This window comes from Allobosea sp. P4_E12, from assembly GCF_056401655.1.
In genome coordinates this window covers 1-57,255 of record NZ_JBFUIY010000004.1, presented here as the reverse complement: position 1 = coordinate 57,255, position 57,255 = coordinate 1, and the positions used below count along the sequence as shown (strand labels likewise).

Here is a 57,255-nt window from a genome sequence, read left to right as displayed (position 1 = left end):
CGCGATCGCGGCGGAGAGAGGCCCGGACTGCAGGGTAAGCATCGTGATGTCCTTACTTGATCAGCGGGCGTAGCATCGCCTGCATCGAGCGCATGCGCGGCAGGAACTGCGCCACCATCTCCTCGGCCGAGGTCCGCTGCACCTGTCCGGAAATATTGAAGGCGGCAACGGTCTCGCCACGCGCATTGGCGAGGGGGAGCGCCATCGAGATCAGGCCAAGTTCCAGTTCCTGATCGACCACGCTGTAACCCCGTTCGCGCGCCGCCGCCAAGGCGGCCATGATCCGTTCCGGCTCCGTTACGGTATGAGGCGTCAGCGCTCGCGGCCGGCCGGCCAGAATCCGTTCGCGGGCCTCGTCAGGTGGCAGCGCTGCGAGTAGGACGCGCCCCATCGAGGTGCAGAAGGCGGGCAGGCGCGAGCCGACGGAAAGGCCCACGGACATGATCCGCCTCTGCGCCGAACGCGCGATATAGACGATTTCGTGCCTGTCGAGCAGCGAGGCCGAGGAGGATTCATGGGTTTCCTCGGACAACCGCTCCAGGAAGGGCTGGACGAGCTGGGGCAGGGCGCTGGAGGCCAACCAGGCATGGCCGAGCCTGAGCACGCGCGGCGTCAGCCGGAAGAACTTGCCGTCGAATTCGGCGTAGCCGATCCTTGTGAGCGTCAGAAGGCAACGCCGGGCCGCCGCGCGGGACAATTCGGTGGCGCGGGCCACGTCTGCGATGGTGAGCTTCTCATGCGTCGCGTCGAAGCATTCGATCACGGCCAGTCCCTTTTCGAGGGCGGCCATGTGGTCGCGATCCGACGTTGCCGTGTCCAATCTTGACCCCTGTTGACGCAATGGGTATTGTTCGAAAATCAAAACGATGTGCGATTAACGCACAAAATGAGGAGATGTCAAGGTGGCTGAGTTCGTCTCCCTCGCCGAGGGAATCGAGTCGGTGGTGCGTGACAGCTGCTCCGTCGCGATGGAAGGCTTCACTCACCTCATCCCGCATGCTGCCGGTCATGAGGCGATCCGTCAGGGCCGCAAGCGGCTGACGCTGATCCGCATGACGCCGGACCTGATCTACGATCAGATGATCGGGATGGGCTGCGCCGAGAAGCTGGTCTTCTCCTGGGGCGGCAACCCTGGCGTCGGCTCGCTGCATCGCCTGCGCGATGCGGTCGAGAATGGCTGGCCGCATAAGCTCGAGCTTGAAGAGCACAGCCACGCCGCCATGGCCAATGCCTACGAGGCGGGCGCCGCTAACCTGCCCTTCGCTGTGTTTCGCGGCTACAAGGGCGTCGATCTGCCCAAGGTCAATCCCCGGATCAAATCCGTCACCTGCCCCTATACCGGGGAAGTCTTGGCGACGGTTCCCGCCATCCGGCCTGACGCCGCCGTCATTCATGCACAGAAGGCGGATCGCGAAGGCAATGTCCTGCTCGAAGGCATTGTTGGCGTGCAGAAGGAGGCCGTGCTGGCGGCCAGGCGTTCGCTGGTTACCGTCGAGGAGATCGTCGAGGACTTTGGCCCACGCAATGCCAATGCCGTCATCCTGCCGTCCTGGGCGGTGACCGCCATCGCCAGGGTGCCGGGCGGAGCCTATCCATCCTACGCCCACGGTTATTACAAGCGCGCCAACGACTTCTACATTGCCTGGGACAAGATCGCCCGGGAGCGCGACACATTCATGGCCTGGATGAAGGCAAATGTCCTGGAGCAGGGGCCGGAGGTGTTTGCGCACCATGCCGGCCTTGCTCGGCAGGCCGCGTGAGGATCAGCGCCATGAGCCATACTCCCATGAGCCACACGCCCACCGAGATGATGAGCATTGCGGCTGCCCGCCTGCTGACCAATGATGATGTCTGCTTCGTCGGTATCGGCGCACCCTCGGCCGCCTGCAACCTGGCGCGCCTGACCCATGCCCCGAAGATCACGCTGATCTACGAATCCGGTACGCTCTCCACCCGCCCCTCCGTGCTGCCGCTCTCGATCGGCGACGGCGAACTCTGTGATACCGCGCTGACCACGGTCGGCGTGCCCGAGATGTTTCGCTACTGGCTGCAGGGCGGCCGGATCACCATTGGTTTCCTGGGCGGTGCGCAGATCGATCGCTACGCCAATCTGAACACCACGGTCGTCGGGGACTATGCCGCGCCGAAGGTGAGGCTTCCCGGCGGCGGCGGCGCGCCGGAAATCGCCAGCAATTGCGGCGAGATCTTCATCACGATGGCGATGGGCTCGCGCGCCTTCGTCGAGACGCTGCCCTTCATCACCTCCTTCGGCCACGGCAAGGGCAAGGGCGATCGGGAACGGCTCGGCCTCAAGACCAAGGGGCCGACCAAGGTGATCACCGATCTTTGCGTCATGGAACCCGATGCCGAGACCGCCGAGCTGACTGTCACTGCGCTGCATCCTGGCGTGACGCGGGATCAGGTTCAGGCCGGTTGCGGCTGGACCTTGCGTTTCGCTGGCGAACTCGTCGAAACTCCGGCGCCGACCGCGCAGGAGATCGAGATCCTGCGCGATCTGCACGCCCGGACCAAGCGAGCGCATGGAGTAGCGGCATGAGCCTGATCTATCCACGCGATGGCCTGAGAGCCCATCCGCTCAACGCGTCGCCGGCCTACACGAGCACGCTGAAGCGCGCACCCTCGCAGCCCCTGATCCTGCTGCCGCATACGCTGTCGGAGATCAGCGGTCCGGCGTTTGGTCATGGCGCCGTGCAAGCGGGCGATTCGGACCTCACCCTGCAGCATGAGGGCGAGCCGCTCGGCGAGCGGATCATCGTGACGGGCCGGGTGCTCGACGAGGATGGCAGGCCGGTGCCGCATACCCTGGTCGAGATCTGGCAAGCCAACGCGGCAGGGCGCTACGTCCATCTGCGCGATCAGCATCCCGCGCCGCTCGACCCGAATTTCACGGGAGCCGGCCGCGCCATGACCGATGCGGAAGGGCGCTATCGCTTCGTCACGATCAAGCCCGGCGCCTATCCCTGGCGCAACCATCACAACGCCTGGCGCCCGGCCCATATCCATTTCTCGTTGTTCGGGCCGAGCTTCCTCTCGCGCGTGATCACCCAGATGTATTTCCCGGGCGATCCGCTCTTCGCCTACGACCCGATCTTCCAGTCGATCCCGGACGCGAAGGCACGGGAGCGCCTGATCTCGCGCTTCGACATCGACACGACCGAACCGGAATGGGCGCTCGGATACCAGTTCGACATTGTCCTGCGCGGTCGCGACGCGACGCCGCTCGAGGAGCCGCATGATGACTGAGCGCAAAGCCCCCTTGGGCCTCACCCCCTCGCAGACGGTCGGCCCCTTCTACGCCTATGCGCTGACGCCCCGCGCCTATGGCGGTTCGGAGCTGGCCAATGAGCGGATTGCAACCGATGGCGTCGCGGGCGAACGCATCACCATTCGCGGCCATGTCCTCGATGGCGATGGCGAGCCGGTCCCGGACGCCATGATCGAGGTCTGGCAGGCCGACGCGGATGGACGCCACAATGCCGGGGGCAATGCCGGCTTCACAGGCTTCGGCCGGGCGGAAACCTCGCCGGAGGGCTTTTTCCACTTCGAGACGGTGCGGCCGGGCGCTGTAGAGGGGCTAAACGGTACGAGGCAGGCGCCGCATCTCGCTGTCTCGGTCTTCGCGCGCGGGCTCCTGCTCCGGCTGGTGACCCGCATCTATTTCTCGGACGACCCTGCCAATGCGTCCGATCCCGTGCTCGCGCTGGTCCCGCATGAGCGGCGTGAAACGCTGATCGCGCAACGTGGCCCGGACGGCGTCTTCCATTTCGACATCCGGCTGCAGGGTGAAGGCGAGACGGTGTTCTTCGACGTCTGAGCCCGTGCGGCATGTGCGGGCTTGACCCCGGCTTGCAGGCCAAGGAGATAGTCGGGTCAGCGCTTTGCTTCGCCCGCGCCTGATGCGGCAAGGCGGGGCCATGACCGACGCCGTGCCGGAGCCCGCCATGCCGAAACCCTTGATCGCGCTCGACTGGGGCACAACCCGTGCCCGCGCCTTCCTCATCGGCGAGGACGGCCGCGTGATGGACCGGCGGGTTGCGGATCAGGGCATCCAATCCGTGCCGTCGGGAGGTTTCCCGGCCGCTTTCGAGGGGATTGCCGGTGATTTCCGCCGCAGGCGGCCGGATGCCGCGATCGTGCTCGCCGGGATGGTCGGCAGCCGCAATGGCTGGGTCGAGGCGCCTTACGTCGCGTGCCCCGCCTCAATCGAAGCGCTGGCGGATGCCGGCATCGCGGTGACGCTGGAGGACGGAACCAATGCAACCGTGCTGCCCGGCCTGTCCTGGGACGATGGTGCCTTCGATGTCATGCGTGGCGAGGAAACTCTGATCGTCGGACTCGGTCTCGACGAGGGCATTGCCTGCTTGCCCGGCACCCATTCGAAATGGGCTGAAGTGCGGGCCGGGCGGATCACGCGCTTTGCCAGCTTCATGACCGGCGAGATCTACGGCCTGCTGCGTCAGCATTCGATTCTGGCGCGCCTCGCAGAGGAGCCCTCTGGAGACGACGCAAGCACCGGCGCCGCACGCGGTTTTGCTGCAGCAGCGCGGCCTGCCGGGCTGCTCAACGCAGCCTTTGCGGCGCGTACCGAGGTGCTGGCGGGGCGAATGGGCGGCGGCGCGGTCGGGCCCTATCTCTCGGCGCTTCTGGTCGGCCAGGAGATTGCCGGCGTGCAGGCGTTGTTCGGACGCCCTGCCACGGTCCATCTCGTGGCCGATGGAGCGCTGGCTGCGAGCTATGGAGCGGCGTTCGAGACGGCGGGCCTGCCCTTCCGGATCACGACACCGGAAGACGCCTTTGTCGCGGGTGTGAAGCGTCTGGCTGCGAGGCTGGTGGCGTGATCACCGTCTTCGGATCGCTGAATGTCGATCTGGTCACGCCCGTCGAGCGCCTGCCGGGAGCCGGCGAGACGGTGATCGGACCGGGCTATGCGCTGCATCCCGGCGGCAAGGGGGCCAACCAGGCGCTTGCCGCCCGCCGGGCGGGCGCCGAGGTCGTGCTCGCCGGCGCTGTCGGGCGTGATGCCTTTGCCGAGATCGCCCTGTCCCTGCTGGCCGTCGACGGAGTCGACCTCGCGCTTGTCGAGCGGGTCGAGGCGCCGACGGGTGCCGCCTTCATCGCGGTCGATGCAGCCGGCTCCAATCAAATTGTGGTGGCGGCCGGCGCGAATGCCCAGGCCCGGGCCGCTGGCTTGCGCGACCTGCCGCTTGGCCAGCGTAACATCCTGTTGCTGCAGCGCGAGGTTCCGGAGACGGAGTGCATCGAGGCGGCCCGGCTGGCGAGGCAGGCGGGCGGGCGCGTCATCCTGAACCTGGCGCCGGCCGGCACGCCTGCTCCCGAATTGCTCGATTGCCTGGACATGCTGATCGTCAACGAGCACGAGGCGCTGGTGCTTGCCAGCGCTTGGGGTTGGGCCGAGCGGGAGCCTGACGCCTTTGCGCAGCGCGTCGATGCCGAGCGCGGCATTGCCTGTGTCGTCACGCTCGGTGGCGAGGGCGTCGTCGGCTGGCATGGCGGCGTTCGCCGCCGCATCGAAGCGCCGAAAGTCGAGGTTGTCGACACGGTCGCGGCCGGAGACAGCTTCGTCGGGGCCTTCGCGGCGGCGCTCGATGCCGGCTATGGTTTTTCAGGCGCGCTTCAGCGCGGGCTCGCAGCCGGCTCGCTCGCCTGCACGGTGTCCGGTGCGCAACCAAGCGTGCCACGCCGGCCGGAGATCGAGGCACTGGCCGGTGCCGGCTTCCTCTGAGATGTCATCAATCTGGATGACGATACGTTAAGTCTGTTTGGATTCATCGGGTCATAGCTCGGCTGAACCCGCCAATCTGCCTGTTCCGATTCATTCTTCGGCAGTGTCCCGGGTGCAGCATCCCTGGAACCTGGCGGAGACTGAAAGCAGATGGCGCAACGGCCCATCATCTGGGCACTCGGAGTAGCCTTTACCGTCGGTTATGGCGCGATGTCATACGGCACGCGTCTGGCAGGCTATGTCGAGGATGATGACACGCCCCGCGCGGCGGCTGTCGCGACCGGCGCGCGACCGCCCGCGTCACCGCCTCCAGTCGCCCGATCGAGCGCGCCTCCGACGGTCACCGTGGCGGCCGATTCTCGCGGTCACTACATGGTCCATCCGACCGTCGACAATTACCGCGTCAGGATGCTGGTCGATACCGGTGCGAGTTTCATCGCGTTGACGGAGAGCGATGCCATCGGGCTCGGCATCCGCCCTGCAGCTTCCGACTACAAGATCACGCTGCGCACAGCCAACGGCGTCGTACGGGGCGCCCGGGTGAACCTGCGCGAGGTCAGGCTCGGTGCTATCATCGTGCGCAATGTCGAGGCCATGGTGCTGCCCGCCGGGGCGCTGTCCGTCAGCCTGCTTGGAACCTCTTTTCTAAGCAAGCTCAAGGGCTACGAGGTCCAGACCGATCGCATGATCCTGCGCGGCTAGGCGGTCTCCGGCGTTTCCTAATCGGCCGCGATCCGCTATGCCAAGTGTCCGTCAAGACGGCGTCGCTGCCGTGTCACGGTCAGGCTGCATTCATGTGGCTTGATGCTTCGTTCGCCCTGCATGTTCCCTTGCAATGGATGCCTTGATGTTCCCGAAGCCACTGCCTGAGCTGTTCCCGAATACCTTCGAGTATGAATCCCTTCCGATGGTGAAGCCGACGGGGTTCCGCGAATATGACGCGCGCTGGTTCTTCGGCAAGGAACTGAACCTGATGGGCGTGCAGGCCGTCGGCATGGGCCTCGGCACGCTGATCAAGCGCATGGGCATCAAGCCCGAGATCGTCACCGGCCATGATTTCCGTGGCTACTCGTCGTCGATCAAGATGGCGCTGGTCACCGGCCTGATGGCGGCGGGCTGCAAGGTCCATGATATCGGCCTCGCGATGTCGCCGATGGCCTATTTTGCCCAGTTCGCGCTCGACGTTCCCTGCGTTGCGATGGTCACCGCCTCGCATAACGACAATGGCTGGACCGGTGTGAAAATGGGCGCGCAGCGCCCCGTCACCTTTGGCCCCGACGAAATGGGCCTGCTCCGCGACATCGTGCTCGCGGCCGATTTCGAGCTGTCGGGCGGCGGCTCCTATGTCTTCGTTCCGGATTTCCCGGCCCTCTACATCAAGGACCTGACCAACCGGCCCAAGATCACGCGCAAGCTCAAGGTCATCGCGGCTTGCGGCAACGGCACGGCCGGCGCCTTCGCTCCGCAGATCCTGGAGGCGATCGGCTGCGAGGTCATCCCGATGGATGCGGAGCTTGACCACTCCTTCCCGCGTTACAATCCCAATCCCGAAGACATGAAGATGCTGCATGCCATGGCAGATGCCGTGAAGCAGCATGGCGCTGACGTTGCGCTCGGCTTCGATGGCGACGGCGACCGCTGTGGCGTGGTCGACAATCACGGCGAGGAGATCTTCGCCGACAAGATCGGCGTGATGCTGGCGCGCGACCTCGGCAGGTTGCATCCCGGTGCACAGTTCGTCGTCGACGTGAAATCGACCGGGCTCTTCATCACCGACCCCGAGCTGCAGAAGCTCGGCGTGAAGACCGATTACTGGAAGACCGGCCATTCCTATATCAAGCGCCGCGTCCGCGATCTCAACGCGCTGGCGGGGTTCGAGAAGTCGGGCCATTTCTTCTTCAACGCGCCGGTCGGGCGCGGCTATGACGATGGTGTCGTTACGGCACTGGCGGTCATCGACATGCTCGACCGCAACCCGGACAAGTCGATGGCGGAACTCTATGCCGCGGTTCCCAAGACCTGGGGCACGCCGACCATGGCGGCCAAATGCGCCGATGAGATCAAGTACGAGGTCAGCGATCGCGTGACGAAGCGCATCGAGGCCATGCAGGCCAAGGGCGAAACCATCGCCGGCCAGAAGATCCGCGACGTGATCACCGTCAACGGCGTCCGCGTCGTCAACGAGGATGGCACCTGGGGGCTGGTCCGCGCCTCCTCAAACAAGCCGGAGCTTGTCGTCGTCTGCGAAAGCCCGGTCTCGGACGCGCGCATGCGCGAGATGTTTTCCGCGATCGACGGCGTGCTGCGCGAAAACCCGGAAGTGGGTGCCTATAATCAGACGATCTGAGGCCGAAGGGCTTGGCAAGATGTGTCCCCGGGGCGAACTCGCATCGGGGACACTCTCTCGCCGCCGGGCTTCTCGGCGGCAAGCTGCCTGAAGCTCAGCAGACGATGGTCTTGGCGGTGCTGCCAGTTCCCTGGATTCGCGCGACCTGCTCGATGTTGAGCGTGCCTGCCTTGGCAGCCATGCGTGGGCGCATGTAGATTCTGTCGCCGCCCAGGGTGAGGGCGTTTTTGAACACCAGTTGGCCGAGAAAGGGTTCATAGACATAGCTGGCTTCGGCCATGATCACGGACGTTTTGGGAAGTAGGAGTCCATCCGGCAATTTGATGTTTGTTGGAGGGGCGGTCGTGTTTTTCTGTGCGCTCCAGCAGACTTTTGCCACCCCCTTGTCGTCCACGGTGACGCTGGCGATCATCATCTTTGGCGTCGTGGTGAAGGGGGCCATGATCATTTGCCCGACGAGGAAGATCGTATCGACATCGGCGTCATACAATGCTGTTCCCCGCGCGGCGCTTCCCGACGCGGCGCCAACCTCCGGAAGTTTGCCCTGCGCGGCGAGATCAACGAGGGCCCGGTTGAGCTGGGTCACCCGGCGATCGGCCATGGCCGCCTGCCCGATCTCGGCAATGCCATAATATAGCAAGAGCATCACAGGCAGGATCAGAGCGAACTCGACAGCGGCGACGCCTTTTGCGTCCCTCTGCAGGTGACGCCTGAGGCGGCGTAGCGCGGCCCTGTTGCGGCGGATCGAAAGGAACTGCCTCATGGTCGTTCTCATGGAGGTTCGCTTCGGAACGTCGCGACAGCCATCAGGGCGCGTTCCCCACCATCGATATTGGCCAGGGAGTTCGTCCATCCGGTCAGGTAGAGCGAATAACGCAATGTCGCCCGCACGACGACGATCTCGCCTTTTCCAGGCTGGTTGTAGCTGAAATCGCTGGTGTTCAATGTCGTCCCGCTAAGCGGGTTGCGCTTGGCAAGATCGGTTTGAGCCGCCGCTGGTGATGCGTAGCCGCGCACGTCGACGCGCAGCTTCTCGCAATCGACGAGCGCCGGAGCCTGCGCGCAGACCTCGAGCCTGAATGCCTCCGTCGATGTCTTGGCATCGTGCGGAAGGGGGTTCGAGGGGGTGCTGTAGATCGCAACCGATTCTCCGGTCAGGAGCGTCCGCGCCGCCTGCTTCACGGCGTCATCGAGCACCTGGTAGGTCCACAGCATCAGCCCGGTTTCGATGATCGTGAACACAAGCAGGAGGAACGGAAACGCGACGAGCCCGAACTCGACGGCAGTCGCGCCGCGCTGGTTCCTGCAAAGGCCGTTGGATCCCATCCATGGGTCCCTGAGGAGGCGTCGCCCGACACGTCCGCTCGTTCGAGAAGGCGATGTGACCATGACCCGTTAAGCCATCCATCCGGATGCAGATGCCGCGAGGGCTCTGCTCTTCAGTGGATACACCCTAGCCGCAAAGCATTGCCGACTTGTTAGGGCCTGGTTCGCCGAAGCCGCACTGGCGTTAGCGAAACCTTCACCTTGAGCGCTGCGAAGCCTATTTATCGCCGCTGGCGAGAGCGTTGCGCTTGGTCGTTTGCCCGCCGACATCACCGAAATATTTCGTTGCGTCCCCGAGCTGCACGGTCGGTTGGCAGGTCGGCGTGCAGGAATAGCTCTCCCGCTCCATGCCGCGCTGGACCGTGAGAATGGAATCCGCGGTCGCGCTGACGCGCACGAGCGATTCCGCCAGCAGGCTGCCGCTGGCATCGAGCGCGATCAGATTGGTGACGCCAAAGCTCTTGCCGGTCACTACCATCACTCCGTTCCTTTGCACGGAGACATCGGCGATCGCCGGATTACCGACGATGACGGTCTGGGCCTTTTCCGGCAGCCTGACGAGCTTGGCGTGATCGACGATGACGGCGACCGTGTCGGGCCGGACTGGTTCCGGCGCCGATCGTGCTACGGGCGCGCTTCCCAGCAGGATCGCGCCGGACGCGGCCATGGCCAGCGCTCCGCGGCGCAGGGCACAACTCAGGACAGTCGACATGGTTGCGCCCTAGGTTTCCAACGTCTGGAGTAAAGCCGAAAATGATGAATCGAATCCTAATGCCCCCCCGCGAACATGTTTATTGAGCAGGTGATTTCCAGAATGAGAAATGGAGTGTCGCTTAAGGTCACGCTCTCCTGTGAGATAAACATTGTTCGAACGGCCAAAGTCGATTGTGATGGCACGTATAGTCGTAATTAAATTCAAATACTAACTGGTGTTCATCATGATAATGGGTCATGAATTCAATAAATCTGGCGTTAACCATCCAGAAAATGTCCGCGATTGGCGATGAGTTCTTTGTTTCGTTTAACCGAAACGCAACGGCTTCTGGGTAGTGTCTGTCTTGTCGCTGACCGAAGCCGTTCAGAGCGAAGGCAGCAGTCAAACCGTGGTGCAATAGGAGTTCCGTCATGAAGAATCTGTTCGCTCGCTTTGCCAAGGACGAGTCCGGCGCGACCGCCATCGAATACGGCCTGATCGCCGGCCTGATCGCCGTCGTCATCATCGGCACCGTCACGACGCTCGGCACCGATCTCAGCGCTCTGTTCGGCCGAATCTCCGGCGCGCTGACCACTGTCGCTACGCCGAAGACCTAAGCTACTGTCTGCTTTACGCAACGAACGCCCCGGCTGGTCCGGGGCGTTTTGCGTCCCGGTTCACGCCTGGCCGGCCGGGATACTGTTTCTACAGAGTTGGGTGCGATGCTGACGCATCGTTGATGAAGCTGCATTGCCCGGAGCCCTTTCGATGTCGCTTCCGCTGCTGTTCCTCCTCGTCCTCTTTCCCGCCGCGATGGCCTATGCTGCGGCGAGCGATCTGTTCTCGATGACGATCTCGAACAGGCTCTGTCTCGGCCTCGTCGTGCTTTTCGTGCCCAGCGCTCTCATCATCGGCCTGCCCTGGGTTCAGATCGCCTGGCATTTCGCCGCTGGTGGCCTGGTCCTTGCGATCTGTTTCGGTCTGTTTGCAGCAGGCTGGATCGGCGGCGGTGACGCCAAGCTGGCTGCCGCAACGGCGCTCTGGTTCGGCTTCGGGCAGTTGATGCCCTATCTGTTCGTGGCCGCCATGTTCGGCTCGGCGTTGACCCTGATCGTGATGAAGCTGCGCACCGCCCCCCTGCCGGCACTAGGGGAGAACTGGCCCTGGTTGCGCCGGCTTCATGCGGCGAATCAGGGGGTGCCCTATGGGATCGCCCTTGCCTGCTCGGCTCTCATCGTCCTGCCCGACACGGCGATCTGGCGCGCTGCCATCGGTCTCTAGGCGGTTGGTGAAAGTTACGCCGGGTTAACCATAATTTGACGAATCCCGGGTCACGATCCTCTTCGAGAGCCAACGCAGCTTGGCCGAGGATCGGCGTTCATGAGTCCAGCCCGTATCATCATCCTGGTCGTCGCGCTCGTTGCGGGGCTTGGCGCAGCATTGCTGATCCAACGCCCCAAGGCCACACCGACTCCGGTGACACGCTATGAGCCGGCGCCGACGGTTCCGGTTCTCGTCGCGGCCGCTGATATACCGGTCGGCAATACGCTCGCTGCCGGCGACATGCGCTGGATCGATTGGCCGGCTGACAGTGTTCCAGCCGGGGTCATCCGCAAGACCGAGGCGCCCGAGGCCGAAACCGAATTGGCCGGGCAGCTGGCGCGTTTCGCGGTGTCTGGTGGAGAACCGATCCGTCGCGAGAAGCTGATCAAGACTGACGGCACCGGATTCCTTTCGGCGGTTCTGCCGGCCGGCAAGAGGGCAACCGCGATCGGCACCGATAGCCGCGGCGCCAATACGGCGGGTGGCTTCATCCTGCCGAACGACCGGGTCGACGTCATCCGGACTCACCAGGAGGGAGGCGGCGGCAACGCGAATAGCGGCGCCGAGAGCTTCATCAGCGAAACGATCCTGACCAATGTCCGGGTGCTGGCGATCGGTCAGAATATTCAGGAACGCAATGGCGAGAAGGTCGTCATCGGCGAGACGGCCACACTCGAACTCGAGCCGCGTCAAGTTGAGATCGTCGCTCAGGCACAACGCAACGGCACGCTTTCGCTCGCCTTGCGCAGCCTCAAGGATGCCGGCGACGCCGGGCGCCCCGACACCGAAGGCGGCCTGACCCTCGTGCGCTACGGCGTCACCAGCAAAAGCGTGAAGCCATGATCCCAAGGCGCATTCTCCGTTCCGTCGCGGGGCCGGTTCTGGCACTTCTGCTCGGCCTGCCGGCCATGGCTCAGTCGACGGGGCCTGCCCCGGTTCTGAATGTCGGCTCCAGCGAGCATGCCATTGCCCGCAAGCTCACGCTCTCGATCGGTCGTTCACTGATCGTGGAATTACCGCGCGACGCCAAGGAAGTCTTCGTCGCCAACCCCAAGGTGGCCAACGCGGTCGTCCGCTCGGCGCGCAAGCTCTTCATCATCGGCATCGCCGATGGTTCGACCTCGATGTTCGTGATCGACTCCGAAGGCCGCCAGATTTCCGCGCTCGAAATCGAAGTCGGGCGGGATCTCAACGTGCTGCGCCAGACGCTGCGTGCGGCGATGCCGAGGGCCCAGATCGAGGTCAAGCCGGCCGGCAATTCCATCCTCCTGCTCGGCAATGTCGCCAATGCATCGGAAGCGACCCAGGCGGTCGACATCGCGAATGCCTTCGTAGGGACTGCCTCCGGCATCTTCTCCTCGTCCAAGGGCGCCGTGATCAACTCGTTGACGATCCGCGATCGCGACCAGGTGATGGTCAAGGTCGTCATCTCCGAGGTTTCGCGCAAGGCGATCAAGCAGCTCGGCATCAACTCGTCCGGCGAGTGGAAGCTCGGCAATTTCTCGATCACGCCGTCGATCGAGAACCCGCTTCCGTTGCAACCGCAGTCCCTGGCGGCGACGGCGATCGGAGCCGGGATCGGGAACTCGACCAATTTCACCTTGCGTGCGCTTGAGCGCGCGGGCCTCGCCCGCGTTCTGGCGGAACCGATGGTCACTGCGATCTCCGGGGAAAGTGCCAAGTTCACCGCCGGTGGCGATGTCCCCGTGCCCAACGGCTATTCCTGCGACTCGTCGGGCATCTGCACCCTCGGCATCGTCTATAAGCCCGTCGGCGTTTCCTTGAACTTCACCCCGATTGTCCTGTCCGACAACAAGATCAGCATGCGCATTGCTACCGAAGTCACGGAGCTCGATTTCGAGAACCAGCTCCGGCTCAGCAATACGAGCAATGCGCCGCGGGGCACCAATACCCGGGAATCGGTGAATGCCCCCGCCTTCCGCGTGCGCAAGTCCGACACCACGGTCGAGCTGCCGTCGGGCGGCACCCTGGCGACGGCCGGGCTGATCCAGCGCGTCTCGAAACAGTCGATCAACGGCTTCCCGGGGCTGATGAACCTGCCGGTGATCGGCGTGCTCTTCCGCTCGCGCGACTATCAGCGCGAGGAGACCGAGCTGATGATCACGGTCACGCCCTATATCGCCAAGCCGATGGAGCCGAACCAGATCCAGCGCCCGGATGACGGCTTCGTCGATGCCCATGATGCGCAGGCCGTCCTGCTCGGCAGGCTGAACAAGATCTATGGCACCAATAGCGGGCCGTTGCCTCAGGCCTACAGGGGCCGGGTCGGCTTCATTGCCGACTAAGGGTGCTCTCATGAACGCGCAAAGGGTGGCTCGGGCCATGACAGATCGAGGACAGCAGCGGATGGGCCATTGGCCTCTGGCCGCCGTTCTGGCCGCCGGCATTGCGCTTGGAGCCTGCGCGTCGAAGACCGACACGACGGGGTCGATCAGCGCCAGCGATCTGCGCGAGCGGCACCCGATCGTGCTGCGTGATGCGCCACGTTCGCTTGATGTCTTCATCGTACGGGCCGGTGCGGGTCTCGATCGTCGCCAGGCCGAGGATGTCGCCAGTTTCGCCGCGGACTACCGGCGCAGTGGGCGTGGCGGGCTCGTAGCACAGGTGCCAACCGGTGCCGGCCGGGAGATGGCAACGCATGGCACGCTCGAAGCGATCCGCAGAGCCCTGGCGCAGGGCGGGGTGCCGCCCGGATCGCTCTCGGTCAGGACCTATCCCATCGCGGACCCGAATCTCGCCTCGCCCATTCGCCTGACATTCGCCTCGCTGCAGGCGGGCCTGCCGCATTCCTGCGGACAATGGACGCAGGACGCGGGCGTCTCCGACTGGAAACTGGACATGGCCAACGAACCGCTCTGGAATTTCGGCTGTTCCAGCCAGGCGACATTGGCCGCGCAGGTCGCCGATCCGATCGACCTCGTCCGCGGCCGGACCGAGGGCCGCGCCGATATCGTCAAGCGCATGAACGCGATCGGCAAGCTGCGTGAGGGCAAGGACCCCTCGACCCAGTACCGGCAGGAAACGCCGCAGATCAACCAGTCGGTCGGAGGCCGCTGATGGATCCGGCGCAGAATTTCGAAGCCCAGGCGGCGAGCAGTGCCGGCGACGAGGTCATCGCGCCGCTGCCTCGCATCACGCTGCAGGCGTTTTGCGAAACGCCTGCCATTGCTGCTGCCACGCAGACGGCGACCACTGACCGGCGCATGGAGAAGACGCATTCTCGCGTCCAGATGGGGGGACCCGCGGCCGCGGTCGAGGCGTTCCGCACCGCGCCGACGCCCAATGTCATCGTGCTCGAAACGGTGTCCGACGGTGCCACGCTCGTCGGCCATCTCGATGCGTTGGCGCAGAGCTGTGATGCCGGCACGAAGGTCGTCGTCATCGGGCATGTCAATGACGTCCAGCTCTACCGTGATCTGATCCGCCGAGGCGTCAGCGATTACCTGATCGCTCCGCTTGAGCCGCTCGACATCCTGCGCACCCTGTCCGAACTCTATGTGGCCCCCGGGGCTCGCAATCTCGGGCGCATCGTCGCCGTCATGGGCGCCAAGGGCGGGGTCGGCGCTTCGACCGTGGCGCATAACGTCGCCTGGGCGATGGCGCGCAATCTCGATTTATCGACCGTGATCGTCGATCTCGACATCGCTTTCGGCACGGCGGGGCTCGACTTCAATCAGGATCCGCCGCAGGGCATCGCGGAGGCGGTGTTCGCGCCTGAGCGGCTTGATGCCAACATGCTTGATCGCCTGCTCTCGCGCTGCAGCGACAATCTCGCCTTGCTGGCGGCGCCGGCGATGCTGGATCGGACACTCGACCTGCAAGAGGACGCGTTCGAGCAACTCTTCGATCTGTTGCGCGCCAGCGTTCCTTGCGTGGTTCTCGATGTGCCGCATCTTTGGAGCGGCTGGGTCAGGCGCTGTCTGATCGGTGCAGACGAGGTCGTGATCGTTGCCGGCCCCGAACTCGCCTCGCTGCGGAATGCCAAGAACCTGATCGATCTGGCCCGGGCCAGCCGCCCGAATGATTCGCCGCCACGTCTGGTGCTCAATCAAGTCGGCTTGCCCAAGCGGCCCGAGATCGACGCAGGGGAATTTGCCAAGGCCTTGGGTGTCGAGGTGCTCGTCGGGATTCCCTTCGACGCGCAGGTCTTCGGCACGGCGGCAAATAACGGGCAGATGGTTGCGGAGGTCCAGGCCGGCGGCAAGATCAACGAGGCCTTCATCCATATTGCAAGCACCCTGACCGGCCGCGGTGAGGCCAGGCGCGGAAAGCGCAGCCTGCTGGAGCCGTTGGTCGCCAAGCTCAAGCGTCGCAGGGCCTGAGCCGTGACGGTTTTGTGCGCTGTTGCCTGCTCGCTGCGACCGGCCGCCGGCCGTGTCGTAGCGTGAAGGAGGGGTGACATGTTCGGAAAGCGATCCTCGAACGCTGCGGCGACGCAGCCGCTGAATGCGAAGATCTCGGGCCCGGCTTCGGCTGCGCGCCCGCTCGAATCGTCTGCGCCGCCTCCCGACATGCGTCGTCAGGTGTCGGCAGCGCCCGTGGCTCCGGTCGAAACACCGAAGTCCGACGATTACTACCAGATGAAGAGCATGATCTTCGGGGCGCTGATCGAGGCGATCGACCTCTCTCAGCTCGCGAAGCTCGATGGTGAATCGGCGCGGGAGGAAATCCGCGACATCATCAACGAGATCATTTCGCTCAAGAACGTCGTGCTTTCCATCGCCGAGCAGGAGGAACTGCTCGACGATATCTGCAACGACGTGCTCGGCTACGGGCCCCTGGAGCCGCTGTTGGCGCGGGACGATATCGCCGACATCATGGTCAATGGAGCCTCGCGCACCTTCATTGAGACCGGCGGCAAGATCCAGCTGACCAATGTTCGCTTTCGCGACAACGCGCAACTGATGAACATCTGTCAGCGCATCGTCAGCCAGGTTGGCCGGCGGGTCGATGAATCCTCGCCGATCTGCGACGCTCGCCTTGCCGACGGCTCACGCGTCAATGTCATCGCGCCGCCGCTGGCGATCGACGGGCCGGCTCTCACCATCCGCAAATTCAAGAAGGACAAGCTGACGCTGGATCAGCTCGTCCGTTTTGGCGCGATCTCGCCGCCAGGTGCCGAAATCCTCAAGATCATCGGCAAGGTGCGCTGCAATATCGTGATTTCCGGCGGCACGGGCTCGGGCAAGACGACCCTGCTGAACTGCCTGACCAACTATATCGAGCATGACGAGCGGGTCATCACCTGCGAGGACGCTGCCGAACTGCAGCTCCAGCAGCCCCATGTCGTGCGCCTCGAGACACGCCCGCCCAATCTCGAGGGCACGGGCGCGGTCACCATGCGCGACCTCGTCAAGAACTGCCTGCGCATGCGGCCCGAGCGGATCATCGTCGGTGAGGTGCGTGGCCCGGAAGCGTTTGACCTGCTGCAGGCGATGAACACCGGCCATGACGGATCGATGGGGACGCTCCACGCCAATACGCCGCGCGAATGCCTGAGCCGTATCGAATCCATGATCACCATGGGTGGGTTCAGCCTGCCTTCGAAGACATTGCGGGAGATGATCTGCTCCTCCGTCGATGTCGTGATTCAGGCCCAGCGTATGCGCGACGGCTCGCGCCGGATCACCCATATCACCGAGGTGATGGGGATGGAGGGCGACGTCATCATCACCCAGGACCTGATGAATTATGAGGTGCTCGGCGAGGATGCGGCAGGCAAGCTGATCGGGCGGCACCGCTCGACCGGCATCGGCCGGCCGCGCTTCTGGGAGCGCGCCCGCTATTTCGGTGAGGAGCAGCGGCTTGCCACGGCGATCGATCAACTCGCCGTCCAGGATGAAGCCAATGCTGCTTGATCGCGGCTATGGGCGGACTTGAGCCATGGACCTGAGTGTCATCGCGGTTGTCGTGCTGGCGACCTTTGCGGCGGGCGGCGTGGTCTACGCGCTGTTCTATCCGGCGCTGAGCGGGCAGACCCGGGTGGAGAAGCGCCGCAAGGAGTTCGCAGCCCCGGTTGCCGTACGGACTGTCGATCGCGAAGTGCAGGCGCGGCAGAAGCGCGGCCAGATCGCCCAGAGCCTGAAGGACATCGAAACCAGGGAAAACGCTCGCAACAAGGTCACGCTCGAACTCCTGTTGCTTCAGGCAGGGCTGAGCTGGGACCGCCGCAAGTTTTATATCATCAGCGCCGTTTCGGGCGTGGTTGTAGGCTTCCTGTTCTTCCTGGCAACAGCCAATCTCCTGCTCCTTCTGGTCGGTCTGTTCATTGGCGGCTTCGGCCTGCCGCGTTGGCTTCTGTCGCGGACCCGGGCGAAGCGGCTGAAGAAGTTCGGCAACGAATTTCCGAATGCGCTCGACATCATCGTGCGCGGCGTCAAGTCTGGCCTGCCGCTCAACGACTGCCTGCGCATCATCGCTGCCGAAGCCGTCGAGCCCGTCCGGACTGAGTTTCGGCTGATCATCGAGAGCCAGACCTTGGGGCTTCCGCTGACCGAGGCTGCCGCCAAGCTCTTCGAGCGCATGCCGTGCGCGGAAGCCAATTTCTTCGGCATCGTGCTGGCGATCCAACAGAAGACGGGCGGCAATCTCGCGGAGACCCTCGGCAATCTGTCGAAAGTCATTCGCGAACGTCGCAAGATGCGCGACAAGATCCAGGCGGTTTCGATGGAAGCGAAGGCTTCGGCAGCGATCATCGGGGCCTTGCCCCCGGTGGTTGCGACCCTCGTTTACGTGACCAGCCCGAGATATATCGAGCTTCTCTGGCTCACGCAGATCGGCAAGGTCGCGCTCGTCGCCAGCGGAGTCTGGATGCTGATCGGCATCATGACGATGCGCAAAATGATCAATTTCGACATTTGAGGCTGCGGGAATGATTGCCCTCATCGCCGACAAGCTCGCCGACAGCCAGTTCCTGGTTGCGTTGCTTGCTGCCGTCGCTGCCGCCGCGACGGTTCTGACCCTGGCGATGCCATTGGTCGAGGGCAACGACCTCAACAAGCGCATGAAGAATGTTGCGATCGAGCGCGACAAGATCCGTGCGCGCGAGCGGGATCGCCTGAACCGGCAGAAGGACAAGGTCTCGCTGCGCCAGGAACCAAAGGCGTTCATGCGGCGCATTGTCGATCAGTTCAAGCTGGGCGACTGGCTCGGGACTGAAACCGCGAAGAAGCAGCTCGCCATGGCGGGCTATCGCGGGCCACAGGCCGAGATCGGCTTCCTGTTCTTCCGCCTGGTGACGCCGATCGGTCTCTTCCTGTTCACGCTCTTCTACGTCTTCTTCATCAAGGATTTCGGTCAGCCGCCCTTGATCCGGTTCGGCATGGCGATCGGCGGCGCCTATCTGGGCATCAAGGCGCCGGAGATATTCCTGTCGAACCAGATCTCGAAGCGCCAGGCGTCGATGCGGCAGGCGTTTCCCGATGCGCTCGACCTGCTGCTGATCTGTGTCGAGGCGGGCATGTCGATCGAACATGGTTTCCGCAAGGTCTCGACCGAGATTGGCGGTCAGTCGGTCCCCCTCGCCGAGGAGTTCGCGCTCTGCACGGCCGAGCTCTCGTACCTCGCCGAAAGACGCCAGGCCTATGAGAACCTGGCCGCTCGCACCGGACTCGAGGGCGTGAAGTCGGTCTCGACCGCGCTGGTTCAGGCCGAGCGCTACGGCACGCCGCTCGGTACGGCGCTGCGGACATTGGCGCAGGAAAGTCGCGACCAGCGCATGATGGCGGCGGAGAAGAAGGCTGCGGCATTGCCGCCGAAGCTGACGGTGCCGATGATCCTGTTCTTCCTGCCGGTGCTCTTCGTCGTGATCATGACGCCGGCGATCATTCAGGTGATGAGGCTGAAATAGCCTCGTCCGCGCGACCTGTAAGCCGCCACGCGCGTATTGGGCCTGAGCAAGAGCAAAGGGGTGCGGCGGGTGCTGCAGATGCCTCCTGACGGCTCATATGCTCGTGGTTGGAGGCCCCGCCGAGGTGACCGGCCTGCCTAACCCTGTGGGATGGACCGATCCGCTTGTTCAGGCTGCGCAGATGCCGCGGTCTTTGCCTTGCTGCCGCCCTTGAGCATGTTCCAGCTATTGGGCTGGCTGACGCTGCGCTTGAGATAGGCGATGGTTGCGGCTGCTTCGGCCGGGCTTTGGTCCTGCTGCGCCAGCGTTTCCGCTTCGCCAAACCTGCCCTGCAGGCCGAGCACCAGCACGAGATTCTGCCGGATGCGCGCGTCGGCCCGGTTGGAGTTCGACGCCTCGCGCAGTACGCGCTCGGCCTCGGGCAGGCGCTTCGACAGCGCGAGCGACAGGCCGAGATTGGACATCACCGTGGGCTCGCCGGGAGCGAGCTTGAGGGCGGTCTCATAGATCTGCTGGGCGCGGGCATGTTCGCCAAGCTGGTCGGCGACGGTGCCTTGTGCCGACAGGATGCGCCAGTCCGGACGCTCCGGCGAATGGGCGCGCGAGAGCACCTCATCTGCTTCCTTGTAGCGGCCGTTATCGGCCAGCGAACGGCCATAGGCACCGAGCATCTCGCTATCGTCGTTGTGTATGAGGACAGCGTTCTGCAGAACGGCGAGAGCCTGGGCATTCTGGTCGAGCGCCCGCAGCGCGCGGGCATAGTAGAAGGCGGAGTTCCGGTCCTTCTGGTTCGCGTCGTAGCGCTTGCCCCATTGGTCGGCCTCGGCGCGCCATTCGGCGGGTCCGCGTGGCTGGGTCGGGGCGGATCGCCCGATGGAGCCGGTGATGTCGCCGATCCCGCCGCGGCTTTGGCAGCCGGCCAGGGCGAGCGAGGCGAGGCAGACGGCTGCCAACAGCCGGACGCGGGAGGCCGCAGACGAAGGATACAAAACTGCGGAGAAGCAGCGGGACATGGGCCAGAGTGCCTTGCCACGAGAGAGAACTGGTCGTTCTGGTGGTAAAACGTTAACCCTAATGCTTCCTTAACTGGCCTCGCCGCTCACTCCTTCGAACAGGTTCCTTCAGCCGTGCACAGCCTGCTCCTTGCCTCTGCGCCGTCCGCCGTCCCGGTTCATCTCGTCTCGAAGGCGGGCTGGCCGGCACTCATTGAGCGCCTCGCGCCCGAGCCCGCGCGCTTTGCGAAGGCCCATGGCTTCGCCGCGCGTCCCGGGCAGCATGTCGTGCTGCCCGATGGGCTGGGCGCTGTCAGCGCGGTGCTCCTTGGTGTCGAGGGGGCATCGGCGCGCCGACGCGACCCATTTGCTCCCGGCCGGCTCGCCGCGGTCCTGCCGGAGGGCGATTATCGTCTGGAGGGCGAGATCGATGATTTCGGCCTTGCGGCGCTGGGTTGGCTGCTCCAGTCCTATCGTTTCGAGCGCTACCGCAAGCCGCAGCCGGTCCGCGCCCGGTTGGTATTGCCCGAGGGCGTGGATGGTGTGGAGCTGAGCGCCCTCGCCGAGGCGGTCGCCTTTGCCCGTGATCTCGTCAATACGCCGGCAAGCGACATGGGCCCCGCTGAGATCGAGGCCGCGATCCGTCAGCTCGGGCAGGATTTTGGTGCGAGCGTCGCCAGCCAGGTCGGGGACGATCTGCTCGAGCACAACTTCCCGATGATCCATGCCGTGGGCCGGGCGTCGCCGCGCGCTCCGCGCCTGATCGACCTTGTCTGGGGCAATCCGGCCGATCCCAAGGTGACGCTCGTCGGCAAGGGCGTGGCGTTCGATACGGGCGGGCTCAACCTCAAGACAGATGCCGGCATGCTGCTGATGAAGAAGGACATGGGCGGTGCCGCGGCCGCGGCTGCCGCCGCGCGCATGATCATGCAGGCGAAGCTTCCGGTACGGCTGCGCCTCCTTGTGCCCGCCGTCGAGAATGCCGTTTCCGGTGCATCGTTCCGCCCGGGCGACGTGCTCCAGAGCCGCAAGGGGCTGACGGTCGAAATCGGCAACACCGACGCTGAGGGCCGGCTCATTCTGGCCGATGCGCTGGCCTTGGCGGATGAGGAAACCCCGGAGCTGCTGATCGACTATGCGACGCTGACCGGTGCCGCCCGCGTTGCGCTCGGTCCCGAGCTGCCACCCTTCTACACCCATGACGAGGGGCTTGCGGTCGAAATCTCCCGGCTGGGGCAGGCGGTAAACGACCCGGTCTGGCGCATGCCGCTCTGGCCGCCCTATGACGGGCTGCTCGACTCCAAGATCGCCGACGTCAACCACGTCTCCGGGGGCTCGTTTGCCGGCTCCGTCACGGCTGCGCTCTTCCTCAATCGGTTCGTCGAGAAGACACAGTCCTACGCGCATTTCGATATATATGCCTGGAACCCATCGTCGAAGCCCGGCCGCCCCGAGGGCGGCGAATGCCAGGCCGCGCGTTTGACCTATGCATTGGTCAAGCAGCTCTATCCGAAGGTCCAGGGATGAAGCCCGGCGATCTCCGCGCGGCATGCCATCGATAGTCGACGGTTAAGTCTGTTCGACGAGAGCGATTGCAGCCGCGGCTTGGCGCGATAATGATACGGACCCGTAACGATCGGGGTTCGTATCAGTCATGGCGTTGGAGATCAGGCCTTCGCAGGCGCTCAGGCTCTGGCGGCAGGTGCATCTCGATCTGGTGCATGACGGTCAGGCGGACCTCTCGGCCCGCCAGACCGCGATCCTGTTGACGATCTATCTCGAGTTGCCGCCGCATACCGTGCGCGGACTTGCTCAGCAGCTCGGCGTCACCAAGCCCGTGATCACCCGCGCGCTCGACACGATGGGCAAGCTCGGCCTCGTCACGCGCAGGCGCGACGAGTTCGACCGGCGCAATGTCGTGATCCAGCGGACCGTGGCCGGGGCGCTGGCTGTCGAACGGCTTGCCGACCTGGTGGTGCAACGGGCGCGTGATCTCGGGCCGGGTTGAGCAAAGGCGTCTTCGCGCAACAGCAGGCTCCGGCTATGGTGCCCGCATGAACACGATTCTCGACCGCCGCCTGACCCCAGCCCGTTCCGACCTCGCCGCGCGGCACCTGATGGGCCAGGTCGAGGCGCGCGCCTTCGCCGATCCCGTCACCATGCGCGTCGTTGCCCCTTCCGCACCGGTTCGGCGTGAGCCGCGTCCCGACGCCCCTCTCGATACCGAGGCACTCGCAGGCGAGGTCGTGCAGGTTTACGAGCAGCATGAGGGCTGGGCCTGGGGCCAGCTCGGCGCCGACGGCTATGTCGGCTATTTGCCGGACGATGCGCTGCGCGCCGATGTGCCCGCGCCGACGCACCGCGTTCGTGCGCTGCGGACCTTTGTCTATCCCGGAGCCTCGATCAAACTGCCGCCGCTTGCCGCGCTGTCGCTGGGCGCCGGCCTGGCCGTTGCCGGCGAGAGCGGCAATTTTTTCGTACTCGCCGATGGTGGCCATGTCTGGCGCACGCATCTCGCGGAACTCAGCGAGGGGGAGACCGATTTCGTTGCCGTTGCCGAGCGCTTCGAGCATGTCCCCTATCTCTGGGGCGGCAAGACAAGCCTCGGTCTCGATTGCTCCGGCCTTACTCAGTTGGCTCTGGCTGCGGCCAGGATCGCCTCGCCGCGTGATTCCGACATGCTGGAAGCGGCGATAGGCGAGCCAATCGCCTTCGACGAGAGCCTCCTCGGCCTGAAGCGCGGGGACCTCGTTTTCTGGAAGGGGCATGTCGGCATCATGACCGATGCCGAGACGCTGCTGCACGCCAATGGCTATACGATGACGGTCCATCGCGAGCCGTTGCGCACCGCTCGCGACCGCATCCTGGACAAGAGCTTCGGCGCCATCACCAGCATCCGGCGGCTTGCTGGCGCTTAGATCATCGGACCAGAAATCGTATCCGGTCTGATGACCTAAAATTTTGTTTTCGCACCGGTTTTTCCGAAAACCGCAATCCACTTTTCGGGCCGATGCTTTAATCCAGCGCTTTCAGTCGATAGAGGGCGTCAAGCGCAGCGCGTGGCGTCATCTCGTCGAGGTCGAGCGCGGCGAGTGCTTCGCGCAATACGTCCGGGCTCGCTTCGGCCGCAGCAACGGGGGCAGGTCGCCGGGTCGGCGCCGCAAAGAGCGGCAGATCATCGACCAGCGAGGCGACAGGCTTCTCGCGCTCCGTCTTCTCCAGCTCTCCGAGAATGGCGCGGGCCCGCTCGACCACGGCCGGCGGCAGGCCGGCAAGCTTGGCGACCTGGATGCCATAGGAGCGGTCGGCGGCACCGGGCACGACCTCATGCAGAAAGACGACCTCGCCATTCCACTCTGTCACGCGCACAGTGGCATTGGTGACGCGGGCCAGCCGGTCTCCGAGCGCTGTCAGCTCGTGATAATGCGTCGCGAACAGCGAGCGGCAGCGATTGATCTCGTGCAGGTTCTCGATCGCAGCCCAGGCGATCGACAGGCCGTCGAAGGTCGCCGTGCCGCGGCCGATCTCGTCGAGAATGACGAGCGCGCGCGGCCCGGCCTGATTCAGGATCGCGGCGGTCTCGACCATTTCGACCATGAAGGTCGAGCGCCCCCTGGCGAGATCGTCGGCGGCGCCTACGCGTGAGAACAGCCGGTCGACAATGCCGATATGGGCGCTCGCGGCGGGCACATAGGAGCCCATCTGCGCCAGCACGGCGATCAGCGCGTTCTGCCGCAGGAAAGTCGATTTACCCGCCATGTTCGGGCCGGTGATGAGGCAGATGCGTCCGCCGGTGTCGGCCGCGCCAAGAGCCGAGAGCTCGCTGTCATTGGCGACGAAGGGCTTTCCGTCGCGCTTCAGTGCGGCTTCGACAACCGGGTGGCGCCCCCCCTTGATGGTGAAATCGGCGCCGTCATCGACGAGGGGCCTCGTCCAGTTTTCGTTGGCCGCGAGTGCCGCAAGGGCTGCGGCAACATCGATCTCGGCGAGAGCGAGCGCCGCCGCCTTCACGGGCTCGGCTTCGTCGAGAACGGCGGCATTGAGCGAGGCGAAGACTGAGAGTTCGAGCTTCAGCGCGCGGTCGGCGGCTGAGGCGATCTTCGATTCGAGCTCGCCGAGCTCGACCGAGGAGAAGCGCATCGCGTCCGACATGGTCTGACGGTGGACGAAGGTGGCGCGCCAGGGCTCCCTCAGGAAGTCCTCGCCGGCGGCCTGCGGCACCTCGACGAAATAGCCGAGCATGGAATTATGCTTGATCCGCAGGGTGCGGCAGCCGGTTTCGGCCGCATAGCGCGCCTGGAGCTGGGCAATGACCTTTCGCGAATCGACCTGGAGCAGCCTGAGTTCGTCGAGGGCCGGGTCATAGCCGTCGCGCACGAAGCGTCCGTCGCGGCGGTTGAGCGGCAGATCGTCGGCCAGCGCCTCGGTCAACCGGGCGGGCAGGGCCGGGTCGGTTGCGGCCAGCGTTCGGGCGGCCTGGGTCAGGGCTTCCGGCAGAGTGTCTTGGTCGGCGAGCGACTGCGCGATCGCCCGTGCCGCAGTCAGGCCTGCGCCCAGCGCCGCCAGGTCGCGCGGACCGCCGCGATCGAGCGAGAGCCGGGCGAGGGCGCGGGCGATATCCGGCACGTGGTCGAGCTCTCCGCGCAGGGTCTCGCGCAGGGGCGCATCGTTCAGCAGCGCCTCGACGGCGTCGTGCCGCATGGCGATCGCCGCCGGCTCGGTCAACGGCCCGGCAAGCCGCTCCGCCAGCAGCCGCGCTCCGCCGGGGGTCACCGTCCGGTCGATGCTGGAGAGAAGGCTGCCGGTTCGCTCGCCCGAAAGCGTGCGCGTCAGCTCGAGATTGGCGCGTGTCGCAGCGTCGATCAGCATGGTCGCGCTGCCGGAATCGCGTACGGGTGGCGACAGGGGTGGGCGCGCGCCGAACTGGGTCCGCTCGACATAGGCCAGCGCTGCGCCTGCGGCTGCAATCTCGGCGCGGCTGAAGGCGCCGAAGGCATCCAGAGTGGCTACGCCGAAGAACTCCTTGAGTCGGCGCTCGGCCGAAGCCGCATCGAGGCCCTCGCGAGCCAGTGGGGTCACCGGCACTGTGAGTTCGCGCCAGAATTCCTTCAGCTCGGGGTCGTCGTGGATCGCCTCCGGGCAAACGATCTCGCGCGGCTCAAGCCGGGCGAACTCGACGGCGAGCCGCTCCGGCGGGGCCTCCATGACCGAGAAACGTCCTGTCGAGATGTCGACCGACGCGAGGCCGTAGAGCGCGCTCGAATCGCTGAGCTTGCGGCGTGCAACCGCGACCAGAAGGCTGGCGCGGCCGGGTTCCAGCAATCGCTCTTCGGTGATGGTGCCGGGCGTCACCAGTCGCACGACGTCACGCTGGACCACGGATTTGCCGCCGCGCTTCTTGGCTTCAGCGGGGTCTTCGGTCTGCTCGCAGACGGCGACACGGTGTCCGGCGGCGATCAGGCGCTGGAGATAGTCATCGGCGCGGTCGACCGGCACACCGCACATCGGGATGTCCTCACCGAGATGCTTGCCGCGCTTGGTCAGCACGATGCCGAGCGTGCGCGAGGCGATCTCGGCGTCCCGGAAGAACAGCTCGTAGAAATCGCCCATCCGGTAGAACAGCAGGCAATCGGGATTGGCCGCTTTGATCTCGACATATTGCGCCATCATCGGCGTGACGCGGCCGGCGTCGACCGCGGCCGCAGCCTTCGGGACTGAACTCGCTGCTTCGGTAAGGCTCGGGGATTCTGGAATGTCGCGGCGCATGGCTGGCGGACGCTATCAAAAACCACGCGCGCCGCCATCCGTTAGCGAGACTTTCAACAATTGAAAGCACGGTCATTTCATCATTCCGGCCCAAGGCCCGTTCATGCTGCTTCTGATCAGTCTCGTCGAGAGCCTTTCGTTCCTGCTGCTTGCGGCGTTGATCCTGACCATTGCGGCCCCGTTGATCGAGGGGCGGCCCTGGCTGCGCCAATGCTGTGTCGGAGTCCTGTTTTCAATCGGCGGCCTACTCAGCATGGCGCATCCCTTTGTGCTCCAGCCCGGCATCGCCATTGATTCCCGCAATGTCTTCGCCATTCTGGCCGGGCCGGTTGGAGGGCCCCTGGCCGCCGCTGTCACTGCTGTTTGGCTTGCCGCCATGCGTTACGCCAATGGCGGGGCCGGTATGCCGACCGGGGTTGCGGGAATCGTGCTGCACGCCCTTGCCGGTGTCGCCTACGCCGCCTGGCTGGGTCGGCGCAGGCGCCCGCTGGCGTTCCGCGATCTTGCGGCGCTGAGCCTGGTCGGGGCCGGTTGCCTGCTCGCCTCGGCGGTCTTCATGCCGAGCTGGGTTGTCGCCGAGCGGTTTCTCCGCGAGGCCGTGCCGGCCATGATTGCCGTCAGTGCTGCGGGCACGATGCTCGTTGGCCTCGTCATCAATAATGATCGTGAGCGGCGCGAGAATTCCTACAGGCTACGGACATTGATCCAGCGGGCGCCGGGCACGCTCTATCAACGCATCCTTCATCCCGCGGGTGGGACGAGCTATCGGTTCGCCTCCTTCTCCATAGACAAGTCGCTTGGCATTGCCAGGGAAGAGGTCGAGCGCGACCCGGAGATCTGGCTCGRCAGGATGCTGCCCGAGGACCGGGAGCGGTTCGAGCAGCTGCGGGCGGCGCCGGAAGGGGCCGCCACGCTCTGGCGTTTTGAGGCGCGCTACCGCGGCGCGGGCGGATCGATCGTCTGGCTGCGCAGCGAATCGACGCGGCGCAAGATGGCGGATGGCTCTGTGGTCTGGGACGGCATCCTGCTCGACATTACCGACGAGAAGACTCTGGAAGCGCGCCAGCAGACCCTGGAGGAACAACGCAAGGCAGCCTTGACCGAACTTGCCGGTGACCTCGAGGTCACCGTGGGGCAGGCCTTGCGGCAGGTTGGCGCTTCGGTGCGCGATATGCACCAGGCTGCGAGCCAGATGGCTGAGAACGCCAATAGCACGGCACTGCGCGCCGTCGATGTGACGCACCAGGCCGAGAATGCCTCCCAGCGCGTCGGCAGCGTCGCGGTCGCCGCCGAGGAGATCGATGCCTCGATCCGCGAGCTGACGCGCCAGACCTTGCACGCCGACGACACCGCGCGCGAGGCGGCAAGCTATGTCCGCTCCACGCGCCGCGATGTTTCCGGTCTCACCGAGGCTGCCGACAAGGTCAGCTCCGTGCTCGCCTTCATCGAGGACATCGCCTCCCGGACCAATCTGCTCGCGCTCAATGCCACGATCGAGGCGGCGCGTGCCGGGGCGGCAGGGCGCGGGTTTGCCGTCGTTGCCGGGGAGGTGAAGAACCTTGCGGAGCAGACGCAGAAGGCGACGCGCGACATCGCCGACACGCTGCAGGATATCCGCTCTGCCGCCTCCACCGCTTCAGATGCGATCGCGCGGATCGAAGGCACGATGAGCGCGATCGAGCAGACCTCCAGCGCCATTGCCGAGGTCGTCGGTCGGCAGGCCGGGATCGTCTCCGGCATCGCCTCGGACGCGGTGCTTGTCGCCGGCAGCACCAATGCGGTCAGTGAGAGTGTCGGCAGCGTCGGCGGCGAGGCCCGGATGACCGGCGAGAGCGCCATTCAGGTGGTGGAGGCTGCGCGCCAGGTCAGCGAGCAGACGGTTGCGCTCGATCGCTATGTCGGTGATTTCGTCCGCAGCGTTCGGGGCAGGCTCTGAAGTCGGCGACCGCCCTTCATTCTTGCGTCATCGTCATCAGCCCTGATCCGCAATCGCGCCTTGTGGAGCGGCTGCCGGCTGACCTAATGTCGGTACCCTTCAGGAAACGCTCACAAAAAGAACAGTCGCATGAACGATAGCCCGCCGACCAAACGCGCCCGCCCGACCTTCACCGATCAGGAGGCGTTGCTGTTCCACTCGCAGGGGCGGCCGGGCAAGCTCGAGATCGTGCCGACCAAGCCGATGGCGACCCAGCGAGACCTCTCGCTGGCCTATTCGCCGGGCGTTGCGGTGCCGGTGCTGGCGATCGCGGAAGATCCGTCGCGGGCCTATGACTACACCACCCGTTCGAATCTCGTGGCGGTGATCACCAACGGAACGGCGATCCTCGGTCTCGGCAATCTTGGCGCGCTTGCCTCCAAGCCGGTGATGGAAGGCAAGGCGGTGCTGTTCAAGCGCTTCGCCGATGTCGACTCGATCGATCTCGAGGTCGACACCGAAGACGCCGACGCCTTCATCAATGCGGTGCGCTATCTCGGACCGTCTTTCGGCGGCATCAATCTCGAGGACATCAAGGCGCCGGAATGCTTCATCATCGAAGAGCGCCTGCGCGAATTGATGGATATTCCGGTCTTTCATGACGACCAGCACGGCACTGCGATCATCGCCGCCGCCGGCCTGATCAATGCGCTCGATCTGACTGGCCGCGACGTCAAGACGACCAGGCTCGTCGTCAATGGCGCGGGCGCTGCCGCCATCGCCTGCACCGAGTTGCTCAAGGCGATGGGCTTCAAGCCCGACAACGTCATCCTCTGCGACACCAAGGGCGTGATCTATCAGGGCCGCACGGAGGGCATGAACCAGTGGAAGTCGGCGCATGCAGCCATCACCGACCGGCGCACGCTCGCCCAGGCGATGGAGGGCGCCGACGCCTTCTTCGGCCTCAGCCAGAAGGGTGCGGTGACGTCGGACATGGTTCGCTCCATGGCTCCGAACCCGATCATCTTCGCCATGGCCAATCCCGACCCGGAGATCACGCCGGAAGAGGTCGCAGCAGTGCGTGACGACGCCATCATGGCGACGGGTCGCTCGGATTATCCGAACCAGGTCAACAACGTCCTCGGCTTTCCCTTCATCTTCCGTGGCGCACTCGATGTCCGCGCCACCACGATCAACATGGAGATGAAGATCGCCGCTGCCGAGGCTCTTGCCTCGCTCGCACGCGAGGATGTGCCGGACGAGGTGGCAGCCGCCTACCAGGGTGCGCGCCCGCGCTACGGCAAGGACTATATCATCCCGGTCCCGTTCGATCCGCGTCTGATCCATGTCGTGCCGATGGCTGTCGCCAAGGCCGCGATGGAAACAGGCGTTGCCGGCAAACCGATTGTCGATACCGGCGCCTACAAGGCGCAGCTCTCGGCGCGGCGCGATCCGGTCGCGGGCACGCTGAACCGCATCTTTGAGCGGGTTCGCCGCTACCCCAAGCGCGTCGTCTTCGCCGAGGGCGAGGAGGAGCAGGTCATTCGCGCCGCGACCTCCTTCGTCAATCAAGGACTGGGCCACGCCATTCTGGTCGGCCGCGAGGACCGGATCAGCGAAACCGCGACCTTCCTCGGTGTCGACCTTGAAGCCAAGGGCATCGAGATCCAGAACGCGCGGCTCTCGCATCGAAACACCGCCTATGCCCAGTATGTCTATGAGCGCCTGCAGCGGCATGGCTACCTGTTCCGCGACTGCCAGCGCCTGATCAACCAGGATCGCAACCATTTCGCTGCTGCGATGGTGGCGCTCGGCGATGCCGACGCGATGGTGACGGGCGTCACCCGCAACTACTCGATCGCCCTGGAGGAGGTCCGGCGTGTCATCGACGACAAGCCGGGGCACCGGCTGATCGGCGTCTCCGTCGTGATCTCTCGCGGCCGCACGGTGCTTGTCGCCGACACGGCGATCACGGAGATGCCTTCGGCGCGGGAACTGTCTGAAATCGCCATCGAGGCAGCAGGTGTGGCGCGGCGTCTCGGCTATGAGCCGAAGGTTGCAATGCTCGCTTTTTCGACCTTCGGCCATCCGGCGGGCGAGCGCTCCGAGAAGGTGCGCGAGGCGGTCAAGATCCTCGATGGGCAGCGCGTCGATTTCGAATATGACGGCGAGATGGCGGCCGATGTCGCGCTCAATCGCGACGTGATGAGCCAGTACCCGTTCTGTCGCCTGACCGCGCCGGCCAATGTGCTTGTCATGCCGGCGTTCCACTCGGCGTCGATCTCGACCAAGATGCTGCAGGAACTCGGAGGCTCGACCGTGATCGGTCCGCTGATCGTCGGTCTCGACAAGCCGGTGCAGATCGTGCCGCTCGGCGCCAAGGATTCCGACATCGTTAACATGGCGGCGCTGGCAGCCTTCAATATCGGCGGCTAAGCGCGCTCGGCAATCCAGCGCCCCCGGTGCTGGATTGCGTCGCGGCCTCTTGGCGATGACGGCCAGGAGTTCGGGACGCCTTCTTCCTGCGGGTCTCGGCCGTCCTCCTGGCCGGGGCCGAGCGTTCGGGGTCCGGCCTTTGGTGCGGCCGCTCGCAATCGGTATGCTCCGGCCCGAACAGGTCTTGTTGCCGCCGCCGCTCTCATTCGTGCGCCTGGCCTCGCGCCTTTGCTTGTCGGTGCAGGCGGATTTGTTGCCGTGCGGCATGGCTCCATCGCAGGTTTCTCGGTGGGGCAACTCACTGTTCCAGATCGGGTTCGAGCCGGGCGCCGGCGCAGTTCGAAGGCTGGGCCAGTCCTGAAATTGCCACGGATAGCGCAGAATCTGCGCTCTCGGGCCTTCTTCTGCTCAACCCAACTTGGAACGGGACTCGTCCGTCGATGCCGGATGAGTTCGCTCGACCGGGAGGACGTGATGCGTGAACCCGATATGCAAAAACTTGACGCCCTGATCGGCAATCTCGTGGGCGATGTCGGCGCCTCCGTTTCGGGCGCGCTTGTTGTGCTCGGGGACAGACTTGGGCTCTTCAAGGCGATGGCGGATGGAGAGCCCGTCAGCCCGCAGATGCTCGCGCAAAGGACCGGCTTGAAGGAACGCTATTTGCGGGAGTGGCTGTCAGCGCAGGCGGCCGCCGGCTATGTGGCCTATGACGAGGGCGAAGACCGCTTCAGCCTGACCGCGGAACAGGCGATGGTCTTCGCCGAGGACGACAGTCCCGCCTTTTTCGCGGGCGCCTTCGAAATCGTCCAGTCGATGTGGATCGATGAACCCAAGGTTGCGGAAGCGTTCCGGACCGGCAAGGGCTTAGGCTGGCATGAGCACAGCAACTGCCTGTTTCGCGGCACCGAGCGCTTCTTCCGGCCCGGGTACAACAGCCACCTTGTGGCAGACTGGCTCCCGGCACTGGACGGCGTGCAGGAGCGCCTGGAGGAGGGCGCCGTCGTTGCCGATGTCGGCTGCGGCCATGGCGCTTCGACCATTCTGATGGCCTTGGCCTATCCCAAGTCCACCTTTACGGGCTTCGACTATCACGGGCCCTCGATAGAACGCGCGCGCGTCGCGGCGGAGGAAGCCGGTGTCGCCGAACGCGTGTTCTTCGCACAGGCCAGCGCGAAGGACTTTCCAGGTCGGTCCTGGGATCTCGTCGCCATGTTCGACTGCCTGCACGACATGGGCGATCCCGTCGGTGCAGGCAGGCACGTCAAGGAGACCTTGGGCCCGAACGGCACCTGGATGATCGTCGAGCCCTTTGCGCATGATAGCCTGAAGGACAATCTCAACCCGGTAGGCCGGATCTATTATGGCGCCTCGACGTTGATCTGCACGCCGGCCTCCCTGTCTCAGGAGGTGGGCCTCGGGCTTGGCGCCCAGGCCGGCGAGATGCGCCTTCGCAAGGTTGTGCTCGATGCCGGATTCTCGCATTTCCGACGTGCGACCGAGACCCCGTTCAACATGGTCTTCGAGGTTCGGGCCTGAGAGAGCCCCCCGCCGGCGTTTCAGCCGGTGGCCGTCGCCGCGTCATAGGCATCCTGCAGCATCAAGCGGCAGGCTTCCGCCTGGTCCCGTGCCGAGGGGAGGGTGATGTACTGGGTGATCTCGGCAAGGTCGCGCAGCGCGACGTCGACGGCCGTCAGAAGGTCGATGTCCAGCGGTTCCGGCATGGTGAGCGGCTGTACGGGTAAGCGGAACTGGAGGATCTGGCCCATTGGGAACTCTAACTGACGGCGAATCGTGCCGTCAGTTTCGTTCCGCAGGGTCAGTAAGACGTTAACGCCGAAGCGGAATGTGACGGGAACAGCGTCCTGCCCGAAATCCGTGGCCGCGCTCGCTCTACGCAGTTCAATCATTGTTGAACTACTTGCAAGGATGCTGAAGTATCCAGGCCCCGCGCTGGACTAGTCGATGAGGCCGCAGTCGCGCCGAAATGCTCCCCGGGAAATGATCCCGCGCACTCTGCTTAAAGCGTTCTTTACAGATTTTGGTGATTTGATGGGAAATGCACGGCTCTGCCGTGCAGCCTGTCCGCCAGCCCTTGCCTGCAAGGGCTCCTTCTTCTTGGCCGCAACCACGCGCGAGCGTGTCGCGTTGATAACAAAAAATATAATGCGTCGGGGCGCAGTTCGATGAAGTCCATCCGTATCAAGATCCTGACCATGCTGCTCATTGTTGCAGCGGCCGCGCTCATTTCGGCAGTGCTGAGTTTCTATGCACTCTCGAAGGCGGATAGTCTGAACGAACGCGCAAGCAACCAGGGCGACATCGCCTTGCTGACGGAGCGGCTCAACGGGCACGTAACGGGTGTCGTGATGGAGTCGCGCGGCATCTACATGGCCAAGAACGCGCAGGAGATCGAGCAATACGGCAAGGGGATGGAAGATCGCTTCCCGCAGATGCGGCAGCTCGTCGAACGGCTGAAGGCGCTTTCCCCGGCGAGCGAACAGGAACGTGTTTCTCAGATCGAGAAGGCGGTCGCGGATTTTATCACCTATCGGACTGAAACCGTTCGTATCGGGCGGCAGGTTTCGGCCGCTGCGGCCAATGCGCAGGGCAATACCGATCTGAACCGGGCGAACCGGAAGGCCGTGAACGATCTCCTGGTCGCATTCGGTAAGCGCAACGAGGATGCCGGAAACGTGCTCGGCGACGAGGCGGCAGCCTTCACGAAGCAGGCCAGGCTGGTTCTGCCGCTGGTGCTGCTCGTGACCCTGGTGGGTGCGCTCGGTGCGGCATTGATCTTCGCGCAGCGCTCGGTCACCTCGCCGATCCTCGCCCTCAGTGCTGTCATGGAGCGCCTGACCGCCGGCGATACCAAGGTCGATGTGCCGCATGTCGCCCGTCAGGACGAGATCGGCACCATGGCCCGCGCCGTCTCGGTGTTGCGTGAAAGCACCGAGCAAGTCGCCGCACTGCAGGCGGAGGAGCGCGCAAGTGCGGAGCGTCGCCTGCGTCAGGCCGAGTCGATGGCCTCGGTCGTGTCGGATGTCGGCGAGGTCGTTGCGGCTGCTGCGTCCGGTGACTTCTCGGCGCGGCTCGCCATCGATGGCGCTGACGAACAAATGCAGAAGCTGATCAGCGGCATCAACGAGATCAACGCGGTGGTTGATTCTGCCACGACCGAGTTCGCGAAGGTGTTGCAGGCTGTTGCCTCCGGTGACCTGACGAACCGAGTCGATACCACTTATCGCGGTCGCTTCGCCGATCTGAAGGGCGCGATCAACGAGACCGTCGATCGCCTGTCCTCGACCGTGCGCACAATCCAGGTGACCGCCGGCGATGTCGGTCTGGCGTCCCGCGAGATCAACACGGGCGCCGACGACCTGTCGAAGCGCACCGAGGAGCAGGCGTCTTCGCTCGAGGAGACCGCCGCGACGACCGAGGAGCTTGCTGCTTCGGTCAAGGCTTCGGCCCAGTCTTCGAAACAGGCCGCGACGATCGCCGAGGACGCGATGCGAGCTGCGCAGTCGGGCGGCGAGATTGCCGGCAGGGCCGTCGAGGCCATGGCGCGCATCGAAAGCGCTTCGAAGAAGATCTCCGACATTATCCGCGTGATCGACGATATTGCCTTCCAGACCAATCTGCTCGCGCTCAACGCGGCGGTCGAGGCGGCGCGAGCCGGAGATGCCGGCAAGGGGTTTGCGGTCGTTGCGTCGGAAGTGCGTACCCTGGCGCAGCGCTCAGGCGCCGCCGCCAAGGACATCTCGGGGCTGATCTCCTCCTCGAATGCAGAGGTCACCGAGGGCGTCGAACTCGTGCGTCAGGCCGGTGCGGCCCTGACCGAAATCCTCGATGCGTCGCAGAAGGTCGCTGCCACCATCGCCGAGATCTCGACCGCGTCCGGCGAACAGGCCAATGGCATCGACGAGATGAGCCAGGCTGTCGCGCATCTCGACGAAATGACCCAGCAGAACGCGGCTTTGGCCGAGCAGAGTGCTGCCTCCGCTGCGTCGCTGACGTCGCGGATCGGCCAGCTCAACGACCTCGTTGCGGCCTTCCGGACTGGGCCGGAGCAGGGACGGCCGATGGCCGCCCCGATCGCGGCCGCTGCCGTCACCCAGATGGCGCCCCGCCCCGCGCGCCTTGCGACCAGGGCAGCGTCCTACGCGCCGCCCGCGTTGCGCGCCTCCGATGTCGAGGCGATCGATGCAGGAGGCCCTGAGCCCGAGCGCCTGCGCCAGCTTGCCGAGGCGGCCTTCGCACAGACCAAGGCTGCGCCGAAGCGCCCCGTCATGCCGGCCAAGAAGGTCGTCAACGGCCGCGCGTCCGATGCGGGCTGGGAAGAGTTCTAAGCCTGCCGCCTAGGGGCACGATACACGTCAAATGAAGAGGCCACCGGGTTCGCCCGGTGGCCTTTTCGTATCAGCGGAGAGACGTGGCCTGTGCGAGGCTGCTCAGGCCCATTCGCCCTGGCGGAAGACTGCGACGCGGCTGCCATCGGCATGCACACCGTCGATATCGACCTGGTTCGAGCCGATCATCCAGTCGATATGGATGAAGCTCTTGTTGCCGCCTTGCGCCGCGATCTGCTCGGGCGTGAGCCTGGCGCCATCGACGAAACATTTCGAATAGCACTGGCCGAGCGCGATATGGCAGGAGGCGTTCTCGTCGAAGAGCGTATTGTAGAACAGGACGCCACTCTGCGAGATCGGCGAGGAATGCGGCACCAACGCCACTTCGCCGAGGCGACGCGCACCCTCATCGGTGTCGAGAACCTTGTTCAGCACCTCCTCACCACGCGTGGCCCTGGCCTCGACGATACGCCCTTCTTCAAAGCGCACCGAGATGCCATCGATTAGCGTGCCCTGATGCGAGAGCGGCTTGGTACTGACGACATGGCCGGAGACCCGCCTTGCATGCGGCGTGGTGAAGACCTCTTCGGTCGGGATGTTGGCATTGCAGGTCACGCCGTTTTTGGCAGTCGAGGCGCCGCCCTGCCACTCATGGCCGTCGGCAAGCCCGATCGTCAGGTTCGTGCCCGGCCCGGAAAAGTGCAGCGAATGGAAGTTCTGCCCGTTCAGCCACTGCGTCCGGCTGCGGAGCGTCGCATTATGCGCAGCCCAGGCCGAAATGGGGTCGGCACGGTCAACCCGTGAGGCAGCGAATATCGCCTCGGCCAGCTTGGCGACAGCGATGTCCTCTGCCTCGTCCGGGAAGACCTGGCGGGCCCAGGACGCGGTCGGATAGGCCAGGATATTCCAGTTGATCTCGAAGCCGGCGATTTTCTCGAGAGCGGGCTGATAGGCGATCGAATTGGCCTTGTTGGCGCGCGCGACCTTGGCTGGATCCTGCCCTGAGAGCAGCATCGGGTTATCGCCAACGATGGCGAGGCGCGCGGTGTTGGCGGCAAAGGCTTTGCCGACGCCTTCATAGAGCCAGCCCGGCGCCCGGTCGAAGCTTGCATCCGGGGCATGGCGATAGCGTGAGAGCGTTACCTCCTCATCCGCCAGCATCGGCGTCACGAGCCCGGCACCGGCCTTGTAGGCGTGCTCGGCGATCCGCCGGACCAGTGGCAGGGCGGCGACCGGCGCGGTCAGGAACAGATCCTGCCCGGCCTCGAGATTCAGGCCGACCTTGACGGCGACTTCGGCGAGCCTGTCGAGCTTGGCCGGATCGATCGATGCCAGGATATTCGGCTGATGCGTGGTCATGGAATACGGCCTCTCATGCTTGGCAAATCCCTGATCGGCATCATGCAGCCGATCAGGGCGTCTTTGCGGTTTGGCAACAAGAACATCGCCCACTTGGTCAGGTGCAATGGGCTAAGGCATCGGCCCGAAAAGTGGATTGCGGTTTTCGGGAAAGCCGATGCAAATGCAGAGGCTGGATCCTCGGATCGGATACGATATCGGGTCCGAGGATCTAGCCGAGCAAATTGCGCAGCGTGCGCATGAAGGCGCGCGAACCGGGCTCGATCAGGGCATCGGGAAAATCGAAATCCGGGTTGTGCAGCTGCGGCGAGTTTTTGCCCGAGCCTAGGATGAACATCGCCGATTTCGCCTGGCGGCCGAACAGGCCGAAATCCTCGGAGCCGCGCGAGGGCGAGCCCTCACCGTGCCGCAGCTTCTCGTCATCGAAGGCCTTGCGCAGGAGCGCCACCGCCTCGGCATCGTTTTCGCAGTGATGGAAGACGTCGTGATAGCTCAGCTCGATGCCAAGACCCGATGCTTCAGCCGCTTCGCGCACCAGCGCTTCGGCCCGTGTGCAAAGCGCGCCCATTTGCGCATCGTTCAGCGTGCGCAGCGTCGCCCAAATTTCGGCCCGGCCGGGTGCGATGCCAAAGGCAGCTTCGCCGATTGCAGCGTGGGTCACGGTGACGAGCGCATAGGCCGCGTCGAGTGGACCGCCGGGGCCGAGCGCCGTCAATGCCGGCATCAGCCGGGCTACCGCCGCAACCGGGGAGATGCCGTGTTCCGGCATGGAGGCATGCGAGGTCTTGCCAGTCAGCACGATCTGCAGTCCGCGCGAGGCGCAGTTTGCCGGACCTTCGGAGAGGATGATGTAGCCCAATGGCAGGCCGGGTTTATTGTGCAGCGAGAATGCGTAATCCGGCGCGATTTCTGCGAATTTCGGATCGGCGATGACGGCGGCGGCACCTGCGCCGTTCTCCTCTGCCGGCTGGAACAGCAGCACCGCGCGGCCGCGCTGCGGCCGTTGGCGGCCGAGCCCGCGTGAGAGCGCAGCGACCATGGTCATGTGCCCGTCATGGCCGCAGGCATGGGATTTGCCCGGCACCTGGGAGCGATGGGGGCTCTCGGAGATTTCCTCGATCGGCAGGGCGTCGAGTTCGCAGCGAACCATCACTGTCGGCCCCGGCTCGCGCCCTTCATAAATAGCCGCGACGCCGTGGCCGCCGAGCCCGGTCACGATACGGTCCGGCTCGCTCGGGGCAAGGAAGGCAACCACTGCCTTCGCCGTCTCCTGCTCCTCGCCCGATATCTCGGGAGAGCGGTGCAACTGCTGCCGCCAGGCGACAAGCTCGACCATGTCGGAGTTGGTGAGAAACATTCCGCTATCCCCTGAGCGCCGGCTGAACCAGACCTGATGCCGGCTTCGTATGGCCAGAGAATTATCAACTTGCGTGGAGCGGCAAGCGCCATTCTTGCCTGCGGGGGGCGCGCTGTGCTCATTCCTGGCCCACAAGCCGAGTTTACTGCGGAGGCAGCCCCCCGACGCAAGGCCTCACCGGCTGCCTTCGAAACCCGCCAGGTACTTGCCCAGCAGTGCGTTGAGGGCCGCGTTCTCATCCGCGGAGAGAATGGAACTCAGCTGCGCCTGGGTTGCGACATGTGCTGTGACAGCAGCCTCGATTGTCGCAAATCCACGCTCGGTCAGTGAAATGATGAAACTGCGGCGATCTTCGGGGTTATGGGTGCGCTCGACGAGGCCCGTCTTCTCGAGCTGGTCGATGCGGTTCGTCAGCGTGCGAGGTGATCATCATCGTCGCCAGCAGATCTCCCGGCGACAGTCTATAGGGAGGGCCGGAGCGCCGCAGTGTCGCCAGCACGTCGAAACTTGCGCTGTTGAGGCCATGCTCGGTGAAGGTCTTCTCCATCTCACGGCCGAGATGCTGCGAGAGCCGCTTCATGCGGCCGAACAACCCCATCGGCGTGACATCGAGGTCCGGTCTTTCCCGGTTCCACTGCGCGAGAATTCCGTCGACATGGTCCATGCCGCCATCGTTGCGACCAAATATCTTGACGTCAAGATAATGAGCGAGACCGCCATCATGGCCCGCAATGCCGACTTGCTGCTGACCGCGATCGCCCCAGCTATCTGGGGCAGCACCTATCTGGTGACGACGGAGTTCCTGCCGCAGGGCTACCCACTGACCGTGTCGATGCTGCGTGCGCTCCCGGCTGGCCTCCTGCTGCTGCTCGCCGTCCGGCAATTGCCGCAGGGAATCTGGTGGGGACGGGTTCTCCTCCTCGGCGCGCTCAATTTCTCGCTGTTCTGGTGGATGCTGTTCATCGCAGCCTATCGGCTGCCGGGCGGTGTCGCGGCGACCGTAGGGGCGATCCAGCCGCTCGTCGTCCTGCTCCTCGCGCGTCTGCTGCTCGGTTTCGCCATCCGCCCGCTCGCCATCGTCGCGGCCATCGCCGGCATGGCAGGTGTCGCGCTGCTGATTCTGACGCCGCAGGCTGCGCTCGATCCGCTCGGCATCGCCGCTGGTCTCGCCAGTGCGCTGTCGATGGCGGCGGGCACGGTCCTGAGCCGGCGCTGGCAGCCGCCGGTCTCGCCACTGACCTTCACCGCCTGGCAGCTGACCGCGGGAGGAGCCCTGCTGCTGCCAGTGGTCCTCTGGCTCGAACCCGCACCGCCGACGCTGACCGGCACGAACATCCTCGGCCTTGCCTATCTCGGGCTGATCGGCGCTGCCCTGACCTATATCCTCTGGTTTCGCGGCATTGCCCGGCTGGGTCCCTCGACGGTCTCGCCGCTCGGCTTTCTCAGCCCGGTGACGGCTGTCATGCTCGGCTGGTCGGTGCTCGGCCAATTGCTCAGCCCTGCCCAGATCGCCGGCATGGCGATCGTCCTCGGCAGCGTCTGGCTGAGCCAGCGCGCTCAGCAGACTGTGCCGGCCAGCGCTCCCACGGTGGCGAAACCCCGGGAGGCGTGACGGGGCACGCCTCCTCGCGCGTGTCGTCGGTTATCCCTGAAACAGCTCTTCGTAGGCGAACAGTCCCTGATGGCCGCCGGTGTGCCAGAACACCACTGTCTCGTCGGGCCTGAACGCGCCACGCCGCACCAGCGAAAACAGCCCGGCCATAGCCTTGCCGGTATAGACGGGATCCAGAAGGATGCCCTCGAGGCGCGCGACACTGGTCACGGCTTCGAGCATCGCCGTCGTCGGCTGGCCGTAGCCGGGCCCGATCTGCGTTGCGTCGATCGTGATCGAGACATCGGCGACGCTCTGGCTCCCAGCAAGCGCGAGCGTGTCGCGCGCAAGGCCGGCGACGATACCGCGGGCCTCTTCGGCCTGCCGCGAGACGCTGATGCCGTGGACGGCGCAAGCGAGGCCCAACGTCTGCACACCTGCAACGATGCCGGCATGAGTGCCACCGCTGCCGGTCGCCAGCACGATATGGTCGATCTGTCGGCCTGCGGCCTTGGCCTGCCCGGCGAGTTCGACCAGCGCATCATGATAGGCGAGGCCGCCCAGTGCATTGGAGCCGCCGATCGGGATGAAATAGGGCCGTCGGCCCTGCGCACGCAGCGCAGCCAGGTTCTGTTCGAGCGCCTCCATGGCGTCCTGCTCGGCGGTCAGGATGCGAATATCGGCGCCGAGCAATCGGTCGAGCAGGATATTGCCGTTGGCCCGGTAGCTCGCGCTGCGTCCGCTGATCTTGTCGGTCAGGAGCAGAACGCAGCCGAGGCCGTTCCTGGCGGCGGCCGCAGCCGTCTGCCGCGCATGATTGGACTGGATGGCCCCGAGCGTGACCAGCGTATCGGCCCCCTGCTGCAGCGCTTCGCCGACGAGATATTCGAGCTTGCGCGCCTTGTTGCCGCCGCCGGCAAGGCCCGTGCAGTCGTCCCGCTTGATCCAGATCGAGGGAGCGGGGCCATGGCGCCCGAGTTCCCGCGACAGCCGGGGCAGTTCCTCGAAGGGGGTCGGCAGGATCGAAAGCGGAGCCCGGCTCCGCTCAGCCAATGACCAGGGCTTGTTCATGTCGATTGTTCCTCACCGAGACCGGCGCAGTGGCGCTGCGGCCCACCATAGCGGCGGGTTGGAAAAAGGCAGCCGCGCCAGGGCGGGACAGCCATGCGCCTGGCTGTCACATCCTCCTCGAAATTCGCGGATCGAGCTTGTCGCGCAGCCCGTCGCCGAGCAGGTTGACCGCGAGCACCACCAGCGCCAGCGCGATCGCCGGACAAAAGATCGTCCAGGGCGCGCGCGCCAGGTAGAGTCTGCTGGAGGCGATCATGTTGCCCCAGCTCGGCGTTTCCGGCGGCACGCCGGCGCCGAGGAATGACAGCGACGCTTCCACCAGGATTGCCGATGCGCAGATATAGGTCGCCTGCACGATCAGGGGCGCGATGGTGCTCGGCATGATGTGAAGCACCAGAATCCGCGGCGTCCGCGCCCCACAGGCGATCACCGCCTCAACGAAAGGCAGCTCGCGGACACTGAGCACGATCGAGCGCACGAGCCTGACCACGCGAGGCAGTTCCGGAATGGCGATGGCGGCAATGACGATTCCGATGCTGCCCTGGTTGAGGGCGACCAGCGCGATCGCAAGCAGGATCGCTGGAATCGCCATCAGCCCGTCCATCAGGCGCATGACCGGGGTCTCGATCCAGCGGTAATAGCCGGCCATCAGGCCGATAAGAAGCCCGGCGCTGATCGAGATCGTCGCGACGGTGAGGCCGACGATCAGTGAGACGCGTGCTCCGTAGACGGTGCGGGCGAAGACATCCTGGCCGAGATGGTCGGTGCCGAACCAGAACTGCGCGGATGGCGGCAGCAGCCGGCGTGTTGGCGCCTTCAGCATCGGGTCGCCGGCGAGCAGTGGCGCGAAGATCGCGATCGCGACGAAGAAGATCAGGATGGCGCCGCCCAGCAGCATCGTCGGGTTGCGCCGGGCGAAGCGCCTGAACCGGGCGCCGAGACTGCGCGGCGCAGGGCTGAGGGTGGAAGGGGCGGTATGGGCCGTGATCACGCTCATCGCTTCGCTCTCTCAGTACCGGATCCGGGGATCGATCAGCGAATAGGAGAGATCGACGAGCAGATTGACCAGGACATAGATGCCGGAGAACAGCAGGATCACGCCCTGGATGATCGGATAGTCGCGCTTCGAGATGGCATCGACAACGAGCCGTCCGATGCCGGGTATGTTGAACACAGTCTCCGTGATGACGACGCCGCCGATGAGAAGCGCGACGCCTATGCCGATCACCGTGATGATCGGTACGCCGGCGTTCTTGAGCGCATGCTTCATCAGCATCGTCTTCGTCGTGACACCTTTGGCCTTTGCCGTCCGGATATAGTCTTCCTCGAGCACCTCCAGCATCGAAGCGCGCGTCATGCGCGCGATCAGCGCGATATAGGCGAGGCCGAGCGTGACGGTCGGCAGGATTAGGTGGAGCAGCCACGGCCCCACGCCATCGGCGAGCGGCTTGTAGCCCTGGACGGGAAGCCAGCGCAGCTCGATAGCGAAGATGTAGATCAGGCCGTAGCCCACGACGAAGGCCGGCATTGAGAATCCGAGCACGGAGAAGCCCATCAGGGCACGGTCAACCAGGCTTCCGACCCTCCAGGCCGCGATCACACCGAGGCTGACCGCGATGCTGACGGCGAAGAGCATGGTCAGCAGCGCGAGCGAAAGCGTCGGCTCCAGTCGTTGGAGGATCAGCCTGCTGACTGGCGTGTTCGAAAAGATCGAAACCCCGAGATCTCCGCTCAGCACGCGTGCGGCCCAACGCCAGAATTGTACCAGCAGCGGATCGTCGAGCCCGAGCCGCTGACGGATGGCGACGATCTGCTGGGGCGTCGCGTAATCGCCGGCGATGATCGCGGCTGGATCGCCGGCCGAGAAATGCAGCAACAGGAAGACGAAGATACCGACGAGCGTCATCACCAGCAGGGTTTGGGCCAGCCGTTGGGCGATGTAACTGAGCATGGGGTCGATCGTCCTCCTTCAGCCTAAGCAGGCCGGTCGCGCCGCGCGCCGGCTGCGCCGTCCACCAGCCCGCCGGAATGGTCCGACGCCGGCCGGGGCGGAGCCCGGCCGGCGGAGGCGGCTACCCCTTCTTGACATTCCAGAACGGGATCAGCTCCGGCATGCCGATCAGCCCGGTGAGATTGCGCAGGGCCGCGGGCTGGAACCATTGCCCGTAATACATGTGCGGCACGAAAGCCCACGCGTTCTGCTGCATGTCGCGCGCGATCTGCCGGCGTTCGGCATCATTCGAGGCGGCCGCCCATTTGTCGCGGAAGGCTTCGTGCTTCTCGTCGGTCGGCCAGCCGAACCAGCCCTTCTCGCCATTGGCGGCATGGCCGCTGAGCGCCACGGGATTGCCGAAGGCATTGACCGAACCCGAGGTGAAGAAGACGTTCCAGCCGCCCTGGTCCGGGGGGCTCTTGACGGCACGCCGCGTGATGACCGCGCCCCAGTCCGAGGCCTGCAGCGACACGTTGAAGCCAGCCTGGCGCATCCACTGCGCGATCAGGTTCGCGGCATTGTTCATATAGGCGATGTTGGTAGCGTGCAGCACGACGACGGGGCGGCCGTCATAGCCGGATTCCTTGACGAGCTGCTTGGCCTTCTCGATGTTCTGGCCGCCCTTGAACCAGTCGATATTGGCGTCATTCTCCATCGGCGTGCCCATGCCGAACAGCGAAGAGCAGCCCTTGAAGTATTTCTCGTCGCCGAAGGTCGCCTTCATCACCTCGGTCGGGTGAATCAGGTAGAGCATCGCCTGGCGGGCCTTGACGTTGTTGAACGGCGGGTGGAGCCAGTTGACGCGAGCCCAGCCGAGCTGGCCCTGTTTGTTCAGGACCTCGAGCTTGATCTCTTTCTCGCCCTCCAGCGAGGACAGCAGATCGACATTCGGGTACTCGATCATGTCGATCTCGCCGGCGCGGATGGCAGCGATCGCCGTCGCCTCGTCCGCGATGTTCTCGTAGACGACGCGGTCGACATTCACGACCTTGCCGCCGGAGGTGAAGACGGCCGGCTCCGAACGCGGCACATAGTTCGGGTTCTTGTCGTAGACGTAGCGCTGGCCCTGGACGACGGCGTCTTGGTTCATGACGAACGGGCCTGAGCCGATGATCGTCTGGATCTGCTGCATCGGGTCGGTCTGCGCTTCCTTCTCGCGCATGATGTAGCAGGCATTGGTCGCCGCCTTGGCGAGCCAATCGACAGCCAGGCTGTAGGGTTCCTTCATCACGATCTGGAAGGTCTTGTCGTCCTTGATCGGCGTATCGGCGAGGCGAGCCATCATGTGCTGGCCGCCGCCGTCGCGCGCGCCCCAGCGCCGGATCGAGGCGACGCAGTCGCGCGCCGTCACCGGCGTGCCGTCGGTGAAGCGCAAGCCGTCACGGAGTTCGAAATTATAGGTCTTGCGATCGTCCGAAAGGCTCCATTTCGAGACCATCTGCGGCTTGGCGTCGAATTTGTCGTCGACCCCAAACAGCGTGTCGTAGACCATGGCAGCATGGTAGGAGGTCATGTTCGCGGTCGTCCAGACCGGGTCGAAGACGCGAAGATCGCCATGCAGCACGGCGCGGACGGTGCGTGAGACGGGTGGGGTGGTCTGGGCCCTCAGGCGGGCAGGCGCGGCGGTCAGTGCTCCAGCGGCGAGACTGCCCTGGACGAATCTGCGGCGTGTGGTCGTCATGTCTCTCTCCCTCCAAGAGATGCTGAATGACCGCGAGCATTCGCTTCGTCTGGCCACCCTCGGTGATCAAATCACGGTCAAGTCTCCATCCACGTGGCCAGGCTCAGACGACGATGCGGCCGGGCGGCAGCGGGTCGTGGGGCCAGAGCGGCCGGGCGATCTTGCGATAGGGGTATTTGCGCACGTCGAGATGCGAGGGGCCGCCGCCGTCGGTGTAGATCACCGCACTGGCGATCGGCCCATAGGCGGCATGGAAATGGTTGGTCGACTTGACGCTGACGATGCGCTTCTGCGTCGGGTCGATGCCGACGCTGGTAAAAATCTCGAGCCCCAGCGCCTGCGTGCGATGCGATAAGAGCGCGACGTCGATGCCGTCGATGCGGATGCCGACGGCATTGCCGATCGGGACCTTGGCTGTGCCGAAGCTCTGGGTGCCGTTGCGGATGGCTCCGAGCACGGTGACGTCGCCGTCGACCGGCTTGCCCGAGGTCGAGGCGGCCTTGCCGCCGAAGCGCAGCGGGATGGTGGCGCCGACACCGGCGGTCAGGCAGAATTCGACGGCGACAGGGTCCCAGACCGGACCGATCGCCGCATCGCGAATACCCCGTTCGCGCAGGCGGTGGATGATGTTGGTATTGTCGGACGCCGCCCCCCCTCCGGCATTGTCGGTCGAATCTGCAATCACGCTCGGGCCGTTAGCAGAACTGCCGAGAGCCCGGTCGAGCGCTTCGTCGAGCGGGACCACCGGCGGAGCGAATTGCCCTTTCAGGGAGCGGAACTCCTCGCCGAGCCGCGCGGCGAGCGCATCTCCGGCGGCCTTGGCATTGTCGGTGACGACCAGGACCCGCGTGCCGATCTCCGGCACGTCGCCTTGCTGGAAACCGTGAGCGAGCGAGACCGAAAGCACGGCGTCCTTGCCCTCGAGTGCGCTCATCCGGTCGACGAAGGAGCGCCCGGGCTCGCGGGTGGTCGGCACCAGCTCGATCATCCGGCAGTCATAGAGCGACATCACCGGCTTGATCGTGCCACGGATCGTCGCAAGGATGATGTCGACCAATTCCTCGGCCCGCTCGACGAAGTCGATATGCGGGTATTCCTTGTAGAGGATGATGGCGTCCGCCAGCCGCACGCGCTTTTCGGTCAGGTGGCAATGCGGATCGAGCTCGACACCGATCGGCACCTTCGGGCCGACGATGGCGCGGACATGTTCCAGAATGTCGCCCTCGCAATCGTCATAGCCATGCGCGACCATGGCCCCGTGCAGCCCGAGCAGGACGCCGTCGACCGGCATTGCGGCGTTGAGTTGGCCGAGGATCTCGTCCCGCATCTCCTCGTAATCGGCCTGGGCACAGGTTCCCGAGGGCTCGGCCCAGAAGCAGGAACCTTCGATCAGCGTGAAACCGTCTCGCTCTGCCCGCTGGCGCGCCACGTAAAGTGGCGCGGTGCAATGCGTCGCCCGGTCGGGATGCTGACCTGCGGGAAAATAGGCCGATGCCTCGAAATTCGCGCGGGATGTCGGGATAGGCGAAAACGTATTCGTCTCGGTAGCAAGCGACGCGGCGAACAGACGCATAATCAGAGCCTTCCCGTTTCGTGCGGAGGCAAGCTCCGACGTCAGCGATGCGCCTGTCAAGCTGCGTCGCAGCAAGAAATCCTGCTTTGTGATGCTCGCAATCCCGGAGCTGAGGTCAATGGCCATTGACGACGGCAATGGGGGCATTCGTCATTCTACATCCTATCCGCGCAAATCCACTTTTCCCGGTCATCAGGGGTGTAGGAGAATCCCGCCGGCCGCGTGAAGCTTGGGCCCCCGGATACCGCCCATCATGTCGCTGCGGGCCGCTGTGGCCGTCGGCCCGCCTGCGCTTTGGACGACTTCGGGCCACACCGCGTTGGAACCGCCGGCCGTCGGCGGCGTTAGCCAGCAAGACGGGTCGCGAGGATTTGCCCCATGAACAGTACTCGAATTGGCGGGCTGCTCAGCATTGGCCTGAGCACCTTTGTTCTTGTGACACCCGCTCACTCTGCCGGGTTCTTCGATGAACTGGCCCGAGCCGTGTTCGGGAGACAGCCTCCGCAGGTTTACCCGACTGGGCCTGAACCGCTCGATGTGACCGTTCGGCCGACGCGTCGTTCGCATCAGCGGAAAGCCGTCGTATCCAGGCCGACGCCTCCAGTCGTAAAACTCGATCCGGCCACCGATCACTATTGGTACCTGGACGACCCGACCCTGCGCCGCGGCGATATCGTCGTTACGCGTTCGGACGTTCTGGTCTTTGAGGGGCGCGCCAGTCAAAACCACAGTGCCAGCGATTTTACTGCCCTCGGGAAGTCTCGCCTTGTATCCAGGTCCACCCAGCAGAGGGTCGAGGCGGCGGCGGGCGGTCGCAAGTTCGAGCCAGACCCCGGCCCACGAACCATCGCCGAGCGCGACCCTGCGAATTGATCCGCGGCGCATGGATCATTGCACGGCAGGCGGCCGCTCGCAGGGCGGCGTAACCCGTTGCTGCTTCGCGAGCTCGCTCTCACGATGCGCCCCGCATCGCGTTCGAGCGAGAAGTGCTGCTGATCCCCGCGGAGAGCGATATAATCAGCCCGATCGAGAGGAACCCGCCTGACCATATCTGCTGCTGACCGTTGAAATCCCCTGGAGGAGGACCCGGATCATGGCCGCCAAGGAGTTGAAGTTCTCGTCCGATGCCCGCGAGAGGATGCTGCGCGGTGTCGAAATCCTGGCCAACRCCGTCAAGGTCACGCTTGGTCCCAAGGGGCGCAACGTCGTGATCGAGAAGTCATTCGGTGCGCCCCGCATCACCAAGGATGGCGTCGCCGTCGCCAGGGAGATCGAACTTGCCGACAAGTTCGAGAACATGGGCGCAAGGATGGTGCGCGAGGTCGCTTCAAAACAGCATGACGCCGCCGGCGACGGCACCACGACGGCAACTGTATTGGCCCACGCCATCGTCCGTGAGGGAGCCAAGGCCGTCGCCGCTGGCATGAACCCGATGGATCTGAAGCGCGGCATCGACATGGCGGTCGAGGCTGCGGTGGCAGATTTCAAGAAGAGGGCCAAGACGGTCACGGCCAATAGCGAGATCGCTCAGATCGGCACCATCTCGGCCAATGGCGACACCAAGATCGGGGCGATGATCGCCGCGGCCATGAAGAAGGTCGGCAACGAGGGTGTCATCACGGTCGAGGAGGCAAAATCGCTCGAGATCGAGCTCGATGTGGTCGAGGGCATGCGGTTCGATCGTGGCTATATTTCACCCTATTTCATCACAGATGCGGAGAAGATGCGGGCCGAGCTCGAAGACGCCTATATCCTGATCCACGAGAAGAAACTCTCCTCGCTCCAGGCCATGTTGCCGCTGCTCGAGGCGGTGGTGCAAACCGGCAGGCCGCTGCTGATCATCGCCGAGGACGTGGAAGGGGAGGCTCTCGCCACGCTCGTGGTCAACAAGCTGCGGGGTGGCCTCAAGGTCGCGGCCGTCAAGGCTCCGGGCTTCGGCGATCGCCGCAAGGCCATGCTGGAGGATATTGCGATCCTCACTGGCGGAACCGCCATTTCCGATGATCTCGGCATCAAGCTCGAGACCGTCACGCTCCAAATGCTCGGCAGCGCCAAGAAAGTCATGATCGAGAAGGAAAGCACCACAATCGTTGACGGTGCCGGCAGGAAGAAGGAGATCGGCGCTCGCGTGGCACAGATCAAGGCGCAGATCGAGGAGACCAACTCGGACTACGATCGTGAGAAGCTCCAGGAGCGTCTGGCCAAGCTCGCCGGTGGCGTTGCGGTCATCCGCGTCGGCGGCGCGACCGAGATCGAGGTCAAGGAGAAGAAGGATCGTGTCGACGATGCCATGCACGCGACCCGCGCGGCGGTCGAGGAAGGCATCCTGCCGGGGGGCGGCGTGGCGCTGCTGAGGGCGATGAAGGCCCTTGCCGCCGTCAAGCCCGCCAATGCCGACCAGAGAACCGGCGTCGAGATCGTGCGCCGCGCGCTGCAGGCTCCGGCCCGACAGATCGTCGAAAACGCCGGCGCCGACGGTGCGGTCATCGTCGGCAAGCTGATCGAGAAGGATGACTACAACCAGGGCTACAATGCCGCGACAGGGGAGTATCAGGATCTTGTGGCGAATGGGGTGATCGATCCGGCCAAGGTGGTGCGGACCGCCCTTCAGGATGCGGCGTCGATCGCCTCGCTGCTGATCATGACCGAGGCGATCATTGCCGAGCAGCCGAAGAAGGAAGCGCCGCAGGCGATGCCGGGCGGCATGGATTTCTGATGATTGATACGGGCGGACTCGATCGGGTGTCGCTTGCGAAGGAGATCCGGCTGGATCATTGGGGGTGTATCGCGCGCGCCAGCTCGGAGGTTTCTGGCGCTGTCTCTCACGCGCCACCACGGTGCGCCTGCTATTCGTGGGTCAGCTTCAGCGGGTGTACCGGCTTGTTTCGCCTCGCGCGCATTGCAACGGCGAGCCCTGGAATGAGATCGAGACGCCTATAGACACAAATGCCGGTCGCGACATTCCAGAGCACCATGGTCGCCGTGGTGGCCACTGCCGCGCCGATTGCGCCGTAGAGCGCGATTCCTATGGCGCAGGCTGCGACGTTCGCGGCGGCGCTCGCAACCATGATGACCGCGGCGGCGCGCTCATGACCGGTCATGGTCAGGAGGTTCTGATGCGGGCCGGCCGCCGCGGCAAAGACCTGACCGATCATCAGGATCTGAGCAACATGAACTGCGGCGACAAAATCCTTGCCAAACCATCGTAGCCCCGGCTCGAGCACCACCAGAAGCGGCACAGCCAGCATGACCGCCCCGACGAAGGACAACACGCTGGCGCGCGCGAACAGCGCCTGCAGGCCCAGCCGGTCCCCGCGCGCGTGAAGGTCCGCGATCGTGGGGGCAAATACGGTGCTCACGGCGACGCGCGGCAACAGGAGCAGCATCGCCACATTGAAACCGACCGCAAACGTACCAGCATCCCGGATGTTGCCGGTCCAGCCGAGCAGCATCACCCCCGTGCGGTTCATCAGGGTGTCGACGGCCGTCATGATCATGATGGGAAAGACGGCGGTCAACCAATAGCGCGGAGCGTAGGCCGAGCTCACGCCTCGCAGAGCAAGGGGCCAGAGCTGGCGCATGATCACGCAGACAACGCCCACCGTGACCGCCGAGCTGATCAACAGTGCAGCCATGACGAGCGCTGCGTCCAGCCGCCATGAAGCTGCGGTGGCGGCCAGGACGACAAGCACGAGCAAGAGGCCGTCACGGACGATGCGTTCCGGCAAAAGAGCCGAAACGATTCCGCCGAAAGCGCGTAGCAGCGTCGCACCGATCAGATACATCGTGACCAGCGGGACTGTGGCCATTCCGATCAGCAGGCTGATGCTGAGCTCCGAGTGCGGGCGAGCGGAGGAAACGGCCACGATTCCGGTGCCGATTCCGGCGAGAACGATGGCTGCCACGAGGGTCCAGCCCACGGCAAACTGAATCACACCACGCGCCAGAGACCACTCCCCCTTCGCACCATAGGCCGGCACGAACCGAAGCAGGGCAACATTGAAGCCGAGGGTCGCGCTGTAGGCCAGGAGGCTGACCCAGGCAAAGGCGTAGGAATATGTGCCATAGCTGGAAAGGCCGACCAGCCGGGCGATCTCGAACTGAGCAACGCTCGTAAGCCCTGCGCCGCCGACATAGACGACCAGAGCCCAAACGCTCCCGGATGAGAGCCGGTGAGCGAGGTCACTGCTGCCCTTCGAACCGGTTTCGCCGCTTGAGGGCGCGGCCGCGGGCTCAGATAGAGCGGTCGCTGTCGGCGCATTATCGCTGCGGGCCAGCCGGGTGGCGGTGGCGTAACCTGTCAACATCAGATCAATACCCAGCGTTGTGACTGTAATCGATCATGACCGACGCCAGCTCATGAAGCTGCGGATGTCTTTGAAATGGAAGCCGGCATCGTGCTCGGTATCGACCCAGGTCAGCACCGACGCCACTCGGGGAGCGCCATCGGCGTCGGGCCCCGGAGCGCCGCCGACCAGCCGTAGCGCACTCTGCGCCATTTCCCGGCCGGTCTGTGCCCAGCGCACCACGAGCAGTATCTGGTCGGCCCAGCCCGCCAGAAAACTCGCTTCCAGCCGATCGACCGCTGCGGGCCCATCGATCACGATGAAGTCGTAGGTCTCGCGGAACTGATCAAGCCAGTGCGGAACTTGCGGGTTTGCGAGGAAATGAAGCAGGTTGCCATCGAGTCGAGGCGGCGGAATGTAGTCGACCCCAAGCTCAGGAAGGTGCTCCACCGCATCGGCGATCGGTCGGCCGCGGCTCAGGACGTCGACGAGATCGACGCCGGGGGCGGCCGCGCGCGCCATCGTCATGATGTCCCGTTCAGGGAGCCCGCTTGGCTCGCCGAGGTCGATCAGGAGCACGCGCAGTCGAAGGCGCGCCGCCGAGAGGACAAGGCTCCGCGCGACCGTGGTCTTGCCTTCGCCCGGAAGGGCGGAGCTGACAAGGATGATCTTCGACGCGAAGCTGCCGGAGCCCCTTGGCAACACGGAGATCAGCAATGAGCGGATTGACCGCGCATAGACTGATTGAGGCTGCTGCCGCAGCAGATCCTCGATCCGCTTTGCGTGCCGGAGCGTGACCCGCGGGACCTGCCCGAGGCAAGGAACGGCCAGAGCTTCGGCGGCTTCATCCGTGCTGCGAAGAGTGTGATCAAGTCTGTCGATGCCGAGCGCAAGCAGCACGCCCATGATGCCGAAGACCATCACGCCAGGCGGAATGAGGAAGGCCGGGTGAATCGAACTTGGCCTTTCCGGCGGCCACGCCGACGCCATGACCCGGACGTCCGGCTGAATGAGCTGGACCTGTTCGTTTGCCTGCTGCTGACGGCTCAGAAGGGCATCATAGAGCTGGGCCACTGCGGCCGCCTGACGCTCGAGAGCCCGCAAACCGGACATGCTGGCCGCGGTTTCGGTCGCCGCCGCCTTCAGGGACTGCAGCCGCTCCTCGATTGATCTGGCCTGAGCCTGGAGAATGCGACCGTCGGTCTCTACCTGGCTGAACGCCTGATCGATCGCCTGCTCTGTCGCACGGTCCGCTTTCCGGCGCGGCTCCGGCTGAGGCTCCTGACCGACTGTCGCTGGTGCTGCTTCGTTATGGGCGAACTCGGCCAGGCTCGCTGATCCCAGTGCATCCGCAAGGGCGGAGGTGGGTGCGCCGCGCTGGCGCAAGTCGTTGAACCGGTTCAGCCGTTGTTGCGTCGCGGCGAAATCGGACTTGGCCAGGGCCAATTGCCGGGCCAGCTGTGCGATCTGCTGGCCGGTTACATCAGGGGTGCCATCGACCGCTGCGCCATGGAGCAAGCGGTAGGCCTGCAGCTCCTCTTCGGCACGCGCCACCTCCAGCCTCATTTCGGGAACGCGCTTGGCGAGCCAGACCACAAGCTGCTCCGCGTCGGTGCGCTTTCGTTGCGCAATATCCTCGATGTAGACATTCGCGACGGTGTTCGCGATCTCGGCTGCACGTCCCGGATCGGAATCCGTTGCAACAACTGACAAGACTCTCGAACGTCGCTCTTGGCCGATCTTTACGGAGCGCTTCAACTGCTGGGCCAGCGCGCTTTCGTTACTGTCAGGGGAGTGGCTGTCAGCGCTACGCCGAAACGGCTGCGTGAGAAACGACCAAGCGGCACCGAGCCCATCCTGGACACGGTGCAGCCAGGAGTCCGGTTGCTTCCCTGCCGCCACCACTTCCTCATGGGCAAGAAGGAGCGCGGAAGCGACCCGTCGCAGATGCGCATCGGACGAAAGCACGGCCAAGTGCGTGTCGATCGCCGCATCGTCGATGGCTTGGGAGGCCTGGGATGTGCCACTCGACCCTTCCGAGGCTCGATCGACCACGATTTGCGTCGTTGCCGTATAGGTGGGCGACATGATCAGGCCAACGATCGCGACCCCTCCGCCGCCGAGGAGCATCATTGCAAGGATCAAACCCCGCCGCCTCGACAGCGCGTGGACGATCCGCTGGAATGGCAGCGGCCCTGGCGCCGATCCAATGATCGGTCTGGTTATCCGCGTCGTCGGTTCGAGTGGCGGCAGATCCGAAGGTCGTGCCGTCGCGATGAACCGCTGGCCCTTGCCGGTCAACGCTTCCATCGTCAGCTCCCCTGCAATGCGAGGTCGAATTCACCGACCGGTGTGGTGGCCGGCGGACCTGCGCCCTCGTCGAGCCAGGCCTGGAGCATCAGCACAGCCCAAAGCGCAAGCGAATGGTCGCGGCGGCCGCTCAGATGCTCCGCCCAGCACGCCTGGACCGCCGCCACGTCGAGAAGATCGTGGCGCCGCAGCCGCGATTCGGTCAGCAGGTCGGCCGCCCAGGCCCGTAGCGGCCCCTTCAGCCAGGCACCGACAGGCACGTCGAAGCCCTGCTTGGGGCGTTCGAACAGGTGCCGGGGCAAGTAGCGCGCAAGAACCTGTCGCAAGATCCACTTGCCCTGGCCGTGGCGGACCTTGACCGCTGTCGGCAGGCGCCAGGCGAATTCGACAACGCGATGATCCAAAAGCGGACAGCGGGCTTCCAGGCTCGTCGCCATGCTTGCCCGGTCGAGCTTCACCAGAATGTCGCTCGTCAGATATCCAGTCATGTCCCGAAAGATCAGTTGCGACACCAGATCGTCGAGGACGGGAGCATCGGGCTCGGCAGCTTCGGCGTCGCGCGCCAGGGTTAGCTCCGAGACACGTGTCAGCCGCCGGTAGATTTCCTGGTCTCCGTTCGCGGCGAAGAGATCGGAAAGACGCCTCAGGCGGTCGCCGCGCAGCGAACGCCTCAGCCGGTCCGGCACCGGCAGCCGATTGACGAATTCCTCGCTGGCGCCATTCGCCAGGTGAACCAGGAAATCTGCAGCGGTGCGGCGGAGAATGGGGGGCAGGCCAAGCAGGGAAGCCAGCCGCACCGCAAGAAAATGCCTAGAGTAGCCGGCAAAGCATTCATCGCCACCATCGCCCGACAGAGCCACGGTCACATCAGTGCGAGCGAGGCGGGAGACGAGCAGGGTCGGGATTTGCGACCAGTCGGCGAATGGCTCGTCCCAGATGCGTGGCAATTCGGGGATGACCTCGCGAGCCTCCGCCGGCGTCAGATGCAGCTCCGTATGATCTGTCCCGAGGTGCCGGGCGATACGCCCGGCCTCGACCGACTCGTCATAGCCTCGTTCGCGAAATGCGATCGTGAACGTGCGCACCGGCCTGTCGGACTGGGCCTGCATCAGCGCGACGACGGTCGAGCTGTCGATTCCTCCGGAGAGGAATGCGCCGAGCGGAACGTCGGCGACCATCCGCTCGCGCACGGCGAGACGAAGCAGTTCGTCAAGCTCCGCGACCAGTGCGACATCGTCGGAAACGAACGGATTCTTCCGCCCCTCTTCGGCCACGGCAGCCAGGGACCACCACTGGTGGATCCTCGACTTGAGAGTTGCTGTGTCGGGAGCGTCGGCGATCTCGTCCACGCTCACCGACAGCATGGCTCCAGGGGGCAGCTTGAACACATCGTGCCAGATGCAGCACCGATCCGGCATCGTGCCGCGCGCCAGCATGGCGGCCACAGCCTCTCGATCGATCCGGGCTTGAAAGCCCGGAAAGGTGCGAATTGCCTTCAGCTCGGAGGCAAACACAAGGGCACGTCCGATGCGCGCGATGTAGAGTGGCTTCTTCCCCATCCGATCTCTGACCAAATGGAGAACACGCGCCCTTCGGTCCCAGAGGCCGAGTGCGAACATGCCGGTGAAGCGCTGGAGCGCCCTCTCCAGACCCCAGCTTTCGATCGCGCCGAGCATCACCTCGGTGTCGCTGCCACCACGGAAGCTATGCCCGAGATCTTCGAGTTCGCGGCGCAGGGTATGGAAATTGTAGACCTCGCCGTTGAAGGTCATGACCAGCCGTCCGCTGTGGGAAAGCATCGGCTGGTGGCCGCCCTCGGTCAGGTCGACGATTGCGAGGCGTCGATGACCCAGTGCGACGCCTGCCTCACGGTCACTCCAAAACCCGTCGCTGTCCGGCCCACGATGGCGAATGGAAGCCGTCATCGGCTTGATCGCACCCAGTAACCCGGGGTCCGCAGCGTCGGGGGGCAGAATGATACCCGCAATCCCGCACATCCTGTCATCTCCCGTAGTGAGCGGACACCGTCGGCCTTCGCGTGCAGCCCTCGGCCAAGCACAGGGCGAGGGCGAACCAGAAGATCGGGTGGCGAAGAATGAAGTGGCTGATGCTGAACACCGCCACAGAGCAGATCAGTGCCGAGAGGGCATCGAACCGGGCGTGCAGCGTGAGCAAGAGGGTACTGCCGACGAGCCACGCCAGAGTGGCGAGGCCAAGCACGCCTCCTTGGGTGTACAGGTCCAGGGGCGTGCTGTGCGCCTCGAACGGGCCGGGCAGGTTCTGCGGGTTAGGACCCGTGGGGCGTTCGGAATGCGGCCCCGGACCGAGGCCCAGGGAGGCCGACCCCAACCCTTTCAGCAGTGCTTGCTGCCAAAGCAGAAACCGCAGATTGGCTGTGGCTACGGTCCCGTCCCCGCCTTTGTCCTTGGCCAGGCTTTTGGCGAAATCCTCCGCCTCATCGGCAGCGGCGATGCCGTAGGGCAACAGCGCGATCGTGGTGGGCGGGGCCGCCAGGATGAAGAGGACGGCTGCGATGTAACGCATGCTGTATCCTGGCATGGCCAGCCAGGTCCGCAGCCGCAACCCGATCAGGAACGTGCTCGAGATGACCGTGGCGCCCAAGAAGGCGTCGCTCTTCGTCAATCGCCCGAAGACCACGGGCAGGACCGCCAAAGCAAAGCCGGAGACGCGGCCGAAGCCCGTCTCCGCGCTCATCGCCAGATGGAGCGCGAGCGGACCAAACACGGCGCAATAGAGCGCAGCCTGGTTGGGGTTCTCGGACCAGCCGCGAAAGCGGTCCCAGTACCATGGATCGAGCGAACCCTGAGGGAGCAGCCCCCAGCCGATGGCAATCTGCAGCGCGAGGCCGATATTGCCGAAGACGATGACGAACCAGGCGGTCTGCCGCAGGCGGTTGTCACTGTCTGGTTCGGCCATGGACAATATCGTCACACAGGCCATGAGCAGATAGGCGGTGGAGTCATGCACCATGGCGCCGACGTCGGTCAGCGGATCGAAGAGAAGTCCGATGCACGCGCCTATGCTCAAGGTGAGCGCGAACACGGCCCAGAATGCGCTCAGTCGGGTCAAGGCTGAACTGGCCGCCATCGGGTACCCGGCCAGAAATCGGGTCGCCGACAGGGCGATCCAGAGCGCAAGGCAGAGCTCGCCTAGGCCGATCGGCAGGCCGGGCAGGCGGAGCTGCGATGCGGAAGACAGCACGAGCCCCGCTCCGAGGAGCGCATTTCGGATCATTCCCCTTCTCCGACACCGCGGAGCGCGCCGGCGCCCTCCAGAATCGGCGATCGCGACCTGCCCGCAGCCTTGTCCGTACCACCCTGTTCCGACAGAACCTGCCGATAAAGCTCCGTGTAATGTCCGACGATCGTCGAGAGCCCGAATTCGCGTCGAACCAGCGCTACGGATCGACCACCCATTTCAAGCGCTCTGCGCCGGTCTTCGAGGAGCTCGAGGATGCTGCTGGCGAGAGCGCCCGGGTCGCGCGGTGGCACGAGGAGGCCGTTCCAGTGATGCGTGACCACATCGCTGCAGCCGGGCATGTCGGTCGTGACGATCGGCAAGCCCGCAAGGCCGGCCTCCAGCAGCACGCGCGGGATCCCCTCCCGATATTCCGTCGGCAGGACGAACAGATCTGCAAGGCCGAGCAGGGCCGGCACGTCTTTCCTCGCGCCCAGCGCCATCACATGGGGCGCCTGCCGGTCGATCTCGTCCTGAGCGACTGCGAAGGGCCCTTCACTTTCTCGTGGACCGACGAGCAGGAAGCGCACACCCGGGCGCACCTTCCTGACCAGCGAAGCAGCCTCCAGTAGCGTCGGAATTCCCTTCTGTTGCGTCAGCCTGCTGACCGTGATGACGATCTCGTCCGTCCCGAGGCCGAGCTGTTCCCTTAGCGCCGCAGTGACGGGGCCACGGGCGTGCGATCGATCGAAGGCGGCAATGTCGATGCCCGATCCGCGGATCAGATGAGCGCGGTCCCCCCGAACCAGCCTGTGACTCTCGAAATAGGCCTTGTCGTCGCGGTTCTGGAAAACCGTAGCCGCGGTCCAGCGGGAGGCGAGCCATTGCAAGGCGCAGTAGACCGACCGGAGGGCGAGCGCGCGGGCCGTCTCGGACGAGAATACCCAACCCATCCCATTGATGGTTCGCACCACGGCGACCTTGCCCCGGACCGCGAGGGGTGCCAGCAGATTGGGCTTCGTATCGAAGCTTTGGACAATGTCTGGGCCGATATCCGCGATCATCTTCGCGAGCTGGCGGATGGCAGCGAGATCGGCGCCGCGACTGTCGAACCGGTCGAATTGATAACGCCGATGAGCCAGGCCGGCTTGCAAGAAGGCGGCCCCGTCTGTGGTCGAGGCTGCCGTTATCCGAAAGCCGCGGTCCTGCAAGGCTGCGAGGAACGGGATGCGCAGCGAATGGTCCTCCCCTCCCACGCAAAGCACATGCGGAACCATTTTGACTCCTCCTGCCAGGAGCTGGGACTGCGGGGGGCCTGACCCCTGAGTGCAAGCGCTCGGCCTGATGACCTTTTCCGGCGCGTTCCTGCCCCACAGGACCGTATCCGGTAGGAAATCACGGTATGGAGCAGGCTCTGCACTGTCCTCATTCATTTGGATGACGGATCGGAACCGGACGTAAATGGCGTAGGGCGCCGGCATCGGTGCGTTTCCGCATGGTCGGGGGAAGAATCCGGCGATCGCCGGCCTCATCGCTTCAGAGGCGGCAGGGTGTTCGCCTTGAAGCCGACAGCTTCTGCCTCACGCTATGGTTTGCGTGGAAGAGGCCGGCTCGGCCCGGCTGACAGCGGATTCACGTGCTGGCAGGCGTAGGATGCCAGCATTGGGGCGGGGCCGCCGGAAGAGGCGTCGCGGTAGCGGCCGTGGCGCGAAAACCAGACAGCCGGCCAACTGTGCAGGGACCGGAGAGAACATGTAGTCTCCCGACGCATCTTCAGGTCGTCACGAATTTGTGCGTGCAGCCGCCGTGTTTGATCTCGAAACGGCCTCGGAGCGAGCCTGTCCGAATGGAGGGCGAGCCCCCGGGGCTCGAGTCTGTCGAGGGCGGCCACTTCCAGGGGCTCTATCTCCATGCGCGCATGGCGACGATTACTTCTACCCACGGGGGACCGTGAGCATTCCGTGTCACGCTGGCATCAGCCCGCCTGCTGCCCCGCCGCGGCCCGTTCGTCCAATTTGGGTAGCCCTTCCTTGCCGGGGACAGCGGCCGGTGTATGC

Annotated in this window: 47 protein-coding genes and 1 pseudogene (1 of these 48 only partly in view); 27 read left to right on the top strand and 21 right to left on the bottom strand. The window is 64.8% G+C overall.

Annotated features, from left to right (window positions below; translation table 11 throughout):
- A protein-coding gene (locus AC1DW9_RS05855; RefSeq protein ID WP_476775074.1) for an aldose epimerase family protein crosses the window boundary here: on the bottom strand, positions 1-42 show its beginning. Its footprint begins 849 nt before the window's first position; only the first 42 of its 891 coding nucleotides appear in the window; the start codon lies at positions 40-42; its stop codon lies beyond the left edge, outside the window.
- A gap of 10 nt (positions 43-52) precedes the next feature.
- The gene (locus tag AC1DW9_RS05850; RefSeq protein WP_476775073.1) at positions 53-790 is read right to left on the bottom strand and encodes an IclR family transcriptional regulator domain-containing protein; all 738 of its coding nucleotides are present in this window, start codon (positions 788-790) and stop codon (positions 53-55) included.
- Positions 791-902: 112 nt separating this feature from the next.
- Here AC1DW9_RS05850 and AC1DW9_RS05845 point away from each other — a divergent pair, with 112 nt between their 5' ends.
- The 8 genes from AC1DW9_RS05845 to AC1DW9_RS05810 all read left to right on the top strand — a co-directional run bounded on the left by AC1DW9_RS05845 (position 903) and on the right by AC1DW9_RS05810 (position 8,111).
- The gene (locus tag AC1DW9_RS05845; protein WP_476775072.1) at positions 903-1,760 is read left to right on the top strand and encodes a CoA transferase subunit A; all 858 of its coding nucleotides are present in this window, start codon (positions 903-905) and stop codon (positions 1,758-1,760) included.
- A 26-nt stretch (positions 1,761-1,786) separates the two neighbouring features.
- Positions 1,787-2,557: a CoA-transferase subunit beta gene (locus tag AC1DW9_RS05840; RefSeq protein WP_476775128.1), complete on the top strand. Its 771-nt coding sequence runs from the start codon at positions 1,787-1,789 to the stop codon at positions 2,555-2,557.
- Entirely contained in the window at positions 2,554-3,264 is a 711-nt protein-coding gene (pcaH, locus tag AC1DW9_RS05835) for a protocatechuate 3,4-dioxygenase subunit beta (RefSeq protein WP_441504934.1), read from the top strand. Before AC1DW9_RS05840 ends, pcaH begins: the two co-directional genes overlap by 4 nt.
- Complete coding sequence (gene pcaG, locus AC1DW9_RS05830; protein ID WP_476775071.1) at positions 3,257-3,835, top strand: protocatechuate 3,4-dioxygenase subunit alpha; 579 nt, start codon at positions 3,257-3,259, stop codon at positions 3,833-3,835. Before pcaH ends, pcaG begins: the two co-directional genes overlap by 8 nt.
- Before the next feature lie 100 nt (positions 3,836-3,935).
- The gene (locus tag AC1DW9_RS05825; RefSeq protein WP_476855051.1) at positions 3,936-4,859 is read left to right on the top strand and encodes a 2-dehydro-3-deoxygalactonokinase; all 924 of its coding nucleotides are present in this window, start codon (positions 3,936-3,938) and stop codon (positions 4,857-4,859) included.
- Positions 4,856-5,764, top strand: coding sequence for a ribokinase (locus AC1DW9_RS05820; protein WP_476775069.1), 909 nt, complete (start codon positions 4,856-4,858; stop codon positions 5,762-5,764). Before AC1DW9_RS05825 ends, AC1DW9_RS05820 begins: the two co-directional genes overlap by 4 nt.
- Before the next feature lie 150 nt (positions 5,765-5,914).
- Positions 5,915-6,466: a retropepsin-like aspartic protease family protein gene (locus AC1DW9_RS05815; protein WP_476775068.1), complete on the top strand. Its 552-nt coding sequence runs from the start codon at positions 5,915-5,917 to the stop codon at positions 6,464-6,466.
- Between the two features lie 145 nt (positions 6,467-6,611).
- Positions 6,612-8,111 (top strand): phosphomannomutase/phosphoglucomutase, encoded by a 1,500-nt coding sequence (locus AC1DW9_RS05810; RefSeq protein ID WP_476775067.1) that lies wholly within the window; start codon positions 6,612-6,614, stop codon positions 8,109-8,111.
- 94 nt (positions 8,112-8,205) lie between these two features.
- Here AC1DW9_RS05810 and AC1DW9_RS05805 read toward each other — a convergent pair whose 3' ends face one another.
- The 3 genes from AC1DW9_RS05805 to AC1DW9_RS05795 all read right to left on the bottom strand — a co-directional run bounded on the left by AC1DW9_RS05805 (position 8,206) and on the right by AC1DW9_RS05795 (position 10,149).
- On the bottom strand, positions 8,206-8,874 hold the full coding sequence (locus AC1DW9_RS05805) for a TadE/TadG family type IV pilus assembly protein (RefSeq protein ID WP_476855050.1): 669 nt from the start codon (positions 8,872-8,874) through the stop codon (positions 8,206-8,208).
- 8 nt (positions 8,875-8,882) lie between these two features.
- Positions 8,883-9,437, bottom strand: a complete 555-nt coding sequence (locus tag AC1DW9_RS05800) for a TadE/TadG family type IV pilus assembly protein (protein WP_476775065.1) — start codon at positions 9,435-9,437, stop codon at positions 8,883-8,885.
- Between the two features lie 217 nt (positions 9,438-9,654).
- The gene (locus AC1DW9_RS05795; protein ID WP_476775064.1) at positions 9,655-10,149 is read right to left on the bottom strand and encodes a pilus assembly protein N-terminal domain-containing protein; all 495 of its coding nucleotides are present in this window, start codon (positions 10,147-10,149) and stop codon (positions 9,655-9,657) included.
- 413 nt (positions 10,150-10,562) lie between these two features.
- Here AC1DW9_RS05795 and AC1DW9_RS05790 point away from each other — a divergent pair, with 413 nt between their 5' ends.
- The 9 genes from AC1DW9_RS05790 to AC1DW9_RS05750 all read left to right on the top strand — a co-directional run bounded on the left by AC1DW9_RS05790 (position 10,563) and on the right by AC1DW9_RS05750 (position 19,324).
- Complete coding sequence (locus tag AC1DW9_RS05790; protein ID WP_476775063.1) at positions 10,563-10,748, top strand: Flp family type IVb pilin; 186 nt, start codon at positions 10,563-10,565, stop codon at positions 10,746-10,748.
- A 151-nt stretch (positions 10,749-10,899) separates the two neighbouring features.
- Positions 10,900-11,412 carry an A24 family peptidase gene (locus AC1DW9_RS05785; RefSeq protein WP_476775062.1) on the top strand — a complete coding sequence of 171 codons (513 nt, stop codon included), beginning with the start codon at positions 10,900-10,902 and terminating at the stop codon, positions 11,410-11,412.
- Positions 11,413-11,511: 99 nt separating this feature from the next.
- Entirely contained in the window at positions 11,512-12,297 is a 786-nt protein-coding gene (gene cpaB / locus AC1DW9_RS05780) for a Flp pilus assembly protein CpaB (protein ID WP_476775061.1), read from the top strand.
- The gene (locus tag AC1DW9_RS05775; RefSeq protein ID WP_476775060.1) at positions 12,294-13,760 is read left to right on the top strand and encodes a type II and III secretion system protein family protein; all 1,467 of its coding nucleotides are present in this window, start codon (positions 12,294-12,296) and stop codon (positions 13,758-13,760) included. The genes cpaB and AC1DW9_RS05775 overlap by 4 nt, the downstream gene beginning before the upstream one ends.
- Before the next feature lie 61 nt (positions 13,761-13,821).
- Entirely contained in the window at positions 13,822-14,532 is a 711-nt protein-coding gene (locus AC1DW9_RS05770) for a CpaD family pilus assembly protein (RefSeq protein ID WP_476775059.1), read from the top strand.
- A complete protein-coding gene (locus AC1DW9_RS05765) occupies positions 14,532-15,797 on the top strand; it encodes a CpaE/TadZ family protein (protein WP_476775058.1) in 1,266 nt (421 codons plus the stop codon). The genes AC1DW9_RS05770 and AC1DW9_RS05765 overlap by 1 nt, the downstream gene beginning before the upstream one ends.
- Before the next feature lie 78 nt (positions 15,798-15,875).
- Positions 15,876-17,333 carry a CpaF family protein gene (locus AC1DW9_RS05760; RefSeq protein ID WP_476775057.1) on the top strand — a complete coding sequence of 486 codons (1,458 nt, stop codon included), beginning with the start codon at positions 15,876-15,878 and terminating at the stop codon, positions 17,331-17,333.
- A gap of 25 nt (positions 17,334-17,358) precedes the next feature.
- Positions 17,359-18,336, top strand: coding sequence for a type II secretion system F family protein (locus AC1DW9_RS05755; protein WP_476775056.1), 978 nt, complete (start codon positions 17,359-17,361; stop codon positions 18,334-18,336).
- A gap of 10 nt (positions 18,337-18,346) precedes the next feature.
- Entirely contained in the window at positions 18,347-19,324 is a 978-nt protein-coding gene (locus AC1DW9_RS05750) for a type II secretion system F family protein (protein WP_069878330.1), read from the top strand.
- 137 nt (positions 19,325-19,461) lie between these two features.
- Here the strand turns inward: AC1DW9_RS05750 and AC1DW9_RS05745 are convergent, their stop codons facing one another.
- The gene (locus tag AC1DW9_RS05745; protein ID WP_476775055.1) at positions 19,462-20,277 is read right to left on the bottom strand and encodes a tetratricopeptide repeat protein; all 816 of its coding nucleotides are present in this window, start codon (positions 20,275-20,277) and stop codon (positions 19,462-19,464) included.
- Positions 20,278-20,451: 174 nt separating this feature from the next.
- Here AC1DW9_RS05745 and AC1DW9_RS05740 point away from each other — a divergent pair, with 174 nt between their 5' ends.
- The 3 genes from AC1DW9_RS05740 to AC1DW9_RS05730 all read left to right on the top strand — a co-directional run bounded on the left by AC1DW9_RS05740 (position 20,452) and on the right by AC1DW9_RS05730 (position 23,234).
- Positions 20,452-21,843: a leucyl aminopeptidase family protein gene (locus tag AC1DW9_RS05740; RefSeq protein WP_476775054.1), complete on the top strand. Its 1,392-nt coding sequence runs from the start codon at positions 20,452-20,454 to the stop codon at positions 21,841-21,843.
- A 127-nt stretch (positions 21,844-21,970) separates the two neighbouring features.
- Positions 21,971-22,324 carry a MarR family transcriptional regulator gene (locus AC1DW9_RS05735; RefSeq protein ID WP_069878324.1) on the top strand — a complete coding sequence of 118 codons (354 nt, stop codon included), beginning with the start codon at positions 21,971-21,973 and terminating at the stop codon, positions 22,322-22,324.
- 46 nt (positions 22,325-22,370) lie between these two features.
- A complete protein-coding gene (locus tag AC1DW9_RS05730) occupies positions 22,371-23,234 on the top strand; it encodes a C40 family peptidase (RefSeq protein ID WP_476775053.1) in 864 nt (287 codons plus the stop codon).
- A gap of 97 nt (positions 23,235-23,331) precedes the next feature.
- Here the strand turns inward: AC1DW9_RS05730 and mutS are convergent, their stop codons facing one another.
- Positions 23,332-26,082, bottom strand: a complete 2,751-nt coding sequence (gene mutS / locus AC1DW9_RS05725) for a DNA mismatch repair protein MutS (RefSeq protein WP_476775052.1) — start codon at positions 26,080-26,082, stop codon at positions 23,332-23,334.
- A gap of 103 nt (positions 26,083-26,185) precedes the next feature.
- Here mutS and AC1DW9_RS05720 point away from each other — a divergent pair, with 103 nt between their 5' ends.
- The 3 genes from AC1DW9_RS05720 to AC1DW9_RS05710 all read left to right on the top strand — a co-directional run bounded on the left by AC1DW9_RS05720 (position 26,186) and on the right by AC1DW9_RS05710 (position 31,969).
- Positions 26,186-28,018 carry a methyl-accepting chemotaxis protein gene (locus tag AC1DW9_RS05720; RefSeq protein WP_476855049.1) on the top strand — a complete coding sequence of 611 codons (1,833 nt, stop codon included), beginning with the start codon at positions 26,186-26,188 and terminating at the stop codon, positions 28,016-28,018.
- Between the two features lie 129 nt (positions 28,019-28,147).
- Positions 28,148-30,433, top strand: coding sequence for an NADP-dependent malic enzyme (locus AC1DW9_RS05715; RefSeq protein WP_441504911.1), 2,286 nt, complete (start codon positions 28,148-28,150; stop codon positions 30,431-30,433).
- Positions 30,434-30,907: 474 nt separating this feature from the next.
- Positions 30,908-31,969 carry a class I SAM-dependent methyltransferase gene (locus tag AC1DW9_RS05710; RefSeq protein ID WP_441504910.1) on the top strand — a complete coding sequence of 354 codons (1,062 nt, stop codon included), beginning with the start codon at positions 30,908-30,910 and terminating at the stop codon, positions 31,967-31,969.
- 20 nt (positions 31,970-31,989) lie between these two features.
- Here the strand turns inward: AC1DW9_RS05710 and AC1DW9_RS05705 are convergent, their stop codons facing one another.
- Entirely contained in the window at positions 31,990-32,340 is a 351-nt protein-coding gene (locus AC1DW9_RS05705) for a hypothetical protein (protein WP_441490631.1), read from the bottom strand.
- A gap of 276 nt (positions 32,341-32,616) precedes the next feature.
- On the opposite strand from AC1DW9_RS05705, the gene AC1DW9_RS05700 reads away from it, so the two are divergent.
- Positions 32,617-34,779: a methyl-accepting chemotaxis protein gene (locus AC1DW9_RS05700; RefSeq protein ID WP_441504909.1), complete on the top strand. Its 2,163-nt coding sequence runs from the start codon at positions 32,617-32,619 to the stop codon at positions 34,777-34,779.
- A 102-nt stretch (positions 34,780-34,881) separates the two neighbouring features.
- Here the strand turns inward: AC1DW9_RS05700 and AC1DW9_RS05695 are convergent, their stop codons facing one another.
- The 3 genes and pseudogenes from AC1DW9_RS05695 to AC1DW9_RS05685 all read right to left on the bottom strand — a co-directional run bounded on the left by AC1DW9_RS05695 (position 34,882) and on the right by AC1DW9_RS05685 (position 38,159).
- A complete protein-coding gene (locus AC1DW9_RS05695; protein ID WP_441504908.1) occupies positions 34,882-36,138 on the bottom strand; it encodes an aminopeptidase in 1,257 nt (418 codons plus the stop codon).
- 211 nt (positions 36,139-36,349) lie between these two features.
- Entirely contained in the window at positions 36,350-37,495 is a 1,146-nt protein-coding gene (locus tag AC1DW9_RS05690; protein WP_476775050.1) for an amidohydrolase, read from the bottom strand.
- A 174-nt stretch (positions 37,496-37,669) separates the two neighbouring features.
- Positions 37,670-38,159 (bottom strand): annotated as a pseudogene (locus tag AC1DW9_RS05685) (MarR family winged helix-turn-helix transcriptional regulator).
- A gap of 57 nt (positions 38,160-38,216) precedes the next feature.
- Between AC1DW9_RS05685 and AC1DW9_RS05680 the strand changes: the two are divergent.
- Positions 38,217-39,107 (top strand): EamA family transporter, encoded by an 891-nt coding sequence (locus AC1DW9_RS05680; protein ID WP_476775127.1) that lies wholly within the window; start codon positions 38,217-38,219, stop codon positions 39,105-39,107.
- 30 nt (positions 39,108-39,137) lie between these two features.
- On the opposite strand, the gene AC1DW9_RS05675 is transcribed toward AC1DW9_RS05680, so the two are convergent.
- From AC1DW9_RS05675 to AC1DW9_RS05655, 5 genes are all read right to left on the bottom strand, one after another.
- The gene (locus AC1DW9_RS05675; RefSeq protein WP_441504905.1) at positions 39,138-40,157 is read right to left on the bottom strand and encodes a D-cysteine desulfhydrase family protein; all 1,020 of its coding nucleotides are present in this window, start codon (positions 40,155-40,157) and stop codon (positions 39,138-39,140) included.
- 106 nt (positions 40,158-40,263) lie between these two features.
- Positions 40,264-41,154: an ABC transporter permease gene (locus tag AC1DW9_RS05670; protein WP_441490637.1), complete on the bottom strand. Its 891-nt coding sequence runs from the start codon at positions 41,152-41,154 to the stop codon at positions 40,264-40,266.
- Positions 41,155-41,166: 12 nt separating this feature from the next.
- On the bottom strand, positions 41,167-42,108 hold the full coding sequence (locus AC1DW9_RS05665; protein WP_441490638.1) for an ABC transporter permease: 942 nt from the start codon (positions 42,106-42,108) through the stop codon (positions 41,167-41,169).
- A gap of 121 nt (positions 42,109-42,229) precedes the next feature.
- Positions 42,230-43,831, bottom strand: coding sequence for an ABC transporter substrate-binding protein (locus AC1DW9_RS05660; RefSeq protein WP_476775049.1), 1,602 nt, complete (start codon positions 43,829-43,831; stop codon positions 42,230-42,232).
- 103 nt (positions 43,832-43,934) lie between these two features.
- Complete coding sequence (locus AC1DW9_RS05655) at positions 43,935-45,404, bottom strand: M81 family metallopeptidase (RefSeq protein WP_441490640.1); 1,470 nt, start codon at positions 45,402-45,404, stop codon at positions 43,935-43,937.
- A 378-nt stretch (positions 45,405-45,782) separates the two neighbouring features.
- On the opposite strand from AC1DW9_RS05655, the gene AC1DW9_RS05650 reads away from it, so the two are divergent.
- Both AC1DW9_RS05650 and groL read left to right on the top strand, forming a co-directional pair.
- Positions 45,783-46,277, top strand: coding sequence for a hypothetical protein (locus AC1DW9_RS05650; RefSeq protein WP_476775048.1), 495 nt, complete (start codon positions 45,783-45,785; stop codon positions 46,275-46,277).
- A 220-nt stretch (positions 46,278-46,497) separates the two neighbouring features.
- On the top strand, positions 46,498-48,120 hold the full coding sequence (gene groL / locus AC1DW9_RS05645; protein ID WP_476855048.1) for a chaperonin GroEL: 1,623 nt from the start codon (positions 46,498-46,500) through the stop codon (positions 48,118-48,120).
- Between the two features lie 130 nt (positions 48,121-48,250).
- On the opposite strand, the gene AC1DW9_RS05640 is transcribed toward groL, so the two are convergent.
- From AC1DW9_RS05640 to AC1DW9_RS05620, 5 genes are read right to left on the bottom strand one after another with little or no spacing between them, the layout of a single operon-like run.
- Positions 48,251-49,711, bottom strand: coding sequence for a lipopolysaccharide biosynthesis protein (locus tag AC1DW9_RS05640; protein ID WP_441504903.1), 1,461 nt, complete (start codon positions 49,709-49,711; stop codon positions 48,251-48,253).
- A 33-nt stretch (positions 49,712-49,744) separates the two neighbouring features.
- The gene (locus AC1DW9_RS05635) at positions 49,745-52,000 is read right to left on the bottom strand and encodes a GumC family protein (RefSeq protein WP_476775046.1); all 2,256 of its coding nucleotides are present in this window, start codon (positions 51,998-52,000) and stop codon (positions 49,745-49,747) included.
- Between the two features lie 2 nt (positions 52,001-52,002).
- Positions 52,003-53,997, bottom strand: coding sequence for an asparagine synthase (glutamine-hydrolyzing) (gene asnB, locus AC1DW9_RS05630; protein WP_476775045.1), 1,995 nt, complete (start codon positions 53,995-53,997; stop codon positions 52,003-52,005).
- 4 nt (positions 53,998-54,001) lie between these two features.
- On the bottom strand, positions 54,002-55,255 hold the full coding sequence (locus tag AC1DW9_RS05625; protein ID WP_441504900.1) for an O-antigen ligase family protein: 1,254 nt from the start codon (positions 55,253-55,255) through the stop codon (positions 54,002-54,004).
- Positions 55,252-56,475 carry a glycosyltransferase family 4 protein gene (locus tag AC1DW9_RS05620; RefSeq protein ID WP_441504899.1) on the bottom strand — a complete coding sequence of 408 codons (1,224 nt, stop codon included), beginning with the start codon at positions 56,473-56,475 and terminating at the stop codon, positions 55,252-55,254. Before AC1DW9_RS05620 ends, AC1DW9_RS05625 begins: the two co-directional genes overlap by 4 nt.
- Positions 56,476-57,255: the final 780 nt, after the last annotated feature.

What these genes read in the sequence shown, in the direction of transcription:
- AC1DW9_RS05710 (WP_441504910.1), top strand. Translation starts at nt 30,908, where the DNA reads ATGCGTGAACCCGATATGCAAAAACTTGACGCCCTGATCGGCAATCTC.
- AC1DW9_RS05795 (WP_476775064.1), bottom strand. Translation starts at nt 10,149, where the DNA reads ATGTCGACTGTCCTGAGTTGTGCCCTGCGCCGCGGAGCGCTGGCCATG.
- AC1DW9_RS05770 (WP_476775059.1), top strand. Translation starts at nt 13,822, where the DNA reads ATGGGCCATTGGCCTCTGGCCGCCGTTCTGGCCGCCGGCATTGCGCTT.
- AC1DW9_RS05825 (WP_476855051.1), top strand. Translation starts at nt 3,936, where the DNA reads ATGACCGACGCCGTGCCGGAGCCCGCCATGCCGAAACCCTTGATCGCG.
- AC1DW9_RS05775 (WP_476775060.1), top strand. Translation starts at nt 12,294, where the DNA reads ATGATCCCAAGGCGCATTCTCCGTTCCGTCGCGGGGCCGGTTCTGGCA.
- AC1DW9_RS05700 (WP_441504909.1), top strand. Translation starts at nt 32,617, where the DNA reads ATGAAGTCCATCCGTATCAAGATCCTGACCATGCTGCTCATTGTTGCA.
- mutS (WP_476775052.1), bottom strand. Translation starts at nt 26,082, where the DNA reads ATGCGCCGCGACATTCCAGAATCCCCGAGCCTTACCGAAGCAGCGAGT.
- cpaB (WP_476775061.1), top strand. Translation starts at nt 11,512, where the DNA reads ATGAGTCCAGCCCGTATCATCATCCTGGTCGTCGCGCTCGTTGCGGGG.
- AC1DW9_RS05715 (WP_441504911.1), top strand. Translation starts at nt 28,148, where the DNA reads ATGAACGATAGCCCGCCGACCAAACGCGCCCGCCCGACCTTCACCGAT.
- AC1DW9_RS05620 (WP_441504899.1), bottom strand. Translation starts at nt 56,475, where the DNA reads ATGGTTCCGCATGTGCTTTGCGTGGGAGGGGAGGACCATTCGCTGCGC.
- AC1DW9_RS05695 (WP_441504908.1), bottom strand. Translation starts at nt 36,138, where the DNA reads ATGACCACGCATCAGCCGAATATCCTGGCATCGATCGATCCGGCCAAG.
- asnB (WP_476775045.1), bottom strand. Translation starts at nt 53,997, where the DNA reads ATGTGCGGGATTGCGGGTATCATTCTGCCCCCCGACGCTGCGGACCCC.
- pcaG (WP_476775071.1), top strand. Translation starts at nt 3,257, where the DNA reads ATGACTGAGCGCAAAGCCCCCTTGGGCCTCACCCCCTCGCAGACGGTC.
- AC1DW9_RS05815 (WP_476775068.1), top strand. Translation starts at nt 5,915, where the DNA reads ATGGCGCAACGGCCCATCATCTGGGCACTCGGAGTAGCCTTTACCGTC.
- AC1DW9_RS05750 (WP_069878330.1), top strand. Translation starts at nt 18,347, where the DNA reads ATGATTGCCCTCATCGCCGACAAGCTCGCCGACAGCCAGTTCCTGGTT.
- AC1DW9_RS05765 (WP_476775058.1), top strand. Translation starts at nt 14,532, where the DNA reads ATGGATCCGGCGCAGAATTTCGAAGCCCAGGCGGCGAGCAGTGCCGGC.
- AC1DW9_RS05680 (WP_476775127.1), top strand. Translation starts at nt 38,217, where the DNA reads ATGGCCCGCAATGCCGACTTGCTGCTGACCGCGATCGCCCCAGCTATC.
- AC1DW9_RS05730 (WP_476775053.1), top strand. Translation starts at nt 22,371, where the DNA reads ATGAACACGATTCTCGACCGCCGCCTGACCCCAGCCCGTTCCGACCTC.
- AC1DW9_RS05625 (WP_441504900.1), bottom strand. Translation starts at nt 55,255, where the DNA reads ATGATCCGAAATGCGCTCCTCGGAGCGGGGCTCGTGCTGTCTTCCGCA.
- AC1DW9_RS05655 (WP_441490640.1), bottom strand. Translation starts at nt 45,404, where the DNA reads ATGCGTCTGTTCGCCGCGTCGCTTGCTACCGAGACGAATACGTTTTCG.
- AC1DW9_RS05690 (WP_476775050.1), bottom strand. Translation starts at nt 37,495, where the DNA reads ATGTTTCTCACCAACTCCGACATGGTCGAGCTTGTCGCCTGGCGGCAG.
- AC1DW9_RS05840 (WP_476775128.1), top strand. Translation starts at nt 1,787, where the DNA reads ATGAGCCACACGCCCACCGAGATGATGAGCATTGCGGCTGCCCGCCTG.
- AC1DW9_RS05790 (WP_476775063.1), top strand. Translation starts at nt 10,563, where the DNA reads ATGAAGAATCTGTTCGCTCGCTTTGCCAAGGACGAGTCCGGCGCGACC.
- AC1DW9_RS05660 (WP_476775049.1), bottom strand. Translation starts at nt 43,831, where the DNA reads ATGACGACCACACGCCGCAGATTCGTCCAGGGCAGTCTCGCCGCTGGA.
- AC1DW9_RS05735 (WP_069878324.1), top strand. Translation starts at nt 21,971, where the DNA reads ATGGCGTTGGAGATCAGGCCTTCGCAGGCGCTCAGGCTCTGGCGGCAG.
- AC1DW9_RS05640 (WP_441504903.1), bottom strand. Translation starts at nt 49,711, where the DNA reads ATGTTGACAGGTTACGCCACCGCCACCCGGCTGGCCCGCAGCGATAAT.
- AC1DW9_RS05785 (WP_476775062.1), top strand. Translation starts at nt 10,900, where the DNA reads ATGTCGCTTCCGCTGCTGTTCCTCCTCGTCCTCTTTCCCGCCGCGATG.
- AC1DW9_RS05705 (WP_441490631.1), bottom strand. Translation starts at nt 32,340, where the DNA reads ATGATTGAACTGCGTAGAGCGAGCGCGGCCACGGATTTCGGGCAGGAC.
- AC1DW9_RS05755 (WP_476775056.1), top strand. Translation starts at nt 17,359, where the DNA reads ATGGACCTGAGTGTCATCGCGGTTGTCGTGCTGGCGACCTTTGCGGCG.
- AC1DW9_RS05810 (WP_476775067.1), top strand. Translation starts at nt 6,612, where the DNA reads ATGTTCCCGAAGCCACTGCCTGAGCTGTTCCCGAATACCTTCGAGTAT.
- AC1DW9_RS05650 (WP_476775048.1), top strand. Translation starts at nt 45,783, where the DNA reads ATGAACAGTACTCGAATTGGCGGGCTGCTCAGCATTGGCCTGAGCACC.
- AC1DW9_RS05635 (WP_476775046.1), bottom strand. Translation starts at nt 52,000, where the DNA reads ATGGAAGCGTTGACCGGCAAGGGCCAGCGGTTCATCGCGACGGCACGA.
- AC1DW9_RS05800 (WP_476775065.1), bottom strand. Translation starts at nt 9,437, where the DNA reads ATGGGATCCAACGGCCTTTGCAGGAACCAGCGCGGCGCGACTGCCGTC.
- AC1DW9_RS05850 (WP_476775073.1), bottom strand. Translation starts at nt 790, where the DNA reads ATGGCCGCCCTCGAAAAGGGACTGGCCGTGATCGAATGCTTCGACGCG.
- pcaH (WP_441504934.1), top strand. Translation starts at nt 2,554, where the DNA reads ATGAGCCTGATCTATCCACGCGATGGCCTGAGAGCCCATCCGCTCAAC.
- AC1DW9_RS05670 (WP_441490637.1), bottom strand. Translation starts at nt 41,154, where the DNA reads ATGAGCGTGATCACGGCCCATACCGCCCCTTCCACCCTCAGCCCTGCG.
- AC1DW9_RS05665 (WP_441490638.1), bottom strand. Translation starts at nt 42,108, where the DNA reads ATGCTCAGTTACATCGCCCAACGGCTGGCCCAAACCCTGCTGGTGATG.
- AC1DW9_RS05675 (WP_441504905.1), bottom strand. Translation starts at nt 40,157, where the DNA reads ATGAACAAGCCCTGGTCATTGGCTGAGCGGAGCCGGGCTCCGCTTTCG.
- AC1DW9_RS05805 (WP_476855050.1), bottom strand. Translation starts at nt 8,874, where the DNA reads ATGAGGCAGTTCCTTTCGATCCGCCGCAACAGGGCCGCGCTACGCCGC.
- AC1DW9_RS05760 (WP_476775057.1), top strand. Translation starts at nt 15,876, where the DNA reads ATGTTCGGAAAGCGATCCTCGAACGCTGCGGCGACGCAGCCGCTGAAT.